Here is a 57,671-nt window from a genome sequence, read left to right as displayed (position 1 = left end):
CCTCGAAGCAGCGCAGTGCCATCAGCGACGGCAGACTGGCGCGAACATTCTGTGACTCCCACTCACCATCTTGGTCAGAAATCATCGCTTTTCCTGGTGAACCGTGATCCCTAATATTGGCGCATCACGGTGAAAATCAAAAGGACGATGCAATGACGGAATGGATACTCGTAGTCACCATCACTTTACTCGCGGTCATCAGCCCGGGGCCGGATTTCGCGATGGTCACGCGCAACAGCCTGATGCTGTCGCGCCGGTCGGGCTTGCTCACCGCATGGGGGATCGGGCTGGGCGTGACGGTACACGTGAGCTATACGCTGCTCGGCGTAGGCCTGCTGATCCGTCAATCCCTGTGGCTCTTCAATACCGTGAAGCTCCTCGGGGCGATCTACCTGATCTACCTCGGCGCGAAGATGCTCACAGCCAGGCCCGCGCGCGGACAGCCCGCAACGCCTGCCGCGCCGCTGTCCGATCTGGCGGCGCTGCGCACCGGTTTCCTGACCAATGCGCTGAATCCGAAAACCACCGTGTTCATCGTCAGCCTGTTCATGCAGGCCGTTCGCCCCGATACGCCATTGATCGTGCAGATCGGTTACGGCCTGTTCATCGCGCTGGCGCATGCGGGCTGGTTCAGCCTGGTGGCCGCCTGCTTCTCCGCCCGGGCCGTCCGCGATCGTTTGTTGTCCTTACGTCACTGGATCGACCGCACCTTTGGTGTCCTGCTCGTCGGCTTCGGGATCTTGCTGGCCGTTGCGCGCGGCAGTCGCTGAGCATCATGCGCTCGACCGGAGCGATGCACCTCGCGCGCGTGTCCGGGTTTCTGCGCGCGAGGGCCGGCTGATCGCCGCGCGACACCATCTCGGCCGGTGCGTGCGACGCGCACCGGCCTTCGCTTCATCGCACGCACGAGGCGGCGAGCTTCCCGACCGCGATCACCGCTCGCTCGATCTCCGGCGACCACGGGCTGCTGTAGTTCAACCGGATGAAGTTCCGGTAGTTGTCGGTGATCGAGAACATGTAGCCGGGGCCGATCGTGATTCCCTGCTCCAGCGCGAGCTGATACAGCCGCATCGCGTCGACCTGCACCGGCAACTCGACCCACAGCACGTAGCCGCCGGCCGGGCTGGAGATGCGCGTGCCTTCAGGGAAGAATCGCGACACCATCGCGCGCATCAGGTTCGCCTGCTGCGCATACGCCTTGCGCAAGCGCCGCAGGTGATGCTCGTAGCCGTCGCGTTCGAGAAACTCGGCGATCGCAAGCTGCGGCAGCGACGGCGTGGCCAGCGTGTTCAGGAACTTCAGCTTCTCGACCTGATCGCGATACCGGCCCGGCAACGCCCAGCCGACCCGGTAAGCCGCCGTCAGGCTCTTCGAAAACGATGCGCAATGCAGCACGATCCCGTTGCGGTCGTAGGACTTCAGCGTGCTCGGATGCGACTCGCCGAAATACAGTTCGTTATACACACCGTTCTCGATGATCGGCATGTCGACGCGGGTCGCGAATTCCACCAGTTCGCGCTTGCGCTCGTCGGGCATCTGGAAGCCCAGCGGATTCTGGAAATTCGGCATCACCATGCACGCGGCGATCGGCTGCGACTTTGCGATTGCCGCCAGCGCGGCGATATCGATCCCGTATTCCGGATGCGTCGCGACCTCGATCGCCTTCATCCCCATCCGCTCGATCGCATGCAGCATCGCGTAGAACGTCGGCGACTCCACCGCGATCGTGTCACCCGGTTTCGCGACCGCCTGCAGGCACAGGTTGATCGCCTCCGTCGCGCCGACCGTCACGATGATCTCGTTCGGGTCGACCGACATGCCGTTTTCCAGGTAGCGCCGTGCGATCTGCCGGATCAGGCGCGGATGGCCGGGCGGCAGCCCGTCGGTCACGCCCCACAGCGACTTGTCCCGGCCGGCCGCATACGCGTAGCGGTTCAGCTTCTCGAACGGAAAGAGGCTCGGATCCGGATACGGCGAACCGAGCGGCACCGCGTCGTCGGTGCCGATCGAGCGCAACGTCGACAGCACGAGCCGGCTCATGTCGACCGACGACGAAATCGCGATCGGCTTCGACGGCCGCAGCTCGCGCACCGGCGCATGGTTGTCGTCGCGACGCAGGTTCACGAAGTAGCCCGACTGCGGACGGCTTTCCAGCAGCCCGCGGCTTTCGAGCAACAGGTACGCGTGCAGCACGGTCGTGATGCTGATCCGGTGCTGCTGGCTCGCCTGCCGCACCGACGGAATCCGGTCGCCGTGCCGGTACACGCCCTGGCGGATCAGACGTTCGATGTCGTCCGCGAGTTTTTCGTAGAGCTTCATTGCGTGCTCCCCGCCGCCCAGCGCATGCGCGCCGCCGCCCCGTGCACGCCCGTTCCGTGCGTGTGCTGCCTGCTGACCAGGCTGTCGTGATGCCTGATTGCTCCCTCGGGTTTTGCCTTTTCCATCGCAGTGGCTCGCTTTTGAAGATGCGCCGGAAGGCCCGTGATGTCTGGGCCTGCGGCACTGTGCACTTGATGATGGAATCTTAAGAGCAGAACAGTTGACGCAGAGTACACACATCGGACACGCACAGAAGAGTACAGTTCGTCGCGAATTTGCGACTTCGGGCGAACTGTACGTCTTACGAATTTGGTGCGGGGAGCGGCGACCGGAGAGCAATACGACGTGACGCGCAGCGCTGTCGGCGCTGGCTGGTCACGCCCGACCGGCCTGACAGGAAAAGGTCGAGGCTGCCCGAGCTGCACGGCCATGAAAATGGCACGAGAGCGATGGGGCGTGCCACGCGGGCGTCAGCGAGCCGACGATGAAGGGTTCGGGACGAGATGCGGACGCTGTCCGGTGGCGCAACGCGCTGCGGCTGTTCACCTGCGCCCGGTGCGGGCACCGACGTCGGTCTGTTCGACACGGGGAGCGAGCCGGCAGCCTTCGCCGTTGCACGCGGTATCGTCGCTACCGTGGCCGATCCGCGCATCGCGATCCAGGTCGCACAGAAGCTCGTCGACGACGGCGTGGTCGGTGTGATCGGCCACTACAACTCGGGCTGCAGCATCCCCGCGTCGGCCGTCTACAGGCAGGCGAACGTCGCGATGATCACGCCCGGCTCGACCAATCCGCAACTGACGATGCAGGGCTTCAAGAACGTGTTCCGCACGATGGGGCACGACGGCGTCGGCGGCGTGGTGGCCGGCCGCTTCGCGGTCGAGCAGTTCAAGGCGAAGCGGATCGGCATCATCGACGATCGCACCGCATTCGGCCAGGGGCTTGCCGACGCATTCGAGAAAGGCGTCAAGGACGCGCACGGCAGCATCGTCGGCCGCGAATACACGAACGACAAGGCCGTCGATTTCCGCGGCATCCTGACGACGATGAAGAGCAACAACGTCGACCTGCTGTTCTTCGGCGGCCTCGACGAACAGGGCGCGATGCTCGTCAAGCAGATGCGCTCGCTCGGCATCCGCGCGCAGCTGTTCGGCGCCGGCGCGTTGAAAAGCAATGCGTTCCTGAAGATCGCCGGCAACGCGGGCGAAGGCACGCAGGATCTCGAGCCGGGCCCGGCGCTCGACAAGCTGCCGTCCGCCATCGCGTTCGCGCAGCGCTACAAGGCGCGCTTCAACCAGGACGTCGAGCTGTATGCACCGTTCGCGTACGACGCGGCGCTTGCCATGATCGCGGCCGTTCGCAAGGCCGATTCGGTCGATCGCGGCAAGATCGTCGCGAGCCTGCCGGGGGTGTCGGTCACGGGCGTGACGGGGAAGATCTCGTTCGACGAACGCGGCGACCTGATCAAGCCGCCCTACACGCTGTTCCGCGTCGAACAGGGGCAGTGGCACAGCATTCGCACGGTCGGCGGCGCGTCGAACTGATCGGCGCCGAGCAGCCCGGCAGCAGGCGGCGTCATCGCGCCGCTTGCTGCCGCTGCACTTCCTGTGCCTTCATCTGCAGATACGCGCCCCGCTCGACTTCGTGCAGTTGCTTCGGATACTGCTCGGTCGCGTCGAACCAGCGCGCAAGGCGCTGGTCGAGCGGCTTGTCGAGCGTCGCGAGATACGTGTCGATCGCGAGGTAGTAGCGCATCGTGTTGCGCTCCAGCAATCCGCGCACGCCGCCGATGTACTGCGGCTGCGTCGCCGATGCGCCGCTGGCTGCCGTGAACCCGACCTTGTCGCTGCCGACCGTCGCGAGGTAGGTCTTCATCGCCATGCGTCCGACGGCGCCGAAGCCGTACGAATACGTCAGGTGCAGAAACGTGCGCGACGCGCCGACCGGCACGGCCTCCAGCGCGATCCGGTAGTCCTTCGTGCCCATCGGGCCGCTGTCGGCGGTCAGGTCGACCTGAAAATAGTCAGGCGTCGCGGCGGCCACGCGGTAGCGGAACTGCACGCGATAGGTATCCGACAGCTTCTGCTCGATCTTGCGGCCGAGGTTCACGTCGAGCACCGGGCCGTCGCTGCCGGTCGACGCGTGACAGTACTTCGTGTTCAGGTGCAGGATCAGCACCGCGCACCAGTTCGCGGGGCCCTGCGCGGGATCGTTGAGCTTGCCGTTCACGACGGCAAACGGATAGTCGACGACCGCGTAGATGTCGCCCTTCAGCGACGACGACGCCTCCGACGATTCGAGGTATAGCGGCCGGTGAAACGCGTTGTCCTTCAGTTGCGCACCGAGGCTGTGGTAACGGTCGAGCAGCGCCGCCGCGCCGTCCGCGCCGAACGACAGCGCGCACCAGCCGAGGCACAGGGCTGCGACCAGCGCGTGCCATGCACGGCGCGCATATCGTGGTGTTTGCGGATGTTCGGATGTCTCCATTCTTGTGCTCCAGCGGGGGGCGCGATGGTCGCGCACATGGTTCACAGAATACGCCGACCGCTATCGACCCCGCTTCACCGGCACCGGCAGTTGCGCAGCAGTGATCCGGATCAGCGCCGACAGCCATTCGCGGTCGTCCCAGCGCTCGCCCCCAATGACGAGATGCGGCTTCGCCGTCGGATACGGTGGCGCTTCGTCGCAGGTGCCGAGAAACGCACGCCCGTCAGGCGTCGGCTTGACGAACAACCGGTCGTCGCACACCAGCGCGACCATCTTGCCATCGCAGTAGATGCCGTACTCGCCGAACATCTTGCGCGCCGACACGGTACCCGCTGCAGCCATCTGCTCGACGACGAAATCGACGGTTCCCTGACTCGATGCCATCCATCCGCTCCGTTACCGAATAACCCTTCTGACCGTCACCGACGCGGTGTCGTTCCGTTCAGATTTCATGCGATCACGCGCGCGCCCTGCTCATTTGTCAGCCGAAAACGCACTCGACATCTGCCGTGCCCGCTTCACATCGTCCCCGTGCAGATAAATCGAGGTCGTCGAGATCGACGCATGCCGCAGGTTGTCCCGCACCGTCGTCAGCTCCGCGCCGCGCGCGAGCGCATGCGTCGCATGCGTATGACGCATCCAGTGCGGGCTCGCCTGGCGCAGCTTCTGCGCGAGCGACGGGTTGTCGTCATCGACGAGCGCGGCCGTCTGCGCGAAGAAACGCTGCATCACCTTCCACAGCCGCACGCTCGTAATTCCGGCCGCCCCGTCTTCCGCAAGGCTCGGAATCAGCGGCGTATCGGGCCGCCAGCGCACCGGCGTGACCGGCAGCCGCCGCGCGACCAGATGACGATCGAGCGCCGTGCGCGCGAGCGGCGGCAGCGCGACGCGCGCGGCCTTGCTGCCCTTGCCGATCACCTTCAGCCACGCATCGCCGTGCGCGTCCGTTTCGATGTCGCCAAGCGTCGCGCCGACCAGTTCGCTCGCGCGCAGCCCGGTCGCATAGCCGAAATCGAGGATGAAACGCAGCCGTTGCGCGGCGGCCGGCGTCCAGCCGGACTGCGGTGCGCCGGACGGCTTGGCCTTGCGAAACTCGAGCCCGTCCGCGATCGTGCGCACGAGCAGCCACTCGCCTTCGGTGAACGCATGCGACGTGTCCAGCGCATTCGCGCCGCGCGTATCGCGCACCTTGACGCCCGCGAACGGATTCGCGAGCAGATAGCGCTGCTCGATCAGCCAGCGGAACAGCGCGCCGAGAACCGATAGCGTGTACGCGGCCGAACGCGCGGACAATCCGCCCGAAAACGGCCGCCAGTCCGGCGCGCCGCGCGGCCGCACCGGGCCGATCCAGCGTTCGTGCGGCGTCGGGTTGCGCAGGAACGCGCGATACGCAACCGCATCCTCGGTGGTCAGCGACGACAGCGCGCGCCCGCGCTCGACGATCGCCCACAGGATCAGCCGCTCGGCCTCCTTCCGGTACGCGCGGCGCGTCGCGGCCGATTCGTGCAGCGACAGCCACGCGTGCACGGCCGCGTAATCGTTGTCCGCGTCGAGCGTGCTGGTCGCGCGCGGCGCGCGGAACGTGCCGGCCGACCCGTCGACCTCGTGCGGCAACTTCAGGTGCTCCCACGGCACGATGGCGCTGCGCGGCGTCGCCGCGATCAGCGCGCGCGCCCGCTCCGTCAAGTCGGGATGCGCGGAAAAGAACGCCTCGATGTGGCGCGCGCTCGCCACGCCGAGCCCCGTTATTGCGCGCCACCACTGGCGCCGCCGCGGAATCCGCACGGTCAGGTCGGCCAGCGTCGCGATCCCGTGTGCGCGCAGCGCGACGACTGCGCGTGCGGGCAGCCACAAACCAACGTCGTCGCTGATCTGCGGCACCGGCGCTCGCGCATGGCGCAGCAGGCCGATCGCATCGGTCGCGGCCTTCGCCATCTGAATGCGCGCGCTGTCGGCATGACCCAGTTGCTCCGCGAGATCGGGCCGCCCTGCCTGCCGCGCGACACGCACGAGACGGCGACGAATCCCGCCGATCACGCCGCGCGCCGAGCGCCCTTCGCCGAGCCGATCGGGCAGGTAGCGCTCGACGGCCTGCCGCACGGTCATGCCCGCGTACCACGCGCGCAGCGCGGCCAGTTCGTCGGCGTCGGGGAAGCCCGCGGGCGCAGGTGTGGAATCGGAGGAAGGCGATAAGGCGAGGCGCGGTGTCATGGGCGCCAGTTTGACAGAACTGCGGACGCTCGAAAACGCCCGGCGTGCTGCAAGATGCGTGCGCGATGCCGCAGGCTACCGGCATCGCGCAGGAACGTTCAGCCCGTCACAGGCGTGCGCCGCACCTCGGACAGGTAGATCAGGATCAGCGACACCCACACGATCCCGTACAAGAACATGAAGCAGGTCGTGCGCACGCGCAGCAAGTCGAGCAGCAGGCCGAACAGGATCGGCAGCAGAAAGCCGCCGAGCCCGCCCGCGAGGCCGACGATGCCCGTAACGACGCCCATGTTGTCCGGGAAATCGTCGGCGACGTACTTGAAGGTCGACGCCATCCCGAACGCGAACACCGCACCGAGCACGAAGGCCAGCGCGACGAAGCCTGCCACCGGCATCGACAGATTCAGCGACGCGGTGCCGTCGATCGTGTGAATCACGAAGTCGGTCGCCGGATACGACAGCAGGAACAGGCAGATCCACGCGACCCACAGTCCCCACCAGGTGACCGCATGCGCGCCGAAGCGGTCGGACAGCGCGCCGCCGAGCGCACGCAACAGGGAGCCCGGCAGCGAGAAGCCGGCCGCGAACGCGGATGCCATCACGAGCGACATCCCGTATTCGCTCTTCAGGTACTGCGGAATCCACAGCGACAGTGCCGTGAAGCCGCCGAACGTGATCGAGTAGTACTGGCAGAGCCGCCACACGCGCGGATCGCGCAACACCTTGAACGCATCGAGCATCGATCCACCCCGTTTGCCTGCCCCTGGATCGGGTGCCGACGCGAACCAGAAGATCACGGCCGTGACGAGCAATGCGACTGCGTAGACGCGCGGCACGAAGCGCCATCCATATGCGGACAGCAGCAGCGGCGTGACGAACAGGTTGACCGCCGCGCCGCACGTGCCCGCACCGAACACGCCCATCGCGAGCCCACGCCGCTTCGGCGGGAAAAAGCGCGCGACGTACGGCGTGCCGACCGCGAACGACGCGCCGACGCAGCCGAGGAACAGCCCGATCAAGAGGAACTGCCACAGCTGCGTCGCGTAGCTGACGATGTACACGGGAATCGCACACACGACGAGCAGCACCGTCATCACGATCCGGCCGCCGAAGCGGTCGGTCCACGTGCCCAGCGGCAAGCGCATCAGCGCGCCGGTCAGCACGGGCGTCGACGTGAGCAGCCCGAATTCCGTGCTGTTCAGCCCGAGATCGGTGCGCAGTTGCACGCCGAGCACGCCGAACATCATCCACACGACGAAACACACCATGAACGCGAGCGTGCTCGCGGCCAGCACCGACCATGCGCGCAGCGGAACGGCCGGCGTCTCCGCGGCCAGGCGGACGTTACCTTGTTGAATTGCCATACGCAAAACCTCGTTTCATTGGACGAGCGGGCCGTTCGCGCCGTCGAAGGTCACGCCTTCGACCCGCGCGCCGCCCGCGAGTATCGCCACGTACTGCCGTATCGCCCGCTGCCGCACGCGTTCCGACAGGTACGCGGCGATCTGGCCGGCGGCCTCGTCGAACGGCACCACGTCGCCAGGCACGCGTCGCTCGATGCGCACGATGTGGAAGCCAAAGCGGGTATTGACGAGTTTCGGCAGCACGCCGAGCCCGTCCGTATCGAACAGCGCAGCCTCGAATTCCGGCACGGTGTCGCCGCGCAGGAGCTGCCCGAGGCTGCCGCCGACTTGTGCCGACGGACAATTCGAAGACGCGCGCGCGACCGCTTCGAACGTGTCGGGCGCGGCCACCACGTCGGCGAGCGCACGTTCCGCGCGCTGCCGCAGCGGTGCGAGCGGCACGCGGTCGGTCACCGCGAACAGCACGTGGCTCGCATACACGATGTCGCCGCGGCGAAAACGCGTCGGATGCTGCCCGTAGTAGCGCTCGCAATCGGCGCGATCGGGTTCGGGCACGTGAGTCAGCTCGCGCTCGAGCAAGGCATCGACCGCTGCGTCGTCGAGGGGTGTGCTTTCATCGATCAGCCCGAGCGATACCGCGCGCTGACGCAGCAGTTCGCGCACCGCGAGCGCATGCCGTGCCGCGTCGAGCGGATCGGGTGCATCGCCGTGATGCTCGGCCTCGGCCGCAATGGCCGCGTCGTCGATCGCAACACCGTTGATCGCCAGCGGCGCGGTCGCGACTTCGGAGAGAACGTCGTTCATGTGGCCTCCTCAGCGCTTGCGCACGAGCTGGTACGGGCGGATCAGGTACGCGACCGACGCGATACCGCTCCAGATGTGCACCATCCGCGTGAACGGCGACACGAGGAAGATCGTGAAGCCCAGCAGGATATGCAGCCGGTACGTCAGCGGCACGCCGACCAGCAGGCTCGCGATGTCCGGCCGGAACGTGCCGACGCCCTTCACGTAATCGGTGAGCTGCTCGAACATCACGCCGTCCATGTGGCGCGTCGACAGCACGACGGTGCCGAGCCCGAGCGCGAGTTGCACCCACAGCATCAGCACGATCAGGATGTCGGACTGGCGGCTGTTCTTGCGGATGCGCGGGTCGCCGAGGCGGCGCCAGATCAGGATCGTCAGCCCGATGATCGCCGCGACGCCGGCCGCACCGCCCGCCACCATCGCGACGAGCTGGTGCCCGGACGCCGACAGGAACGGCGACACGAGCCAGTGCGGTGCGAGGAAGCCGCCGAAGTGCCCGAGCACGACGACCAGCACGCCCCAGTGGAACAGGTTGCTGCCGAGCCGCAGCATCCCGTGGCGCAGCAGCTGCGACGAATCGCTCTTCCACGTGTACTGCTCGCGGTCGAAGCGGATCAGGCTGCCGACCAGCAGCACCGCGAGACAGATGTACGGGTAGATCCCGAACAGGAACTGATGCAAATAAGCGTTCATGTCTTTCCCCAGTTGAGCCCGCGCTTATGCGCTGCGGGCCGGCCGCTTGTCGTGGAACCGCACCGTCTGCTCGGCCGGCGTTGCCGCGCCGACGAAGCGCACTGCCTCGTCCGCATACGACGCGTCGAGCGCGCGGTAGTCGTCGGCACTCGGCCGCTCGCCTGCGATGTCGTCGTCCGCGGCCGCCGGTGCGTCGACCGACGCGAGGCCGGCCATCGGCAGCAGCGCGCCGACAACGAAGCTGTAATGGCTGCCGCGCTGCGCGAGTTGGCCGGCCAACGCGCGCAGGATCTCGCCGGTCTCGCCGAGCAGGTTGCGCGCATCGGTCGCCGGCAGCCGCGACAGGTATTCGAGGAACACGGGCAGGTAGTCGGGCAGCTCGCCCGGATTCAACGTCAACCCGTGCCGCTCGTACATCTGCAGCAGGTCGACCATCGCCTGCCCGCGGTCGCGCGATTCGCCGTGCACGTGCTCGAACAGGTGCAGTGACGTCGCGCGACCGCGATCGAACAGCGCGACGTAGTTCTCCTGCAGCGTCATCAAGTCACGCTCGCGCACGTAGGCGAAGAAGCGGTCGAGGCCCGCGCGCACCGCCTTCGGCGCGCGCGCATATTCGCGCAGGTGGGCTTCGATCGAGTCGAGCACGTCGACGAGCGCATCGTCGGGATAGTCAAGCAGCGCAGCGAACGCCGCGTAGGTCGGATCGGGTGCGATGGTCATCGGGACGCCTCGTGGATCGGAATGGTTTTCGTGCCCTTCTTCGGACTGAACAGGCTGCCCTCCGAACGGCCGTCGGAACAGCCGTTGCCGAACGAGAAGCCGCACGACGCGCGCAGATCGTATGCGTTTTCCGCATACTCGCGGTGCGTCGTCGGGATCACGAAGCGATCCTCGTAGTTCGCGATCGCGAGATAGCGGTACATCTCCTCGACCTGCGCGAGCGACAGACCGACCTGGTCGAGCACGCCGCGCGCGTCGACGCCGTCGACGTGGCGCGCGCGCATGAACGCGCGCATCGCGAGCAGCCGTTCGAGCGCGAGCTTCACGGGCGCCTCGTCGCCGGCCGTCAACAGGTTCGCGAGATAGCGCAGCGGAATGCGCAACGATTCGACGTCCGGCAGATAGCCGTTCATCCCGAGCGCGCCGCTGTTGGCGGCCGAGTTGATCGGCGAGAGCGGCGGCACGTACCACACCATCGGCAGCGTCCGGTATTCCGGATGCAGCGGGAACGCGATCTTCCAGTCGATCGCCATCTTGTAGGTCGGCGAGCGCCGCGCGGCGTCGAGCCACGCGGCCGGCACGCCGTCGCGCTCGGCTTGCGCGATCACGGCCGGGTCCTCCGGATCGAGGAACAGCGACAACTGCGCTTCGTACAGGTCCTTCTCGTTCTCCGCGCTCGCGGCTTCACTGATCCTGTCGGCGTCGTACAGCAGCACGCCGAGGTAGCGGATGCGGCCCACGCAGGTTTCCGAACACACCGTCGGCTGGCCGGCCTCGATGCGCGGATAGCAGAAGATGCACTTCTCGGCCTTGCCGCTCTGCCAGTTGTAGTAGATCTTCTTGTACGGGCAGCCCGACACGCACATGCGCCACCCGCGGCACTTGTCCTGGTCGATCAGCACGATGCCGTCTTCCTCGCGCTTGTAGATCGAATCCGACGGGCACGACGCGACGCACGCCGGATTCAGGCAGTGCTCGCAGAGGCGCGGCAGGTACATCATGAAGGTGTTCTCGAACTGCCCGTAGATCTCCTTCTGCACCGACTCGAAGTTGTAGTCCTTCGCGCGCTTCTCGAACTCGCCGCCGAGGATTTCCTCCCAGTTCGGACCCCACTCGATCTTTTCGAGCCGCTGGCCGCTGATCAGCGAGCGCGGCCGCGCGACCGGCATCGCGCGCGTGTTGCCCGCTTCCTGAAGATGGCCGTAGTCGAATGTGAACGGCTCGTAGTAATCATCGATTTCGGGCAGGTGCGGGTTCGCGAAAATCTGCGCGAGCAGCCGCCACTTGCCGCCCATACGCGGCTCGATCCGGCCGTCCGCACGGCGTTGCCAGCCGCCGCGCCAGCGGTCCTGATTCTCCCAGTCCTTCGGATAGCCGATGCCCGGCTTCGTCTCGACGTTGTTGAACCACGCGTACTCCATCCCTTCGCGGCTGGTCCACACGTTCTTGCAGGTCACCGAGCAGGTATGGCACCCGATGCACTTGTCGAGGTTCAGCACCATCGCGATCTGTGCGCGTACCTTCATGACGTTTCTCCATCCCGTACGGCCTGTGTGGTCGGGTCGACCGCGGTTTCCTCGCCGTCGAGCCAGTCGATCTTGCTCATTCTGCGCACGATCAGGAACTCGTCGCGATTCGAGCCGACCGTGCCGTAATAGTTGAAGCCGTACGACAGCTGCGCGTAGCCGCCGATCATGTGGGTCGGCTTCAGCGCGATGCGCGTGACCGAGTTGTGAATGCCGCCGCGCGTGCCGGTGATCTCGGAGCCCGGCGTGTTCACGATCTTTTCCTGCGCGTGGTACATCATCACCATCCCGGACGGAATCCGCTGACTCACGACCGCCCGCGCGCACAATGCACCGTTCGAGTTGTAGCACTCGATCCAGTCGTTATCGACCGCGCCGATCGCTTTCGCGTCGTCCTCCGACATCCACACGATCGGGCCGCCGCGCGACAGCGTCAGCATCAGCAGGTTGTCCGTGTACGTGCTGTGGATCCCCCACTTCTGGTGCGGCGTCAGGAAGTTGAGCACGCGCTCCGGATTGCCGTTCGAGCGCTTGCCGACCATGTGCGCATAGCTGCCCGTGTCGATCGGCGGCTTGTACACGCACAGCGACTCGCCGAACGCGCGCATCCACGCGTGATCCTGGTACAACTGCTGACGGCCCGTCAGCGTGCGCCACGGCACCAGCTCGTGCACGTTCACGTAACCGGCGTTGTACGACACGTGCTCGGATTCGATCCCGCTCCACGTCGGCGACGAGATGATCTTGCGCGGTTGCGCCTGGATGTCGCGGAAACGGATCTTCTCGTCCGCGCGCGCGGCGGCCAGGTGCGTGTGGTCGATGCCGGTGATGCCAGACAACGCGCGCCACGCCTTCACCGCGACTTCGCCGTTGGTCTCCGGCGCGAGCGCGAGAATCACCTCCGCGGCGTCGAGCGCGGTGTCGATGCGCGGGCGCCCCTGCGTGGCGCCGCCGGCGACCTGGTAATTGAGCTGGCCGAGCAGCTTCACTTCGTCCTTCGTGTCCCAGCCGATGCCCTTGCCCGCGTTGCCGAGCTTGTCCATCAGCGGGCCGAGCGACGTGAAGCGTGCATACGTATTCGGATAATCGCGCTCGACCGCGATCACCGACGGCATCGTACGGCCCGGCACCGGCTCGCATTCGCCGCGCTTCCAGTCCTGCACGTCGAACGGCTGCGCGAGTTCGCCCGGCGTATCGTGCGCGATCGGCGCGAGCACGACGTCGCGTTCGACGCCAAGATGCCCGTCGCACAGCTCGGAGAAGCGCTTCGCGATCCCCTTGAAGATTTCCCAGTCGCTCTTCGATTCCCATGCGGGATCGACCGCTGCCGACAGCGGATGGATGAACGGGTGCATGTCGGACGTGTTCATGTCGTCCTTCTCGTACCACGTCGCGGTCGGCAGCACGACGTCCGAATACATGCAGGTGGTCGACATCCGGAAGTCGAGCGTGACGAGCAGGTCGAGCTTGCCGCGCGGCGCTTCGTCGTGCCACTTCACTTCCTCCGGACGCGCGCCGCCCGTCGCGCCGAGGTCGTCGCCCTGCACGCCGTTGGTCGTGCCGAGCAGGTGCTTCAGGAAATACTCGTGGCCCTTGCCCGACGAACCGAGCAGGTTCGAGCGCCACACGAACAGGTTGCGCGGGAAGTTGTCGGGGGAATCCGGGTCCTCGCACGCCATCCGCAGCATCCCGGCTTTCAGGTGCCGCGCGACCTCGGCGCCGGCCTGCGCGGGGTCGCCGAGACTCGCACCGACCTTCAGCGGATTCACCGCGAGCTGCGGCGCGGACGGCAGCCAGCCCATCCGTTCGGCGCGCACGTTGTAGTCGATCGGCGAACCGTGGAACTGCGTCTTGTCCGCGAGCGGGGACAGCAGCGCGCCCGGGTCCATCGTGTCGTAGCGCCACTGATCGGTGTGCGCGTAGAAGAACGACGTCGCGTTCATGTGCCGCGGCGGCCGGTTCCAGTCGAGCGCGAACGCGAGCGCGGTCCAGCCCGTCTGCGGACGCAGCTTCTCCTGGCCCACGTAATGCGACCAGCCGCCGCCCGGCTTGCCGACGCAGCCGCACATGATCAGCATGTTGATGATCGCGCGGTACGACATGTCCATGTGGAACCAGTGGTTGATCCCCGCGCCGATGATCACCATCGACTTGCCTTGCGTCTTGTGCGCGTTCTCCGCGAACTGCCGCGCGACCGAGATCACGTCCGCGCGCTTCACGCCCGTGATCGTTTCCTGCCAGGCAGGCGTATATGGAAGATCGTCGTCGTAGCTCGCGGCCACGTCGCGCCCGCCCAGCCCCTGGTCGAGCCCGTAGTTCGCGACGAACAGGTCGTAGACGGTCGCGACCAGCATCTCGCCGTCGTGCGTCGCGACGCGCCGCACGCCGATCCGGCGAGACAGCTCGGAGCCGTGCTGCGTCGAGTTGAAATGCGCGTGCGGCTGGTTGCCGAAGTACGGAAACAGCACGTCGACCACGTCGTCGTGCCCGGCCGTGCAGGACAGCCGTGGTGACAGCGCCGCACCCTTCGACGTCTCGCCTCGCAGGTTCCACTTGCCCTTGTCGCTCGATCCGTCCTTGGCCTGCTGCCCCCAGCGGAAGCCGATCGAGCCCACCGGCACGACGAATTCGCCGGTCGCGTCGTCGATCATCACGGTCTTCCAGTCCGGATGTGCAGCCTCGTCGAGCGCGTCGTCGAAATCGGACGCGCGCACGAGGCGCTCGGGCACGTAGCCATCGCCGTGCGGCACGAGGCGCACGAGCGCCGGCATGTCGGTATAGCGCTTGCAGTAGTCGATGAAATAGTCGCTCTTGCCTGCGAGGTGGAACTCCTTCAGGATCACGTGACCCATCGCGAGCGCGAGCGCCGCGTCGGTGCCCTGCTTCGGATGCAGCCACAGATCACCGAACTTCGCGCCTTCCGAGTAGTCGGGGAACACCGACACGACCTTCGTGCCGCGATAGCGCGCCTCGACGAGGAAGTGCGCATCGGGCGTGCGGGTCTGCGGGACGTTGGAGCCCCACATCATGATGAACGTCGAGTTGTACCAGTCGGCCGATTCCGGCACGTCGGTCTGCTCGCCCCAGGTCTGCGGCGACGCGGGCGGCAGGTCGCAATACCAGTCGTAGAAGCTCAGGCACACGCCGCCGATCAGCGACAGGTAGCGCGAGCCCGCCGCGTACGACACCATCGACATCGCCGGAATCGGCGAGAAGCCGACGACGCGATCGGGCCCGTGCCGCTCGACCGTGTAAACGTTTGCGGCCGCAACGATCTCATTGACCTCGTCCCAGCTCGCGCGTACGAAACCGCCGAGCCCGCGCCGGCTCTGATACGAGCGCCGCGCGTCGTCGTCCTCGACGATCGAACGCCATGCGTCGACCGGCGCGAGCGTGCGGCGGCGTTCGCGCCACAGCTTCACCAGCGCGCTGCGCACCATCGGATGCTTGAGACGGTTCGCGCTATACAGATACCAGGAGTACGAAGCGCCGCGCGAGCAGCCGCGCGGCTCGTGGTTCGGCATGTCGGGGCGCGTGCGGGGGTAGTCGGTCTGCTGCGTTTCCCAGGTGACGATCCCGCCTTTCACATAGACCTTCCAGGAGCACGAACCCGTGCAGTTCACCCCGTGGGTCGAACGGACGATCTTGTCGTGCTGCCAGCGCAGCCGATAGCCGTCTTCCCATTTGCGGTCCTCGTCCGTGACGGCGCCGTGTCCGTCGGAGAATGTTGGCCTTGTGGTGGAGAAATAACGCAATCTATCCAGGAAATGGCTCATGGGGATCTCGTTTTTCCGGTCTTTTCGCAGACCCTGAGTATTTAAGGAGGTGATATTCCGGATGTAAAGGACGATCGGCATTCGGCTCGTGGCGTCCGGTTCCATCCCTTGCGTCCGGATCGAATGAATTCTCTTTCGGATCGACATATCACGATTTGATACAAATCACGATATCGTTGCCCCCGCACGCATCGGTATTAAATGGGGATCGATTCAGGAGCGCTAATGGCATGCTCGGCACCGGACCTTCGCATCACGCGTTCGTCCATCGCGGCCACTCGTAGCCGGAGCGAGGCTCGGGATTCACCTGCACCGTGTGGCGTTGAATCAACCGGTGTTTGCCATCTGGAACCGCCGCGCGGCTCCCGCCTTCACGAAGGACTTCGAAACGGGTTTGACGGGTTGCAGGCCGGCGCTCGATCACACGGTTATGCACGTGAGCCGCTTTGTCACGACATCACGCGCTTTCGCGGCGCGATGCAATCACGCACGGGTCGCTGCCACGCGCGCGCTAACGGTTGCCGTGTCAGGCCGGATCAATGCGGGTGCGCCACCGAAGGAAAGCTGCGAGGACAGGACTCGACCGCCGCGATGAGGTAAGCAGCGGCGTGCTCGCGCATGCGCGAGTCATTCAATCAAAGCGTGCGCTGCCTGATGCGGAATCGATGAGACGGGAGATGCCGGCCAGGGCGATGCCGGCCGGGCAGGATGACGCGAATGCGCCGGACATGACGGACGGAGAGAGGCGGAAAGACGGACCGGCGGTGCTGCTGCGGTGATTGCCGGTCTTGCATGAAACCGAGGAAGCGCCGCGCGTCACCCCTCGCCCTTCGGCCCCGGGTTGAGCATGACGACAAAGCAGGCCACGCCGACGATCAACGCGACCGCGCCGCCACGCAGCGCGATCGTTTCGTCGAACAGCAGCCCGGTCACCACGGCCATCATCCCCGCGAGCGACACGAACACGGCGATCGCCGCGACGACGATCCGGTATTGACGACGTATCATCGCGCGTCCGCCAGATCAGGCTGCCGCGGCGGAAGCCGGCTCGCCGGCATCGTCGCCGCGAATCAGCAGCACCGGGCACTTCGAGCCACGCACGAAGCGCTCGGCGACGCTCCCGAGCACCACGCGCCGGATGCCGCGCCGCCCGTGCGTGCCGACCACCGCGAGGTCGATCCCGCGCTCCTTGACGTAACGCTGCAGGCGTTCCGCGACGTCCTCGCCAATGCTCTCGGTCTCGACGAGTTCGCCCTCGCCCTTCGCGCCGGCCCGCGCGAGGACCTCTTCGGCTTCACGCAGCACCTTGCGCCCGTCGTCGCGGATTTCCTCGATGAGCGCATGCGGATCGAAACGACCCGCGTACGTAAACAGCACCGACTTGTCGACCACGTACACGACGCTGACGTGCGTGTCGCCCGCCAGTGCCACCTTCATTGCCTCGGCAAGCGCCTGTTTCGACGAAGCGCTGCCGTCGACGGCCACCATGATCTTCTTGTACATGCGAACCTCGCTGGGGTGAGTTGCCGCGCGCGGTCGCGCGTGGCCATGTCCCCATCATCGGCGGACGGCCGGCTGGAAGCTTGACGGCGATCAAAATCCACCCAAAACGCGGCGTGCGGCAAAGCGCCACGCGCAAAAATCGGCGCGCCATCCCCGAGGCCGCGCCGGGCAACCGGGCGGCCATGCCGCCGAAAGCGCTATCATCGACGTTGCGACCTTCGTCCGGCCCTTTTTTTGCCGGCTCACTTTCAACTCGCTCAACCGACATGACAACGACTACCGAACGCGTGGACGGCGCCGCCCAGCATCTCGTCGCCGCCCGCCATGCCGGCGTGCCCGGCCCGCTGCTCCCCGACGCCTTGCGCCCCGAGAGCGTCGATACCGCGCTGGCGATCCAGCATCGCGTCGCCGACCTGCTCGGCGAAGCCATCGGCGGATGGAAATGCGCGCTGCCGCCGCCCGACCGCGTGATCGTCGCGCCGATCTTCGCGTCGACGATCCGCGAAGCCGATGTGCCGTATCGCGTCGTCGGCGGCCCGATCGTGCGGATCGAGCCGGAGATCGCGTTCGTGCTCGATCGCGACCTGCCCGCGCGCGCGCAGCCGTACGACGAGAGCGACGTGCGCGGCGCGATCCGCGAAGTGCGCATCGTGCTCGAGGTGCTGGGTTGCCGCTATGCGGAGCCCGCGCGCGCGTCGAAGTTCGAACTGCTCGCCGACGGGCAGTTCAACCAGGGATTGTGCGTGGGCCCCGTCGTGCCCGATGGATTGAACGTGCCGCTCGAGACGCTCGCGCTGTCGTTCGAAGGTGCGCTGAATCGCACGATCGACGGCCGTCATCCGGACGGCGATCCGCTCAAGCCGCTCGTGTGGCTGGTCAATTTCCTCGCATCGCGCGGCGACGGCGCGCGTGCCGGCCAGATCGTAACGACCGGGTCGTATGCGGGCGCGATCGACGTGCCGATCGGCGACGCGCTGACGGTGCGCTTCGGCGAACTCGGCAGCCTGTCGGTGACGCTGACGGCCTGACGGCCGACGGCGGGGAACGCGGCGCGTATCGTCGTCGGCGCGCAGCGGGGTGTCGGCATCGTCGCGCTGAACGACTCACGCCGGCCGACACCCGTCACATATTCATCGCTCGCCGCCGGCACGTCGCGCCGTTTCCGCGAGCCTGCCGCATGCGCGGCTCGCCGCACGCTACGCCTGCGCCTCCACCTCGGCCAGTCGCGCCGGCAGCTGGTTCACGAGCGCATCGACGGCCGCGCGCACCTTCAGCGGCAGGTGCGACGTATGCGGCCACACCGCGTGGATCGCATAGGTCACGCCCGGCTGATCCGGCAGCAGCTCGCGCAACGCGCCGCGGCGAATCTCGTCGCGCACCAGCCAGTAAGGCAGCCACGCGACACCGAGCCCCGCGACAGCCGCGTCCAGCACCGCGCGCAAGTCGTCGGAGAGCAGACGGGCCGCCGGTTGCAACTCCTCCGTCCGGCCATCGACGACCACTTGCCAGCGATGCATCTGACCGTAACGCGTATAGGCCAGCGCCTTGTGCTGCGCGAGCGCGTCGACGGTCGCGGGTTCGCCGCAGCGTGCCAGATACGCCGGTGACGCACAAAAGGCCATCTTGTGCTCGCCGAGCGCACGCGCGACGAGGCCGCTGCTGTCGGGCAGCGCACCGACCCGCACCGCCAGATCGACGCGCTCCTCGACGAGGTCGATCGTCCGGTCGCTGAACGACAGGTCGAGATCGAGTTCGGGATGGTCGCGCGCCAGCCCGATCAGGATCGGCGCGACGCACAGATGCCCGAACAGCGCCGGCATCGACACGCGCAGCCGCCCCTTCATCTGCCATTTGCCGCTTTCGAGCAGCGCCTCCCCCGCGTCGATCTCCTCCACCGCGCGCAGGCAGTATTCATAGAACAACGCGCCCTCGTCCGTCAGGCTCTGGCTGCGCGTCGTGCGCTGGAATAGCACGACGCCCAGCCGCGCCTCGAGTCGCGCGATGCTCTTGCCGACCGCAGAACGCGTGATGTGCAGCGTCTCGGCGGCCTGCGCGAAGTTGTCGGCTTCCGCCGCAGCAACGAACACGGCGATGCCGTTGAGGTTGTTTCGCATGCAATTGGATCGATAAAGTCTACATTGACGGGAAATCTTATCGCTTTTTGAGACAAAAAGTGGATGATACGATCGGCTCCGTTGTTCATATATGAACGGAGAGATCCCGATGGCCCGCATTCTCGTACTCAAGTCCAGCATCAACCGCGACCAGTCGCAAACCAACGCGCTGATCGACGCATTCCTCGCGCAACGCAAGGCCAGCGGGCACGCGGACGACGTGGTCGTGCGCGATCTCGTCGATCTCGACCTGCCGGTGCTCGACGGCGAACTGTTCCATGCGCTGCGCGGCGCGGAGAATCCGGGCGAGCGTGCGCGGCAGGCGGTCGCGCTGTCCGACGAGCTCGTCGCCGAACTGAAGGGCAGCGACCTGCTGCTGATCGGCGCACCGATGTACAACCTGAACGTGCCGACCCAGCTGAAGAACTGGTTCGACCTGGTGGCACGCGCACGCGTGACGTTCCGCTACACGGACACCTATCCGATGGGGCTCGTCGAAGGCGTCGACGCGATCGTGTTCAGTTCGCGCGGCGGCGTGCACGTCGGGCAGCCGACCGACGCCGTCACGCCGTACCTGCGTGCCGTGCTGGGCCTGATGGGCATCCATCAAGTCCGGTTCGTCTACGCGGAAGGCCTCGACATGAGGCCGCACGGCTTCGAAGCGGGGCTGGCGAACGCACGCAAGCAGATCGAAGCGCTCCACGCGTAACGCACGTCGGGCACGGCCCGCGCCACGCGAACGGCGGCTTCGCCGTGGCACACGATGCAGCATGTCGGCACTGCGTGATACCGTTGCACATCGCCCGTCACGCACGAACCGCGTGCCCCTCCCGTCACTCGCCATGCCGCCGACACCGTTGCCTGCCCTGCTGGACGAAGTCCTGAGCACAGTCGATCGCCGCTACCGGCTGCCGCCGTTCGTGCGTGCGTCGTCGCTGACCGATGCCGCGAACCCGGCCGCCATCATCGCCATCGTGATCGAGGAAGCGCGCCGGATGCACGCCGACGGCCTCACGCCCGCCCCGGCATTGCAACGCCGGTTCATCGACGCGCTCGCGCGGATGATCGGCGACGCGATGGACGCACGGTCCGGCGACCCCGCATTCCAGGCCGCGGTGCTTCGACATGGTGCCCCGGCCGTGCGCGAATACGCATCGCTCGCCTCGCATGCCGAGCAGGATCGGCGCACGCTGCGTTCGGCCGTCAACACGATCGCGCATCCGGCCCGGCTCGAACGGCGCGCGCAGGCATGGCAACGCGAGCCGCTCGCACGGCTGCATGCGGCCGCGGCGGGCGCGTCGTGGGACGATCTCGATGCCACACTGCGCCACTTGCTCGCGCAACCGGAGACGGCGGCCGACACCGCGTTCGAACAGGACATCGCCAAACTGAAGGACAGCGCCGCGCTTGCCCGACTGCAGCGTCTCGACGCATTGTTGCCGGATCCGGACGTCCAGCGGTACCGCACGCTGTGGAGCCGCCAGGGTCCGCTCGAAGGCAGCGCGCTCGCCGTCGCGCAAGGCGTCACGTCGCAACAGCGGGGCGCGGCCGTCGAAGCGCTGGCCGCGCAGGCGCTCGACGCCCTGGCCGCGCAGCTCGATGCGAGCGACGCGCACCGCACGTATCGCGTGGTCACGTCGATGCGCGTGCCGGCCTCGATACCCGGCAAACACGACCGCGCGAAAACCGAGTGGGATGCGGTGCTGCTCGAGCGCGCGCGCGGCGACGATCCGTCGGCCGCGTGGCACGTCCTGTTTCTCGTCGAAGCGAAAGCGTCCGCGGATGCCGCGACCACCGACCTGCCGCGCCTGCTGCGCGGCCTGAGCCTGCTCGCACAAGCCGATCCGGACACCGTCTATGCGTTCGAAACACGCGAAGGCGCGGTACGCCTGCACGGTGCGTCGCTGCACGCACTGACGATCGACGACGCGTCACTGCAACGCGAGGTGTTGTACTGCTGCGATGCATCGGCAGACCCCGCGCCGCGCCTGCTGGGGGCCGCAAGCCGGATGCAGTTGCTGTCGGCGCCGGCGAGCCTTGAATACGCGAGCGCGCTGGCGCAGCACGCGGATGCCGATCCGCACGGCCTCGGCGCCGTATGGCAAGCGTTGCTGGAACTGCCGTCATGGCGCGCAGTGCTGCATCAGTACGAATCGCTGCGGCAGGTTCGAGCGTTGATGGTGAGCGTCGACGATCTGATGGCCGCGATCGAAGGCGATGTCGGCGACAGCGCCGCAAACAATGCGTGACGTGTGACGCGCGCGGCGCGACCCGGCTGCACGCGCGTTGCCGCCGACGCACCGGTTCAGCGGCAAGACGACACCGCGCAGACTCAAGTCGACGCGGTGTCCCCGCTCCGCGAAACGCACAGGACACCGAATCAAATCGGCGCCGAGGCGACCGGCGTGACCGGTCGGCGCGGCGCAGCCCGCGAAAGCGGGCATGCGCCGATAGCGTTACGACTGGATGAAGGCGAGCAGATCGGCGTTCAGCACGTCCGCATTGACCGTCAGCATCCCGTGCGAATAGCCCGGATACGTCTTCAGCGTGCCGTTCTTCAGCAGCTTGACCGACTTCAGCGCCGAGTCCGCGATCGGCACGATCTGATCGTCTTCGCCGTGCAGCACGAGCGTCGGCACCGAGATCGACCGCAGGTCTTCGGTCTGGTCCGTTTCCGAGAACGCCTTGATGCCTTCATAGTGCGCCTTCGCGCTGCCGATCATGCCCTGACGCCACCAGTTCTGGATCACGCCTTGGTGCACCACCGCGCCCGGCCGGTTGAAGCCGTAGAACGGGCCCGACGGCACGTCCAGGAAGAACTGCGCGCGGTTGTCGGCGAGCGCCTTGCGGAAGCCGTCGAAGACCTCGAGCGGCAGGCCTTCCGGGTTCGCGTCCGTCTTCAGCATCAGCGGCGGCACCGCGCTGACCAGCACCGCCTTCGCGACACGTCCGGCCGGCTCGCCGTGGCGGGCCACGTAGCGTGCGACTTCGCCGCCGCCGGTCGAGTGACCGATATGAACCGCGTTGCGCAGGTCGAGCGCTTCGGCCACCGCGAACGCGTCCGCCGCGTAGTGATCCATGTCGTGGCCGTCGGAAACCTGCGCCGACCGGCCGTGGCCGCGGCGATCGTGTGCAACCACGCGATAACCCTTCTGAACGAAGAACAGCAACTGCGCATCCCAGTCGTCGGAAGACAGCGGCCAGCCATGGTGGAACATGATCGGCTGCGCGTCCTTCGGGCCCCAGTCCTTGTAGAAGATGTCGACGTTGTCCTTCGTGGTGATGTACGGCATGGCTGCAGGCTCCTTTGAGGTAAGTGAACATACGTGCCGGCCGGCCACCCGGGCGGGTGTCGGTGACGAGCTGCGGCGCGGTGGCACACCGCGTCGGTCGACGCAGCACCTCAGTGTTGTAGCGGAAAACCGCGACCGTGTCATGAAGCCAATTACGTCGCGCCGTGCATCGGCACCCTGGTACTCACCGTGTGACGCGTCACGCACGACCGATCGCGCGTCAACCGTCCGTCGACACGGTCACCGCCTCCCACGTGCGAATTTCGTCTTCCAGCGCCGACCATTTGGCGCGCACGAGCCGAAGCGCATCGCTGCCGAGCAACAGATGGGCCGGCGGATGGTCCGCCGCGATGACAGCAAGCATCGCGCGCGCCGCCTTCGCGGGATCGCCCGACTGGCGGCCGTTTTTCTCCTCGCGCGCCTGGCGGATCGGATCGAAGAGCGCGTCGTAATCGGCGATCGAACGCGGCGTTCGCGTCATCGAACGGCCCGCCCAGTCGGTACGGAACGAGCCCGGCGCCACGGCAGTCACCGCGATGCCAAACGGCTCGAGCTCCTTGCCGAGCGTCTCCGAAATCCCTTCCAGCGCGAACTTGCTGCCGCAGTAATAGGCGATGCCCGGCATCGTGATGTGGCCGCCCATCGACGTGATGTTCAGGATGCGGCCGCGCCGGCGTTCGCGCATGAACGGCACGACGGCCTTCAACATCGCGACGGCGCCGAATACGTTCACGTCGAACTGTCGGCGCATCTCCGACAGCGGCGACTCCTCCACGATGCCTTCGTGTCCATAACCGGCATTGTTCACCAGCACGTCGACGGGCCCGACGCTCGACTCGATTTCCGCGACGACGCCGTCGATGCGCTCGAAGTCGGTCACGTCGAGCACGCGCCCGATGGCCGCACGCGGGGACAGCGCCTCGAACGCCCGTTTTGCCGCTTCGCTTCTCACGGTGCCGACCACCGTATGACCCGCGGCCAGCGCCGCTTGCGCGAGCGCACGGCCGAAGCCGCTGCTGACGCCGGTGATGAGCATGATGTTGCCGGATGCCATGTGAGCTTCTCCCGAATGTCGATCGAAGCATGCATGCTAGTCTGACGAACCAGGTCGAATAAGCCCGATTCCGCTGAATTTCTTGCCTGAAACTATGAACGCTGCCTCCTCCTCGTCCCGCTCGCGGTCGCTGCCCGCGCGCGGTCGCAAACGCCTGATCGCGTTGCTGCATGCGTTGGCGCCGGACGAAGGCTACAACCTGACCGCGCTACCGAGCGTGCGCATCCTGCGTTCGAACCGCGCGCTATCGCGCATGCCGGTGCTCTACGACCCGGGCATCGTGATCGTGTGCCAGGGCAGCAAGCGCGGCTATTTCGGCGGCGAACGCTATCTGTACGACGAGGACCACTACCTGGCCGTATCGGTGCCCGTGCCGTTCAGCATGGAAACCGACGCAACGGCGGATCGCCCGCTGCTCGCGCTGTATCTGCACCTCGATTTCCCGATGGCCGCCGAGTTGGCCGCGCAGATCGATCGCGAGGGAATCGCCGAACCCGTGCAAGCGCCGAAAAGCATGATGTCGACGCCGATGGACGATGCGATGCACGCGACCGTGCTGCGGTTCGTCGAGGCGATGCACCGCCCGCTCGAAGCGGCGGTGCTCGGCCCCGGGTTGCTGCGCGAACTGTATTTCCGCGTGCTCACCAGCGCGCAGGGCGGCGCAATGCGGAGCGCGCTGGCGATGCGTGGACAGTTCGGCCGGATCGGCCGTTCGCTGCGCATGATCCACGCCGACTACGCGAAGTCGCTCGACGTGACGCAACTGGCCGGGGAAGCCGGCATGAGCGTGCCGAGCTTCCACAGCCACTTCAAGGCGATCACGCAGGTGTCGCCGATGCAGTACCTGAAGTCGACGCGGCTGCATCAGGCGCGCCTGTTGATGGTGCGCCAGGACCTGACTGCGGAGGCGGCCGGCCATGCGGTCGGGTATGCGAGCGCGTCGCAGTTCAGCCGGGAATTCAAGCGGCTGTTCGGCCTGACGCCCGCGCAGGAGACGAAGCGCATGCGCGCGCAGTTCGCGATTCCGGCGCCATTCGACGATGCGGTGTTCGTGTCGTCGCATTGACTGGCTGAGCCGCGAGCCGCACGTGTGACCTTCGCGGGCCCGATGCTCGGTGCGCGAATCTGGTCGGGACGCGCACGCTCGCCGCGTGCGGCGTCGCGCACCAGAGACCCGCCAGCGACTTCAGGATGAGCGCAGTCACGCCCCGGATGTCCTGCGTCTGGTGCGCCCAGTACCAGGCGCACCCGGGCCGATCCCATATAGTGATCCACATAACACCATACGATTGCATTATCACATTTATTGTGATTTTATTCTCATCCGTGGTGGCCGCCGTCGATCGCATACGCCCCCCCATTCCAAGGAAGAGACGCAGATGGAGACAATCGCCGTCATCGGCAGCAACATGGTCGATCTCGTGACCTACGTCACGCGCATACCCGCCCGGGGCGAAACGCTCGAGGCGCCGAACTTCGAGCTCGGCTGCGGCGGCAAGGGCGCGAACCAGGCCGTCGCGGCCGCGCGCCTCGGCGCGCGTGTCGTGATGGTCACGAAGGTCGGCGACGACGTGTTCGCCGACAACACGATCCGCAACTTCGAGCGCGAGGGCATCGACACCACGCACGTGCGCAAGGTCGCCGGCGTGCCGAGCGGCGTCGCGCCGATCTTCGTCGAACCCGATTCGAGCAACAGCATCCTGATCGTCAAGGGCGCGAACCGCCACCTGACGCCCGCCGACATCGACGCGGCCGCGCCGCAGCTCGTCGAATGCGCGCTGATCGTGCTGCAGCTCGAGATCGAGCTCGACACCGTCTATCACGCGATCGAATTCGGTGCCCGGCACGGCATTCCCGTGCTGCTGAACCCCGCACCCGCCGTGGCCGATCTTGATTTCGAGCGGATCCGGTCCGTCGAATTCTTTGTGCCTAACGAGACCGAACTCGCGATCGTGTCGGGCATGCCGGTCGATTCGCGCGCGAGCGCCACCCGCGCCGCCGAATCGCTGATCGCGCGCGGGCTCAAGCACGTGCTCGTCACGCTCGGCAGCGACGGCTCGCTGTTCGCGTCACGCGACGGCGCGCGGCACGTGCCGGGCGTACAGGTCGATGCGCGCGACACGACGGGCGCCGGCGACGCGTACATCGGCTGCTTCGCGCGCTGCTACGCGGCGAAGCGCGATGCGATCGACGCGATGCGCTACGCGTCGGCCTACGCCGCGCATTCGGTCATGGGCCTCGGCACGCAGAAGTCGTACGCCGACGCCGCGACGTTCGAACGCTTCCTCCGCGACGCCGGCATCTGAACGGCGCCTTCATCGACGAGACACCGGGAAGGAGACACCCATGGCCCGTACCAGAATCGAACACGCCCCCGACGGCTATTACCTGAACCGCACGCCGCTCTTCGCGTTCACGCTGCTGTGCTGCCTGTTCGCGCTGTGGGGCACCGCCGCGAACCTGAACGACGTGCTGATCGCGCAGTTCAAGAAATCGTTCTTCCTGTCCGATTTCGAATCGGCGTTCGTGCAGTCCGCGTTCTATCTCGGCTACTTCTTTCTCGCGATTCCGGCCGCGACCGTCGTGAAGAAGTTCAGCTACAAGACGACGATCCTCGTCGGCCTGCTGCTGTACACGACCGGCTGCCTGCTGTTCTTCCCGGCCGCGTCGATGGCGAAGTACGGGATGTTCCTCGTCGCGCTGTTCGTGATCGCGGCGGGCCTGTCGTTCCTCGAAACGGCGTCGAACTCGTATTCGACACTGATGGGCCCGCGCGAAACCAGCACGCGGCGGCTGAACATCTCGCAGACGTTCTATCCGTTCGGCGCGATGGCCGGCGTGTACATGGGCAGCTTCCTGATCTTCAAGGAGGGCGATGCGTCGCATGCGCAGCTCGCCGCGATGTCGGCGGCCGAAGCCCACGTCCACCAGCTCGCGATGATCCAGGCCACGCTCGAGCCGTACAAGTGGCTGATCGTCGTGCTCGCGGGCGTGTTCGTCGTGTTTGCGCTCACGCCCTACCCGGCCTGCAAGGGCAACGGCCCCGGCGTGGCCACGCACCGGATCGACGCGCGCGGCACGCTGGCGCGCCTGTTCGGCAACCGGCGCTTCGTCGCGGGGATCGTCGCGCAGTTCCTGTACGTCGGTGCACAAGTGGGCGTCTGGAGCTTCACCATCCGGCTCGCGATGCAGATCGGCGGCCTCACCGAGCGCGGCGCGTCGCGCTACCTGCTCGCGACGTTCTTCGCGTTCTTCGTCGGCAAGCTGATCGCGACGCTCGTGATGAAGCGCGTCGGCCCGGCCAAGGTGCTGATCGTCTACGGCATCCTGTGCATCGTGCTGCTCGCGTACACGATCAGCGTGCACAACATCACGGCCGTCTATGCAGCCGTGGGCGTGAGCGTGTTCCTCGGCCCGTGCTGGCCGACGATCTATGGCCTCACGATCGACGGGCTCGGCAAGGATACCGAATACGGCGGCTCGATCCTCGTGATGAGCATCGTCGGCGGCGCGGTCGTACCGCTGATCCAGGGGCTGATCTCCGATCACACGGGCGGCAACATGCAGCTCGCATTCGTCGTGCCGCTCGCGTGCTTCGTCGTGATCGTCTACTACGGCTTCTACTGCCTGCGGCACCAGCCGGCGGCGATGCCCGACGCAGCCGCCGACGGCAACGCGCCCGCGCGCTATGCCGCTGCGCGCAACACGTCAGGAGCCTGACGATGCGAGGCGAGATCGAACTGCGCCGCCATGCTGCATCAGGTCACGAGCGCGATCCCGTGTTCGCGGATCGTCGTTTCGTACCGGCGGCTCAGCTGCCCGTCCGAGATCACGTAGTTGAAGTCGGTCAGCTCGGCGAAATAGGCCGCGCGCACTTCGTCGAACTTCGTGTGGTCGACGAGCAGGAAGCGGTTCTGCGCGCGTTCCATCACTTTCTTCTTCGCGTCGACTTCGTGGAAGTTGAAGCACGTGACGCCGCAGCGGTCGCTCACGCCGGCCGCGGAGATGAACGCCTTCGACACGCGCACCGTGTCGAGGATGCCCGTCTCGGCCACCGACTCGAACACCATGTTCTTGCGGTGATACACGCCGCCGCACAGGATCACGCTGCAATGCGGTTTCTGCTGCAGCTTCGCGAACACGTTCAGCGAATTGCAGACGGCGGTGAATTCGAGGTCGTCGGGGATGAAGTCGACGATGAACGGCGTGGTCGAGCCGCAGTCGACGAAGATCGTGTCGCCGGTCGTCACGAACTGCGCGGCCAGCTTGCCAATGCGGCGTTTCTCCTCGGTCTGCCGGTTGTTCTCGGCGCTGACGACGTACTCGCCGATGTCGCTGCGCTGCGCGGCGAAGTGGCGCGTCACGTAGCCGCCGATCAGGCTGAGGCCGTGCGGATTGTCCGCGAGGTCGCGTCGGATCGTCATTTCCGACACGCCGAACAGTTCGGCGACTTCCCTCAGATGAATCGCGTTCTGCCCTTGCAGCACGTTCATCAGCGTCTTGATCCGTTCGCCCTTCTTCGTTTCCATGCCAGTATCCTGCGTACCCGTCGCATCCGTCGCTTGTCATGCCGGGCGCGCGGGCCCGGCCGGAATGTCGTATTTGTAACAAACCGATGTGAAAACATCAACTTTACGTGTGCCCTTCCCGCACACGATCCGTGGAGTCCTGAAACATGCCGCTTTCCAACGCCCAACTCGCTCAAACCATCGATCACACGCTGCTCGCGCCCGACGCGAGCGACGCACAGATCCGCGAACTCTGCCGCCAGGCGGCCGAGCATCGCTTTTACTCGGTCTGCGTGAATTCGGCGAACGTGCCGCTCGCCGCGCGCGAGCTGGCCGACACCGGCGTGCTTGTGTGTGCGGTGGTCGGCTTCCCGCTCGGCGCGGGCCTGTCCGCCGCGAAGGCGTTCGAGGCGTCGGCCGCGATCGCGGCGGGCGCGCGCGAGATCGACATGGTGATCAACCTCGGCGCGCTGAAGAGCGGCCGCGCCGACGACGTGAAGGCCGATATCGACGCCGTGCACCGCGCCTGCGGCACGGTGCCGCTCAAGGTGATTCTTGAAACGGGGCTGCTGACCGACGACGAGAAGGTGCGCGTGTGCGAGATGTGCCGCGACCTCGGCGTCGCGTTCGTGAAGACGTCGACCGGCTTCGGCCACGGCGGCGCGACGCTCGCGGATGTCGCGCTGATGCGCCGCACGGTCGGCCCCGTGCTCGGCGTGAAGGCGTCGGGCGGCGTACGCGACCGCGCGACCGCGCTCGCGATGATCGAGGCCGGCGCGACGCGGCTCGGCACGAGTTCGGGTGTTGCGATCGTGACCGATCAGGGGGGCAGCGACGCGGTGTACTGACCGATGGCGGGCCGGCTGCCTGCGCGTCGGCGCGTAACGACGCGCAGGCAGCCGTCGCCGAACAGTTCGGCACGCCCCCCGAGCAGGCGGTGTGCCGATTGCGATGCCATGCCCGGTCACCACACACGACCGATCGCGGCAACCCTCATTGTGTCGGGTCTTTCAACTCGATCAGCAGATCCTTCGCCGCCACCCGTTCGCCCGGCTTCACATGCACGGCCGCGATCTCGCAGTCGCGCTCCGCCGCGATGTGTGTTTCCATCTTCATCGCCTCAAGCGCGATCAGCGTGGTGCCGGCCGCCACGCGCTGGCCCGGCTGCACCGCCACCGTCACGACCGAGCCCGGCATCGGCGCGGCAACATGCATCGGATTCGCCGGATCGGCACGCTGCAGACCATGGCGCTCCTTGCCCGCCTGCACGACGCTCTTCTGCTCGACCAGCGCGGAACGCGACTGGCCGTTCAGCTCGAACAGCACCTTCACGATGCCGTCCTGCGCATCGGCATGCTGGCCCTGCAGCGATACGAGCAGCGTCTTGCCCGGCTCGATGTCGATCGCCACTTCCTCCTGTGGCTGCAGGCCGTACAGGAACGCGGACGTCGGCACGACCGACGTGTCGCTGTACGCGCGAACGTGCGCGTAATAGTCGACCGTCTGTTTCGGATACATCAGGTAGGACGCGAGTTGCCGGTCGTCGAGCGGCTGCTCGCACGCAGCCTCGGCCTGCTTGCGTACCGTGTCGAGGTCGACCGGCGGAATCTGGTCGCCGGGACGATACGGTGCCGGCGGCTCGCTCTTGAGCACCTTGCGCGACAGTTCGGCCGGGAAGCCGTCGGGCGGGAAGCCCAGCTCGCCCTTGAACAGCGATACGACCGATTCCGGGAACGCGATGTCCTTGTCCGGATTGCGCACGTCGTCCACGCTCAGGTCGTTCGCGACCATCATCAGCGCCATGTCGCCGACCACCTTCGACGTCGGCGTGACCTTGACGATGTCGCCGAACAGCCGGTTCACGTCCGCATACGCGCGCGATACCTCGGTCCAGCGATGATCGATGCCGAGCGAGCGCGCCTGCTCGCGCAGGTTCGTGTACTGGCCGCCGGGCATCTGGTGACGGTAGACGTCAGCCGTGCCCGCGCGGATCTCGGATTCGAATGGCGCGTAATACCGGCGCACGCCTTCCCAGTACATCGACGCTTCGTGCAGACGGTCCTGATCCAGCCCCGGATCGCGTTCGCCGCCGGCCAGCGCCGCCGCGATGCTCGACAGGTTCGGCTGCGACGTGAGCCCGCTCATCGCGTCGAGCGCGCCGTCAACCGCATCGCAGCCCGCACCGACTGCCGCAAGCACCGACGCCGCGGCGATGCCGCTCGTGTCGTGCGTATGGAAATGCACGGGCAGCCCGGTTTCCTCCTTGAGCGCCTTCACGAGCGTCGCGACCGCCTGCGGGCGGCAGATGCCGGCCATGTCCTTGATGCCGAGCACGTGCACGCCGGCCTGCTGCAGTTCGCGCGCGATGCCGACGTAGTACTTGAGGTCGTACTTCGAGCGCGACGTGTCGAACAGATCGCCGGTGTAGCAGATCGCGCCTTCGCACAGCATCCCGCTCTCGCCCACCGCATCGATCGCCACGCGCATGTTGCGCACCCAGTTCAGCGAATCGAACACGCGGAACACGTCGACGCCGGCACTCGCGGCCTGCTGCACGAAGAAGCGCACGACGTTGTCCGCGTAGTTCGTATAGCCGACCGCGTTCGAGCCGCGCAGCAGCATCTGGAACAGGATGTTCGGCACGCGTTCGCGCAGCAGCGCGAGCCGCTCCCACGGGTCTTCCTTCAGGAACCGCAGCGCGACGTCGAACGTCGCGCCGCCCCAGCATTCGAGCGAGAACAGCTGCGACAGCTCGCGCGCATAGAACGGCGCGATCGGCAGCATGTCGGCGGTGCGCATGCGCGTCGCGAACAGCGACTGGTGCGCGTCGCGCATCGTCGTGTCGGTCAGCAGCACCTGCTTCTGGTCGAGCATCCAGCGCGCGAATTTCTCGGGACCAAGCTCACGCAAGCGATCGCGCGTGCCCGCAGGAATCGCCACGGCCGTATCGATCTTCGGCAACACCGGCTTCGGCAACGGCAGTGCCGGCAGCGTGCGGCCGCTCATCTCGGCGTTTCCGTTCACGTTCAGCTCGCCGAGATAGCGCAGCAGCTTCGTCGCGCGATCACCGCGCTTCGCGAATGCGAGCAGCTCCGGCGTCTTGTCGATGAAGCGCGTCGTCACGTCGCCCGCGATGAAGGCCGGGTGATTGATCACGTTCTCGAGGAACTGCAGGTTCGACGTGACGCCGCGAATGCGGAACTCGCGCAGCGCGCGATCCATCCGGTGGATCGATTCGGCGGCCGTCGGCGCCCAGGTCGTCACCTTCACGAGCAGCGAGTCGTAGTACGGCGTGATCACCGCGCCGCCATAGGCGGTGCCGGCGTCGAGGCGCACGCCGAAGCCCGCCGCGCTGCGATAGGCCGTGAGCCGCCCGTAGTCGGGCAGGAAGTCGTTCTCCGGATCCTCGGTCGTGATCCGGCATTGCAATGCGTTGCCGTTCAGCGGAATCGCCTGCTGTTCCGGCACGCCGGCCGCACGTGCGACAAGCGCGCCGTCGCCGTCCGTTGCGTCCTCGGCAAGACCAATACGGGCGCCTTCCGTGATGCGAATCTGCGCCTTCACGATGTCGATGCCGGTGATCATCTCGGTCACCGTGTGCTCGACCTGGATGCGCGGGTTCACCTCGATGAAGTAGAACCGGCCGGTGTCGGCATCCATCAGGAATTCGACGGTGCCCGCATGCGTGTAACCGACCGCGCGCATCAGGCGCAGCGCGGATTCGCACAGCGCCTGCCGGCCCGCGTCGTCGAGATATGGCGCCGGTGCGCGTTCGACGACCTTCTGGTTGCGTCGCTGCACCGTGCAGTCGCGCTCGTACAAATGGACGACCGTGCCGTGCAGATCGCCGAGCACCTGCACCTCGACGTGCCGCGCATTGCGCACGAGTTTCTCGACGTACACCTCGTCGTTGCCGAATGCGGCCAGCGCCTCGCGCCGCGCGACAGGCAGCAGGGTTTCGAGGTCCTGAGCGTTTTCCAGTACGCGCATCCCGCGTCCACCGCCGCCCCAGCTCGCCTTCAGCATCAGCGGATAGCCGACCTCCGCGGCCAGCGCCCGGCACGCGTCGAGATCGCCCGGCAGCGGCGCGGTCGCGGGCATCACCGGCACGCCGGCCGCGATCGCCGCATTGCGCGCGGCAACCTTGTTGCCGAGCGTGCGCATCACGTCCGGCGACGGGCCGATCCAGCGGATGCCGGCGTCGATCACGGCCTGCGCGAAGTCCGGGTTCTCGGACAGGAAGCCGTAACCGGGGTGAATCGCGTCGACCTTCGCCTGCCGCGCGACACGCAGGATGTCGTCGATGTCGAGGTAGGCGGCGAGCGGCTTCTTGCCCTCGCCGATCAGGTAGCTCTCGTCCGCCTTGAAGCGATGCAGCGCGAGCCGGTCTTCCTTCGAATAGACCGCCACCGTACGCATGTTCAGTTCGGCGGCGGCACGCATTACGCGAATCGAGATTTCCGAGCGGTTCGCGATCAGGATGGACTGGATGGGGGTGGGCGTCACGGCGGCCATGGATAGTGAAGAGTTGAATTGAGCTCGCCGACGCACCGTCCTCCACCCGCCTGCCTCGCTGGGCGGCGTGCGGATTCTCGCGTCGGTCATTCGAGGTTGCATCGTCCCGGCTTTCGCCAGTCGACATGTTCGCCAGATCGCCGGACAGCCGCTATCGACATCGCGACGACGAATAGCATCCAGCCGACCAGCCGGAAATAAGGGACCGGCTCGCCGGCCGGTTCGGTCGCCGGTCTAACCACGGCGAGCCCGTGGCACGACCTGCGCTCGCGGGAGGATCAATCGCGGGGATCGAAAAGCGGCGCGTGATCCATCCAGTCGTAGCCTGACGTTCCTTTCGCCCAGGCCCAGTTCGTGTCGAGGCGGCGTGCGCCCACCCATCCGGGCGTCAATGCGGATCGATTGGCGTCCGCCAGGCGTTCCTGCGCATCGCAATGCGCGTCGCCGTCAGATACGGTGCTTCGTTTGTCGTAGTCAGTCATTGCATCACCTTACGATTGAAAAGCGGGGGCGTCCGTCGAACTGTCGGGTTCGTTTCCGTTTATCCGGAAAGATCCGTCAAACGAGCGGACATCCAGCATGTCGCTCCGGTAATGCAAAAAGCAGGCCACATCGAGAATGGAACGGACGGCGTTGATGTACCGTGACCGGCCGCGAGGCCCGGCGCCGCACCGCGTCAAATATGGAACCGAAGTTTCAATTCTGAAATCGACGCCGTATCAAGCAGATCGTGAACGAACCACCCCCAGCCAAGCGCGACGCCGTGTCCGTAGCGCGCTGTCCTGCCGCAGCCACGCCGGAGAGCAAACGGGAAAGACTTCCTTGTCGAACAGCGCGATCGAGCGATGCAGCCGATGCGCTAGCCCGCGATCTCGACGCCGGTGTCGAGCCAGCCGCGCATCATCACGCCGACCTCGTCGCTCAGCCACTCCCGGAACATCCGATACTCCGGGCGCGGCTGCGCATTCCGGTGCGTGATCAGGTAGTGATGGCGATCGCGAAACACCAGCACGTCCTGCACCGGCCGCATCAGGATGCCCTGGTCGATCTGCCGGTGCACGAGGTGATGCCAGCCGAGCAGCGTGCCCTCGCCGGCCTCGGCCTGCGCGACGAGCAGCCGGTAGTCGTTGCTTTCCAGATACTTGTTCTGACTCAGCATATCGGTGCCGTCGCTCTGCTGAAACCAGTTGCGCCACACGCGCCAGTCGACGTGCTCGCACACCTGCGCGCGGCCGAGCATCGACAGGTTCAACGTCGGGCTCGACAGCAGGTCCAGCGGCTTCAGCGACCGGCCGTGGAAATGCCGCTCGTGAAACGACGGGCTGCAGACTGGATACACGATGTCATGAAACAGCGGCTCGGATTCGAACTCGGGCTCGCGCGGCGGGTTCTTCGTGATGATCACGTCGGGCTCGATGAGCCCGTCGAGCTCCATGAAATGTTCGGTGACGATCACGTGCAGCTGGATATTCGGAAACTGCTCGCGAAACGCGGGCAGCCGCGACGACAGCCACAGCGCCGAGAACGTGTGCGACACGCAGACCATCAACGCGTGCTTGTCGGTGCGCCGCACGGCCTCCGCCGCCTCGGCGATGTTCATGATCGACAGATACGACGCGTTGTAGAGAATCCGTCCGGCATCCGTCAGCGCGATGTGCCGGCCGGTGCGCTCGAACAGCGCGACGTCGAGCGAATCCTCGAGTTCCTTGATCTGCCGGCTGATCGCGGCCTGCGTCACGCACAGCACCTCGGCCGCCTGGGTGAAGCTCTCATAGCGCGCCGCCGTCACGAAGCACCGCAGCGCGCGAAGCGACGGCATCTGCGCGAGAAGTCGGTCGGCAAACAATTGCTTCTTCAACATGGCTTTCACTCTCAAAACGGAGGTCGGACGCTGCGTCGACGCACCCGTCGACAACAGTCCCGCACGCTGGCCGCGGGCTGTCTCATCGCAAACCATTCAATTATCCGAATATTGCAGCTTGCGCGTCGGCCGGGCGGCTGACAAGGGCGGCCCGGCCGCCGCAACAGCGTCGCGACGACGCCATTTTCGATCGATTGTGCACCGCGCCGCCATTATCGGAAGCGATTACGGGGACTGCAAGTCGCACATCGGTTCGGCAGCCGCGCGGGGCGCCGCTTGTCGCGCCGCGCGCGACTCCCGCAGGCCGAACGACCGGCGACCAGGCGGGCGACGCATGGTTCGGCGCACCATCGCGCGTCGTGCCCGGCCCGCGCACTCAGTCGAGCTTCAGCCAGGTGGTCTTCAGCTCGCAATATTGATCGTGCGCGTAGACGGACTTGTCGCGCCCGCCGAACCCCGATTGCTTGAAGCCGCCGAACGGCGTCGACAGGTCGCCTTCGCCGAAGCAGTTCACGGTGACCGTGCCCGCGCGAATCCGCGCGGCGATCTTGTGCGCGCTATTCACGTTGTCGGTCCACAGCGACGCGGCCAGCCCATAGCACGTATCGTTCGCGATCCGAACCGCATCGTCGACGTCGTCGTATTCGATGAAGCAGACGACCGGCCCAAACACCTCATCGCGCGCGATGCTCATCTCCGGCGTCACCCGGTCGAAGATCGTCGGTTCGACGAACCAGCCGCCGGTCTCCGCGAGGATCGCGCGGCCGCCGCACACCACGTGCGCGCCTTCTGCCTTCGCCTTCTCGATATGGCCGAGCACCTTCTCGTAATGCTTCTGCTCGATCAGCGCCCCGAGCTTCACGTCCGGGTCGAGCGGATCGCCAGTCTTCCAGCCGGCGAGCACGGCCTGGATCTTCTCCAGCAGTTCGGCCTTGCGGCTCGACGGCACGAGGATCCGCGAGCCGGCGCTGCAGTTCTCGCCCATGTTCCAGAATGCCGCTGCGACCGCCTGCTCGGCCACCGCGTCGAGGTTCGCGACGTCCGGCAGGATCACCTGCGGATTTTTGCCGCCGCACTCGAGCACGACGCGCTTCAGGTTGGTGTCGGCCGAGTAGTGGAGGAAGCGCTTGCCGGTCGCGGTCGAGCCGGTGAACGCGACGAGATCGACGTCCGGATGGCGGCCGATCGCCTCGCCCGCTTCGCCGCCGAACCCGGTCACGACGCAGAACACGCCGGACGGCACGCCGGCTTCCAGCGCGAGATCGGCGATGCGCAGCGTCGACAGCGACGTCTGCTCGGCAGGCTTCACGACCACGCTGTTGCCGACCGACAGCGCCGGGCCGATTTTCCACGCTAGCATCAGCGCCGGGAAATTCCACGGCAGCACGGCGCCGACGACGCCGATCGGTTCGCGCGTGATCATGCTGACGACGCCGGCGCCGGACGGTGACAACGCGTCGTAGCGCTTGTCCGTCACTTCCGCGTGCCAGCGAATGCACGCGGCCGATTCGGGAATGTCCAGCCCCAGGCATTCGCCGATCGGCTTGCCGGCTTCCAGCGCCTCGAGTAGCGCGAGTTCCTCTGCATGCTCGTCGATCAGCTGCGCGAGGCGCAGCAGCACCGCCTTGCGATGCGCGGGCGCGGCCTTCGACCAGACACCCGACTCGAACGCGTCGCGCGCGGCCGCGACCGCGCGATCGACATCGCGCTCGTTACAGCGCGCCACTTCCGCGAGCACCTTGCCTGACGCCGGGTTGAGCGTCGCGAACGTCTCGCCCGACGTCGCCGCGCTGCGTTGCCCCGCGATAACCGCGCGGCCGTCGAGCGACAACGCACTCGCCTTCTGCTTCCAATCCTGATGGGTCGTCATGTCGTTTCCTTGAAAATCAAAGCTCGGCACCTGCCGAGAATTCCTTGGCCCAGATCGTCGCCGACACGGCCAGGTCGACGATCGGTCGGACCGGCAGCGGGCGCGGATGCGGCTGCTTTAGCAGCTGCTGCACGAGGCTGTTCGATTCGCCGAGCGCATATTCGGCGATCAGCTTGCCGGACGACGATCCGCGGCTCAGCCCGAGGCCGTTGCAGCCGATCGCCTCGTAGAGACCGTCGCCGCGCTTGCCGAACAGCGCGCCGTTGTTCGCGGACAGGCACAGCGGCCCGCCCCACGTATATTCGAGCTCGACGCCGCCGAGCACCGGGAAGCGGCGCGCGAACGAGCGCTGATGCAGATGCCGCGCCTTCGCCAGATCAGCCGCAGACACCTTCACGTCCGGCCGGAACGCGAAATGGTTGCGCACGCAAATGCGATCGGTGATCAGGCGCCGCACGGTCGTGCCCATCGGATCAGCCGGAATCACCGCCCACGAGCGCGTGCCGCCGAGCTTCGCGACTTCGTCGGCACTCATCGGGCGCGTGAGCGACGCAAACGTATAGACCGGCAGCAAGCCGTTCGAATGCATGCCGAAAGTCGCCGCGTACGCGTTCGTGCACAGGATCACCTGCTTCGCGACGATCGTGCCGCCGGCGAAATGCAGCACGCGCGTGTCGCCGCGCGGCTCGATCAGCGTGACCGGGCTGAGCTCGAACACCGTCACGTTGTCCGGCTGCGTGGCCGCGAGCCCGCGCATCAGCGCAGCCGGCTGCACTGTGCTGCAGCCAGGCGTGAACAGCGCGCCCGTGTAGAAGTCGGTGCCGGTCACAGCCTTGATCGCGGCTTGGTCGAGCCATTCGAATGCTTCGCCGATGCGGGTCAGGCCGTCGGCAAAATGCGCGAGCGCGGCGGCGCCCTTCTTGTTCGCCGATGCGTGAAATTTGCCGTCGTCGCGCCAGTCGCAGTCGATGCCGAAGCGCCTCACGATGTCACGCACATAGTCGATGCCGTGCCGCTGAAACCGAACGTCGGCGCGATCTTCCTCGATGCTGCGTGAGTAGCTTTCGCTGCTGATGTCGTGCGGCAGGTCGACGAAGAATCCGGAATTGCGCCCGGCCGTCGTGCGGCCGATCCGGTCGGCCTCCACGAGCGCGATGGACGCGCCGGGCGCGAGCTCCGCGAGCCGCCGGGCCGCGCACAGCCCGGTGATGCCGCCGCCGACGACGACCCAGTCGAACCGGCTCTCGGACGCGACGGTGCGGGCGTCCGTCGCGGGCGGCAGGCTCTCCCACCAGCCATTCATCCCGTCTGGCGCCGGAAACCGCGCGAATTCCACACTCGTGCTCATGATGAATTACCGGCGCTCGCGCAGCAGCGGCTTCACGAGCTTCGCGAACGCGTCACGCTCGTCGCCCGACAGCGCGCCGAGCGGTGCGCGCGCGACGCCTACCGGCAAGCCGGCCAGCTCGCACCCGTAACGCACGTACTGAATGAACTTGCCGCTGCGCTCGAGCAGTTCGAGCACCGGCAGCAGTTGCGCCATCAGATTGCGGCCGGTCGCGAAATCGGCGCGCGTCACGCATGCGTCGAACAGGTCGGTGTGCGCTTCGGGCAGGAAGTTCGATGCGCCGCCGACCCAGCTGCGGGCGCCCCATGCGAAGAACTCGAGCGCCTGGTCATCCATGCCGCAGCTCAGCACGAGCCGGCCGCCGAAATGCGTGGACAGGTGATGCAGATGCGCGATGTCGCCGGTGCTTTCCTTCATCGCGACGAAATTCTTGCGCTCGAGCAGCGTTTCGAGAATTCCGTCGCCGATTTCGGTGCCGGTGCGCGCCGGGAAGTTGTACAGCATGATCGGCATGTCGAGCGCGTCGTCCACGGCGAGCAAATGCGCGAGCAGTTCCTGCTGGGTCGGTTGCGCGTAATACGGCGCGGCAACGAGCAGCGCGTTCAATCCCGCGCGTTTCGCTTCGCGGCCGAGACGCAGCACTTCCTTCGTCGTCGTCGCATTGATGCCCGCGGTCAGGAACGTCTTGCCGCCGGCTGCGGCCGCGACCGTGTCGAACGTGCGCACGCGCTCGTCGAAGCTCAATGCATAGTATTCGCCCGTCGTCCCGCCGATGCCGAGGCCAGACACGCGGCCGGCGAGATCGGCCGCATGCCGGCCAAGCAGTTCGTGATCGATTTCGCCGTCCGCGTCGAACGGGGTGACCAGCGGTGTGTGTACGCCCTCGAAGCTCATTTCGATTCCTCATTCAGGTGGGTGCGCCAGGTTCCCGCCGTCAGGCGGGAAACCGGCAATTCGACTCAATGTCGTCGGCACGTTGATGCATGCGCGACGACCGGTTAGCTACGTTATCCGAACGATGTTCCTGACCCGGTCCGCTTCCGCGCTCAGGCGAACACCTCCGCATGCGCGTAGATTGGAAACTGGTTGCACAGGTCGCGCACGCGCGTGCGCACCGCGCGCTCGACCGCTTCGTCGCCGGCCGGGTCGCGCTCGATCGCGTCCAGCACGTCGAGGATCATTTCGCCGATCTGCTCAAACTGCGCGATACCGAAACCGCGCGTGGTGCCGGCCGGCGTGCCGAGCCGGATGCCAGACGTGACGGTGAAGTTTTCCGTATCGAACGGAATGCCGTTCTTGCTGCAGGTGATGCCTGCGCGCTCCAGCGCCTTCTCTGCCTGCGTGCCGGTGATGCGCCGCGAACGCAGGTCGACCAGCAGCAGGTGGTTGTCCGTGCCGCCCGTGACGAGCTTCAGGCCGCCTGCCGTCAGCACGCCCGCGAGCGCCTGCGCATTGCGCAGCATCTGGTCGATATAGCGGGTAAATTCGGGGCGAAGTGCTTCCGCGAATGCCACGGCCTTGCCCGCGACGACGTGCATCAGCGGCCCGCCTTGCAGCCCCGGAAAGACCGCCGAATTGATCTGCCTCGCGACCTCGGCGTGGTTCGTCAGGATGAAGCCGCCGCGCGGGCCGCGCAGCGTCTTGTGCGTGGTGGACGTCACCACGTCCGCGAACGGCACCGGGTTCTGATGGTGGCCGGCCGCGACGATGCCGGCGATGTGCGCCATGTCGACCATCAGCTTCGCGTCGACGCTGTCCGCGATCTCGCGAAACGCGGCGAAGTCGAGCGCGCGCGGATACGCGGAATAGCCCGCAATGATCAGCTTCGGGCGATGACGCTCGGCGAGCCGGCGCACGTCGTCGTAATCGATGCGCAGCGTGTCCGGGTTCACGCCGTACTGCACCGCGTTGAACCATTTCCCCGACAGCCCGGCCCGCGCACCGTGCGTGAGGTGGCCGCCCGCATCGAGCGACATGCCCATCACCGTGTCGCCGGGCTTGGCCAGCGCGAGCATCACTGCACCGTTTGCCTGCGCGCCCGAGTGCGGCTGGACGTTCGCATGGTTCGCGTCGAACAGTGCGCACGCGCGGTCGATCGCGAGCGCCTCGATCCGGTCGACATGATCGCAACCGCCGTAGTACCGCCGGGACGGGTAGCCTTCCGCGTACTTGTTCGTCAGCACGGTTCCCTGGGCTTCCAACACCGCCGCGGACGCGATGTTTTCGGACGCGATCAGCTCGATCTGGGTTTGCTGGCGACGCAGCTCCAGTGCGATCTCCGATGCGATCACCGGATCTCGGCTCTGGAGGGTTTCGGAAAAAAATCGGGCGTTCTCGTTCACTTGGTGACTCCGCGGCGCGGTTCGTGATGGGCTGCATCGACTGCGTGTACCGTCCGCTGCCAAGCCGGCACCATCGTTGCGGCACCGGCCATCGGCTTGCGGCGATACACCTGGCCGGTTCACGCGGACGACGTCGAACGCGTCGCCTGCGCTACCGCCGCACGACGTTACTGCTGCAGCCAGGCCTTCAGCTTGTCCGGGTGGGCATCGACGAATTTCTTCGCAGCCGTCGCGTAGTCGTTCGTGCTGTTGCCTTCGAACTCGATCGCCTCGACGTCGGCCAGCGTCAGCTTCAGGTGCTTGAAGAACACGTCGGCGCGCGGGAACTTGCCCGCGAACTTCTTCGACGCGAACGCGTGGACCTGTTCTTCACCGCCGAGCGTGCCCTTCGGGTCCTTCAGGTAACGCATCTGCCACTTCTGGAACAGCCAGTGCGGGCTCCAGACCGTCGCGACGATCCACTGCTTCGACTGGTACGCACGCGACACGCTCGCCAGCATCCCGGCCTCGCTCGATGCCTGGAGGTTGTAGCCTTCCAGGTTGTAGGCCTTGATCGTCTTCTCCGACGCCTGCATCAGGCCGCCACCCGGCTCGATGCCCTGGATCGTGCCGTTCAGCTTGCTCTTGACTTCCGGCTTGTTCAGGTCGGCGATCGACGACAGCTCCGATTCCGGAACGTAGGTCGGCACGGCCCAGCCGTTCTTGCCGCCGGTGTAGATGATGCCGACGTCATCCAGATCGTTCTTGTACTTCGCGTAGTACGTGCCGTGCGTGACCGGCAGCCAGCCGCCGACCATGATGTCGAGATCCCCGCGGGCGACGCCCTGGTACTGGATGCCGATATCGGCCTGGACGAACTGCACCGGCTGCTTAAGCTGCGTCTCCAGCACGTACTTCGCGACATTGGCCACCGCCAGCACGTCCGCCCAGTTGGTCACCGCGATCTTGACCGGTTCGGCCGCCGACACCGCGCCCACACCTGCGCTGCAGGCAACCACCGTCGATACCGCAAGTTTCGCCAGAAGCGACTTGAACGTATGGATTTTCATCTAGTACTCCTTTTTAATCACGCGAGTCTTTCAAGAATGAGAAACGCCTTGATCGGCGTTTCTGGTCTCCATGCACTGCTACACCGGCTGAGCCGCGGCACCGTGGCCGCGGCGCTTGATCGTCCGTCAACTGCGTTTCACCTCTGTGCTCATCAGGTGCGTGCCGCGCCGTGCGGGCCGGCCTTGCCGGTGCGGGCCATCGGCTTCTTCGCCTTCTTCTTCGCCTTCACGCCAAAGCTTTCCGTCAGGCGGTCCAGCACGATCGCGAGCAGCACCACGCCCAGCCCGCCTTCGAAGCCGATCCCGATGTCGAGCCGCTGGATCCCGCTCAGCACGTATTCGCCGAGGCCGCCCGCGCCGATCATCGACGCGACCACCACCATCGACAGCGCCATCATGATCGTCTGGTTCACGCCGGCCATGATCGACGGCAACGCGTTCGGCAGCTGGATCTTCCACAGCAGCTGCCAGTCGGTGCTGCCGAACGAGCGGCCGGCTTCGATCAGTTCCTCGCGCACCTGCCGGATGCCGAGCGTCGTCAGCCGCACGACGGGCGGCATCGCGAACACGATCGTCGCGATCACCGCCGGCACGCGTCCGAGCCCGAACAGGATCACGGCCGGGATCAGGTACACGAACGCGGGCATCGTCTGCATGAAGTCGAGCAGCGAGCGCAGGATCATGCCGATCCGGTTGTTGCGTGCGCCCCAGATGCCGAGCGGCACACCGATCACGAGGCTGAAGAACGTCGCCGCGGTCACGAGCGCGAGGGTCGACACCGTCTGCGCCCACAAGCCCATGTAGTGAATCACAAGCAGCGCGCCGCCGACGAAGACCGAAAACACGATGCCGCGGCGCCACAGTGCGAGGCCGACCAGGATCACGACCATCGCGATGAACGGCACGGCGGCAAGGCCGTCCTCGAGCAGCTTCACGACCGCGCCAAGCCCCGCCGAGAACGTGTCGAAGCCGCCGCGGAAATGCAGAAACAGGAAATTGACGAAGTTCTCCGCGAACTTCCCGATCACCGACGAATTCATGCTGCCCTCCGTTGCATCATCTGCTTGAGTATCGTCCGGCAGGACACGACGCCCGCCAGTCGTCCCGCTGTGTCCGTCACCGGCACGTCGTGCTCCTGGGTCAGCGCGATCGACGCGAGCCGATGCAGATCGGTATCGATCGGAACCGCATTGAAGTCGTTCAGGAATGCCTCGCGAATCGGCCGCGTGCCGGACCGGTGAAGCGTCGCGGGCGTGACGCAGCCCAGGTAATGGCCGGCCTCGTCGCATACGTAGCCGCATTCCGCGCCGCTGTCGATCAGCTGGTTCAGGTAACGCTCGGACGGCGTGCCCGCATCGCAGCGAAGCAGTCCGCGTTCAATCTTCGTCATCATGCTCGACGCCTTCAGGAAGCGCGACACGTCGACGTTGCGGAAGAAGTCCTGCACGTACGCGTCGGCCGGCGTCTGGATCAGTTCGGCCGGCGTACCGACCTGGATCAGGCAGCCGTCCTTCATGATGCCGATGCGCCCGCCGATCTTGACCGCTTCCTCGATATCGTGGGAGATGAACACGATCGTGCGCTGCTCTTCCTTCTGCAGGCGCAGCAGTTCGTTCTACATTTCGAAGCGGATCAGTGGATCGAGCGCGGAGAATGCCTCATCCATCAGCAGCACCGACGGATTCACCGCCAGCGCGCGTGCCAGGCCCACGCGCTGCTGCATGCCGCCCGACAGTTCGCTCGGCAGCAGCTTTTCGTACGACCCGAGGCCGACGCGCTCCAGCGCGGCACGCGCGACGTCGTAGCGCTGCGCCTTCTTGATGCCCGCGACTTCGAGCTCGTATGCGATGTTGTCGAGAACCGTGCGGTTCGGAAGCAGTGCGAACGACTGGAACACCATCGCCATCTTCTGGCGCCGGACGTCGCGCAGTTCCGGCGTCGACATCGGTGCGATGTCGCGGCCTTCGAGCACGACCTGACCGGACGTCGGCTCGATCAGGCGATTCAGCAGCCGGACGAGCGTCGATTTCCCGGATCCCGACAATCCCATGATCACGAAGATCTCGCCGGCGCGCACGCTCAGGCTCACGTCGTTGACCGCCACCATGTTGCCGGTTTCAGCGAAAATCTCGTTGCGGCCGACGCCGCGCTTCATCATCTCGATCGCACGCTCCGGCTTCGGACCGAAAATCTTCGACAGATGCCTGACGGTCAGGATGTCGGTTCCGGTCGCGATACTCGAACGGGCGATCGACGGCGCACCGTCGGTGTGGATTGCTTCGGGGGGAAGTACGTCGCCCGGCGCAAACGTCAGATTTGGAGTCATTCTGTCGTCCCGACTAACTGGTAAGGGAAACCGCGAACTTCGTCTGATTCGGCATCGATAGCCCGATTGGCGGGTGGGCCCGATGCCGCTTCTGCGTGGTTGACGGCGCTGATACAGTGATTGCAGCGTATCAATCCAATTTCGTTGTTCCAGATACATTTTTTGTGCGCTTTCCCATACCTTTGGTAATGCATCGGCTACGGACGAAAAAAGCCGGCGCTTGTGGAAAAGTACCAGTGACGCTACAGCCAGTATTGGCGCGGCCGGGCGCGATTTGACGGGAACTACTGCTGCGCCGGGCACTGGGCGCTCGCGGAGGCGAACTACGGGAAAAACCCGACACAGCCATTTAAGGGAAAACACTAGGAAATGGCTTAAAAATGGTTCATCACAGGAAACCGTGGAAGATTTGATGCCGATTGCGAATCTGACGCCTGACTGTAAGGAGGTCAGGAGGAGGAATTGCTCGATCGCAAGGCACTTCAGGCACCGGGTTGCTGGACAGGTCAGCGATTTGGAGCGTGTGGAATAGCCGGAAGGCGAAGGCCGCAGGCTGTCGCTGTATTTGAAGCCGGTCAGCAAGGTCATGTACTGCGAGCAATGTGGGACACGCTGCCCGCAGATCCACGAGACAACGGTTCGCCGAGTGCGTGACCTGCCGCTGTTCGAGTACCGGGTGATGCTGCATCCCCCCGTCGGATTTGGTGCGAACGCTGCGGCTGTTGACGTCCACGCGGAATTGACCCACCGGGGATGCGGTGGAAATCAACAGAACTGTTCCATCTCGCGCAGAATCGCATCCTCGAGATCACGCTCCAGATAGTGATCATTGAGACCGAGAAAGTCGAGGATGTATGGATCTTTCAGCACGAGATCAGGCGTCATCTGCTACGCGTCGCGCAGGTGCGCCACTTGGCGCAGGATCACTTCGTCGGGTCGGCGCGACCGTGCGCTGCGCTCGAGCAGCATCGACTGCATCCGCTCCTGCAGCTGCTGTTGAAGGAAGCCGTTAAAAAGGCCCGGAAGCTCATCGCCATGGCCAACTAACGCGCTGCAGTCCAATGCACGGAAACTGGCGCTGTGCGAGTTCGTGAAATTCCCGGTTCAACAATGCCACGCGCAATTGCACGACACTCTGTGCTCCCACGCGACTCCAGCGCATCTGCTGGCCCTTGCACATGCGACGGCCAATGATTCGATTGATTGACGATTCCACGAATCCGGTGGAGATCCGCCCTGCCGAGCATTGCCAGGTGCGATAGTCAATCAGCGACTCGACGTTACTGTTGAGATACGTGACCACATTCAACAGGCTATAGCTCGCTTTCCTGACTTCACGTCTCACCGCAGGATCGCGCTTCTCGCGGAGGTCAAGCAAGCGAGCGAGTCTGGCTGCAAGCTGCTTCCAGGCAAATGTGCGTCCGACCCAAACGTAATGGCGGAAGCGGACAAACAGATCACATAACTCAAACGCTGATCCACCGTCCGTGAGTCGCTCGTATGCCAAAGGCGCGATAGCCTGATCAACGCGTCGCATCATCCGTCCGATGTGTGCTCAATCGAGAACCCACTCGTTGTCGTATGGCAGATTGTTGGCGACGCCGGCTAGGTCTCGAACTCCATCAGTCAAAACTACGACTTCATTTTGGTCTCCGCATCCACTGTCTTCGAGAAATCGTGTCATTTCTTGGTTCAATCGCTTGGTGCGCGGCATGGCGGAAGCCCACACTCGTGGCAGCTTGCCGGATTCCGCCAGCGCAGCCACGACGACTGCGATTGACGATGGCCGGTTCCCGGCTTCTATGCGATTTTGCTTGCTCGAACCCTTGCGATTGCACCGGGCGCGACGAACATAGCCGATGTCGATGCCGAGTTCTACATTCGGCTTTGTTGTCTCGCACCACCGACGCACTGACCGCGTCCCCTGTATTGATTTCCCGACGCCCACGGGGTGATTGCGGATGGTTACATGACTGTCACGACCTGGATACGCCTCCACGCGGCCGATTCCCAGCCCTTTTAAGGGCTTCCACCAACACATGAGGTGCTGGTGGCGGAGGGGGGGGGCGGTAAGCATGTGCCGAGCGCCGGGGTTCCTGCCATCGGACGCCCCGGCATCAATGAGCGGCCACCCCGGTCGCCGTCACAGCGCGTTCGGTGCCGCCCTCCCCTCAAGCACCGCCGCGACGTTGTCGAGCGCGGTAAACCCCATCTGGTCGCGCGTCTCGATCGTCGCGCTCGCCATGTGCGGCGACAGAAACACATTGTCGAGCGTGGCGAAGCGCGGATCGATATTCGGCTCGTTCCGGTAGACGTCGAGCCCCGCGCCGAAGAGCCGATGCGATGCCAATGCATCGTACAGCGCATCTTCGTCGACGAGACTGCCGCGCGCTGCGTTCACGAACACCGCACCGTCGCGTAGCAGGCCGAACTCGCGACGCGTCATCAGCGGCGTGCCGCCGCCCGGCACGTGCAGCGTGAGAATGTCGCACTGCGGCAGCAGCGTGTCGAGGTCCGCGCAATAGCGGGCGCCGGCCTCGATCTCCGGCGGTGCGGGCCGCCGGTCGGTATAGACGATCTTCATTCCGAAGCCCCGCGCACGCTGCGCAACCGCCCGCCCGATCCGGCCGAAGCCGACGACGCCGAGCGTCTTGCCGTTCACGCGCGTGCCGAGCATGTCCGTCATGCCGAACGACTTTCCCCAACCGGCGCGCACGATACGCTCGTACTCCGACGCACGCCGGCACGCGGCCAGCATCAGCAGCAGCGTGAAATCGGCCGTGCAGTCGGTGAGCGCGTCGGGTGCGTTGCTGACCACGATCCCGCGCGCGCGCGCGGCGGTCACATCCATGTGATCGTAGCCGGCGCTCGCGTTCGCGATGATCTTCACGCTCGGCGGCAACGCCGCGATGTGCTCGGCCTGCAGCCCCGATTTCTTGCCGATCAGCACCGCCGGCGTGTCGTAGCGGTTGCAGAACTCGACGACGGACGGCGCGTCCATGTCGGCGTCGGTTACATAAGCGTTGAAGTCAGCTTCCGCGCGTGCGGCCACCGCGGCCGGCACGCGTCGCGCCACCAGCAGGCGGGTGCGATTGTTGTCAGGCATGGTCTCGTCCTTAGGTCGGAAAACGGAACACAGCCTACGAAGCGCGGTCGACGCGGGTCAATATTGATTGATTCGATCAACATGTTCGTGTGGCATCGAACAGCCGAATTGCCGAACGGTTACGGTCGTGTGGTTTGCGATACGCCGGTACGGTCCGGCCTCCGCCCGACGCGTCGGCGAACTCAGGAAAACCCTGACGCCACCACGACCGGACGGGGCAGTTGATATTGATTGAAAGAATCAAGATTGCTGCAGGATCGCCGTCGCGCAATGCTTTTTGCACGTTCAACGAACTGACGACGAGGTCGTGAAAATGCAGGCAGAGAAAAAAATTGCGGCAGTGACGGGCGCCGGTACCGGAATCGGGCAGGCGGCGGCTGTGGCGCTCGCGCGCACAGGTTTCACCGTCGCACTGCTCGGCAGGCGCATCGATCCGCTGCTCGCGACGAAGGAAATCATCGAGCGCGCCGGAGGTGACGCGGCGGCCATTCCGACCGACGTTTCCGACGAAGCATCGGTCGACGCGAGCTTCGCGCAGATCGCACAAGACTTCGGGCGCCTTGACGTGCTGTTCAACAACGCCGGCCGCAACGCGGGTGCGGTGCCACTCGACGACTACTCGCTGCAATTCTGGAACGACGTGATCGCGACCAACCTGACGGGCGTGTTCCTGTGCGCCCGCGCCGCATGGCGCCAGATGAAGCAGCAAACGCCGCAAGGCGGGCGCATCATCAACAACGGGTCGATCTCCGCGCACACGCCGCGCCCGAACACGATCGCATACACGGCCACGAAGCACGCGGTGCTCGGCATCACACGCTCGCTCGCGCTCGACGGTCGTCCGTTCAATATCGCATGCGGCCAGATCGACATCGGCAATGCCGCCACGTCGCTGACGGAGCGCATGAACAGCGGCGTGCTGCAAGCCGACGGCCGCGTCGCGCCGGAGCCGCGCGTCGACGTCGCGCACGTCGCGAACGCGATCGTGCAGATGGCGAGCCTGCCGCTCGAAGCGAACATTCTGCACATGACGATCATGGCGAGCGCGATGCCGTTCGTCGGGCGCGGTTGACCTGACGCGCGCGAGCGCGCACGACGACTGCGCGCCGGCCCATCAAATCGAATATATAAGGAGACGACATTGAAAACCGCAGAAGAGCAGGTTCCGGTGATGCGCGATCTCGACGCGCCCGCAGCCCTCGCGAGACGATCGAGGGTGCGCTACGGCGTGCTGTCGATGCTGCTGGTGGCTACCATCCTCAACTACGTCGACCGCTCGGCGCTCGGCATCGTCGCGCCCGCGCTGTCGAAGGATCTCGCGCTCACCCGCGTGCAGATGGGCGAGCTGTTCGCCGTGTTCGGCCTCGCGTACTCAATCGCGCTGCTGCCGGCAGGCGTGCTCGCCGACCTGCTCGGCTCGCGCGTAGCGTATGCGCTGTCGCTCGTCGGCTGGTCGCTTGCGACGCTCACGCAAGGGCTCGCGCACGGCTATCACATGCTGCTCGGCTCGCGGCTCGCGATGGGCGCGCTCGAGGCGCCCGCGTTTCCGTCGAACGCGCGCGCGGTGACGATGTGGTTTCCGGTCCAGGAGCGCGGGTTTGCGACGAGTGTGTACGTGATGGGCCAGTACATCGGCACACCGCTCTTCACCGGGCTGCTGCTGTGGATCTCGTCGGCGTTCGGCTGGCGTACCGTGTTCTTCGCGACCGGCGCGTTCGGCATCCTGTTCAGCGTTGTCTGGTACCGGCTCTATCGCGATCCGTCGCGGCATCCGCGCGTCAACGCGGCCGAGCTACAGTACATCACCGAAGGGCGGCCTGTGGTGACCGCGCGCGACCCGTTCGACTGGCGCATGGCGCTGCGCCTGCTCGGCTACCGGCAGATCCTCGCGATCTGTCTGGGCAAGTTCTGCAACAACACGCTACTGGTGTTTTTCACGACGTGGTTCATGACCTATCTCGTCGAAGAGCGGCACATGTCGATGATCAAGGTCGGCTTCTTCCAGGCGATGCCGTTCATCGGCGCGACGCTCGGGATCCTGATTGCCGGCTATCTGTCCGATCTCTGCATCCGGCGCGGCGTGTCGATGTCGTCGTCACGCAAGGCGCCGCTCGTGATCGGCACCTTCCTCGGCGCATCGATCGTACTCGTCAATTTCGTGCACTCGAATGCGTTGGTAATCGCGATCCTCACCATCGCGTTCTTCGCGCAGGGGATCGGCTCGATGTCGTGGGCCGCCGTCTCCGAGATCGCGCCGAAACGCTATGTCGGGCTCACCAGCAGCATCACCAGCCTTGCCGCGAATATCGCGGCCGTCACCACGCCGCTGATGATCGGCTACGTGACGCAGCACACCGGCAACTTTTTCTGGGCGCTGAATCTGATGGGCGCGATCTGCCTCGTCGGCACGCTGTCGTACTCGGTATTGCTCGGCAAGCTGTCGCGTATCGAGCTCTGACCACGTTCATCTCCCATTCCGGCCACTCCTTCACGTACTGACCTCGATCATGATCGAATTCAAATGGGATCACCTGCAACTCTGCTCAGTTGATGCCGAGGCCACGGCCGCATGGTTCGCGCGTTGCCTGAACGCCGAAGTCGTGCGACGCCCCGGCCGCGTCGACCTGCGAATCGGCACCGTCAACTTGTTCATCACGGCACTGCCGGATGCGCGTTCGGCGATCGTGCCGGACGGCGTCCGCGTGCAAGGCATCGATCACTTCGGCGTACTGGTCGAGGATCTCGATGCTGCCTATGCGCATCTGGTCGACAATGGCGCGGAAATCGTGCAACCGGTGACGCGGATTCGCGCCGGCGTGCGCGGCTGTTTCGTGCGCGCACCGGGCGACATCCTCGTTGAGGTGCTCGAGCGGCGCGCGACCGAGATGACATTCAGTTGAACCCGGTCTATAGTCGTCGGAAGCGGCCGGTCGCCGGCCGCATCTGATTCACGACACGCCATGCAGAACTGGATCACCCTGACGGAAGCGGCGCGGCGGCTGGGCGTGCGGGCGCAGACCATCTATGCGTATGCGAGCCGCGGCAGCATCGCCGTGATGCAGGATCCCGACGATCCGCGCAAGAGCCTGTATCGCGCCGACGACGTGGTCGCGCTGTGCCGCAAGAAACAGGTCGGCCGCAAGCGGGCAGCGCTGGCGGCCAGCACGATCTTCGGCGCCGAGCCGTGCATCTACAGCGGCATCACCACCTTCTCCAAGGGCCGCGCGTGGTATCGCGGCCGCGACAGCATTCAACTCGCGGACACCGCCACGCTCGAGGAAACGGCCGCGCTGCTGTGGCAAGCCACCACGCCTGTGTCGTTCAACGCGCCGGCGGTTGCGTTGCCGCCCAGCGAGCGCGATCGGCAATGCGCGTTCACGATGCTCGCGACACTGGCCGCGCACGGTCACTCGACGCTCGGCCGGCTCGACAGCGCGCTGCACACCGAGGCCGGACAGCTCGTCGCGATCGTGTCGCGCGCGTTCGGCGCGTACGACGATGCCGATGCGGGGCGGCCCTGGATCCATCAGCGGCTCGCGGCCGGCTGGGGCCTCGACGACCATGGCGCGGACCTGCTGCGCCGTGCGATGGTGCTGGTCGCCGATCACGAGATCACGAGTTCGGCGTTCGCCGCACGCATCACCGCGTCGACCGGCGCGTCCCTCGCTGGCTGCCTGCTGACGGGCCTCACGACATTGTCGGGCCCGCTGCACGGCGACGCGTCGGGGCGCGTGCGTGCCGTGTTCGACGACGTTGAACGGCTCGGCGCCGAGCGCGTGGTCGATCATCACCTGAAGTCCGCGATCCCGATTCCAGGTTTCGGTCACCATCTTTACCCCGACGGCGATCCGCGCGCCGCTGCGCTGCTCGCGCGACTCGATCCGCCCACCGAACTCGGGTACTTTGTCGATAAGGTCACGACGCTCACCGGCCAGCGGCCGACCATCGACGTCGCGCTTGTGATGCTAGCGGTACAGCTTCAATTGCCGACCGATGCGGCATTCGGGTTGTTTGCGATCGCGCGCAGTGTCGGGCTGCTCGCACACTGCATCGAGCAACTGCGCGTCGGCAAGGTGATCCGGCCACGCAGCCGCTATACGGGGCCGACGCTCGACGAGCGGCATCTGCGGCCCGAGGCCCACGATGACGGCAAGCTGCCGAAAGCCGGTATGATCGAGAAGAACCGGGTGTTCAAGGTGGTGGAGTAGCTTGCGTCACGAAGGTGCGCGACAGCGATCCGCATCTTCATGAAAAGTGAAGCGGCCCGAGGTCATCCGGCGACCGCGGGCCATACACGTAGCCACAGAACAAAGTAAAGTTGTCACCGTTTGCGAAATAAGGACGTCACTGCGCCGGTCGTCGTCGACCGAACGATGAACGATACGAAACTCTCGGAAATTCATGACGTTGCACGTCGCGAAATAGAAACGTCACTGACCGCCGCCCTGCGAAGCCCAGTGTCAACTCCCATGCTGCACGGCGGCGGAGGGCCCCACAGCGGGTCTTCATCCTGCCGGTAGTAGTCGCCGTACTCCGGCTGGTCGAGCAATTCGATGGCTTCCTCGCGCACCGCCTGCGCCACCGGCACAAAGCTGCCCGGCTCGTACACATAGTGCGTGGTGCGTGCGCCGAAGCCGTCCTCGTCGGCGATCTTGCTCTCCCACGCCAGCGTGTCGCCGTCCCAGCCGTACAGCGTCAAACCATAGCCGTGCTCCGCGTTCAGCCGCGCCGTCTCCGCTTCCCGGTAACCACTGCCGTCACTGGCACTGTATCTCACCTGCGCGTTCGATTCCTTCCTCACCCGTCGCCCCAGCGCATCGTACCAGTAGCGCACCGATACCCGGCCGTTGCCGAACCGTACCAGTCGATCGAAGCTGTCCCACTCGTACCACGCTTCACATCAGCTTAATCAGCCGAAGTAGAAATTGATCAATTTTCCGTATTCAGAAGAATACTTCCTCAAACTACCCAACGGCCGCTCATCGAGCATATCCATTGCCGCCCCTATACTCCCCGTTATTAACTTTTCATTTCCAACGGACGCATAATCCACGCCCACCACAGCATACCCAGATCTTACATTTCTTCGGCCAAACCGGATAACAGAGTACTGACCCAACACAATTGCACCATCTTTTTTGTCGTCAGAAAAATAAAGATGAACATCGTCCCTCAGCAAACTTAATTGAACCCCATCCCAAATTCGCTTAAGCAAAGCCATCAACCTTACGCCCGGCCCAAAGTCGACAGAGCTACCAATATAAGTTTCACCAAGATAATACAACTTATACAGAGAATTAATTTCCATATTCCTATGATTTACATGTATATACTTCTCGTACAAATGGAAATCGGGAATTTTCCCCACAACATCGTAGCCTCGATCCTCGAGCTGCGACTTATCGCCATCCTCACCGCGGATCAACCTGCCTGGATCATCGCCATTAGATTGCAGCAGCACATCAATAATTTCATAAAAATAAATTGCCATCTCTGTTTACTTAGAAATAGGATTCGTCCCAGATGCACCATGCTTGCCGAGAATCTCAGTAACCTTTTTGAGTTCTGATGCTCGATTTGAATTTGGACATGCGTCCACGCCGGCCTGTGAAGCCTTGGCCAAACGATCAACGTTCCTTGCTTTGTCGAGGCATTTGACATCGCAGCTACATACTTTCTTCCATTGAGACTCGGACATATTGCGCGTGGCTTTATCCGCCGGCCCCAGATCCACATGGCTTCCGTCTGCGTTAGGCGTCAACGTAATATGCCGCCCGCTAGGCGGCAGTCCAGGACCGCTTACATTGACATGTGCCCCTCGCGCCAAAGTATCCGGCCCGGCGGTATTGGCAGAAACGTCGTATCCTGACAACCCCAATGGGTCGATCCACTGTATCGGATTGGACGCATATTGATATACGTTGATACCCCCCTTCAATCTGATGGGGTCTTTCGATACAAACCTACCGCTTGTGGATCGCAGTACCGATGCCGGTTGTAGACGAACGAGGGGCCGCTGACGCGGCCCTCTCATTCATTTAAAGACGATCCGAAACCAACTTAACCAAATCAGAGAAGAACGCGTCAAGCTCCATGCACAAATACTCTGAATTCCCGTCGAATTTAAAAATATCTCCGGAAATCAATTTTCCCTCTTGATCCGTCAGATCGACGGTTACTCTATATTTATCACCCATACCTGTCAGATCAAGTGTTAGATCGATCTCCATTGGGTAGAAGCTTACGTATGCCGTGCCGCCGAGAGAGTTTTGGTAAAACCCTGAATTCGATGACTCAATCTTGACCCTCTTTTCAATGGCACATTCTACCCTTGCTACATAGTCTGACAAATAGGATTTAATATCTATCGCCATCACTTTTTCCCCCGACCAGTGACTGCTTCCAATATACCTTCTGTCAGAGAATGCGTCGAGCCGCTTCCTCTGGACTTCGCCCAGTCTGTCAATTTGGAATCGATCGGATCGTTTATCGGTCGAATGGTCACGTGACCATTCGGTTTATCATGCGTCGCTTGAAGCCCGAACGAACAAAGCTTTCCGACGTCCAGCTCAACATATTTCCCTCTGTCCAATCCCGCTTCCGAAGTGGCTGCCGACAAGCCCGGCTCTTTCCCATCGATTCGGGTCGTGTCTTTTCCTAAGCGCGGAGTCAGGCTATCGGGGGTTCCCGATGCATTTCTAAAGACAGTTCCGCTAGTTATACCCTTAGGTTCAAAACCGGATAAGCCAAGCGGATCAACCCACCCCGTCGGATTGGGTGCGTATTGATAGACGTTGATCCCGCCTGCAAGCCCAATCGGATCTTTCGAGAGGTAGCGTCCAACGGTGGGATCATAGTACCGATACAGGTTATAGGTTATAGTGAAGACCCGTCTACCACTCGGTACCAGTACCCTAACGATTGCCCATAATCTCGTGCGCTGACGCAGAGTGCACTCGTCGTCGTGACGCTATCGAGTGTTGACCGACTCTCCGCCTCGCCTTGTGCTACGTAGCATATCGGCGTCGCTCGGCAGTATGCAGAAGTTGGTCCGCTACTCAATCGTAGTCGTGCCACAACCAAGTACAGCGGATTCACGACCTCGGGCTTGCGAGCCACATCGCTGATCGCCTCCTCCGCGTCATCCCAAGCGCCGAAGCCGGGAAGACCCGCTCATTAGCAGCCCTTCGGGTTAGTGACGCACATCCAGCCCACTTATATGGTTGTCGCGTGCAGATTCATATAGAAATCCCAATGAATAATGAGCTTGCCAGATTTCGATAAAAATATCGTATCTACAAAATCCAGCTCACTCACAAACCTCAGCCATTCTGACAAGCTTGTCTTAAGTGCCGGGACAGCATCGTCCAAATTGAATACATAAAAAACGTCAGTTATCGCCGCCCCCATAGAAGTCGAAAGAACTTTCAGCTCATTACTTAATCGTGCTCGATCAACACCATTTACCTCTTTCTTCTTAATAATGCGACTCCAGTCGATAGACGACGAACTCGCAGGAAGAGATTTCCTGAGCATATCAAGCATCTGCCTTTCTTCACCCCGAGCACATGAGTGGGCGGCAACATAATTAGCACATTCACTAGAGAAGATCATCTATTGAACCTCTTGACTATCTTGGCAACCGTCTTTCCAGATGCATTAAAGCAGATCGTTTTTTCGTTCCCTTTCCCGTTGAAGATGTTGATGTGAGCACCATGCCTTTCATCGTGCTCAACACGAAATCCTCGATATTCATCGGGAGCACGCCTTCCGTTAAAGCGCTGAGAGCCGAATTTGGCTGGATTTGGAATAGCTCTCTTTGCTGTAATCTTCGTAAAATCAAGGGCACTATTCATCGCTTGATTGTAGTCATCGTGCACTTCATCGCATTGGCGGTCATCCTTACCCGGACATGAATTACACTTTCTCGCTAAACCAAGAGGATCGGTCCAGAGCGTCGGATTCGGCGCGTACTGGAAGGCGTTGACCCCGCCCGCCAGCCCGATCGGATCCTTCGATACGAACCGCCCCGTAGCTGGATCATAGTACCGATGCCGGTTGTAATGCAGCCCCGACTCATGGTCATGGTACTGCCCCTGGAAGCGGATGGGGTTGGCGATCAGTGCCTTCCCCGAGGCCTTGCGGATCGTCTCCTGCGCGACACCCCACGCGCGGTACTCCGCGCTCCACGCAATCTCGCTGTGCTCGTCAGTGAGCTCCTGCGGCGTGCCGAGGTGATCGCACTGGTACCACGCCACTCTGTCGATGGCTGGTGCGGGCGGCGGCGGCAACCACAGCGGGTCTTCATCCTGCCGGTAGTAATCGCCGTACTCGGGCTGGTCCAGCAATTCGATGGCTTCCTCGCGCACCGCCTGCGCCACCGGCACGAAGCTGCCTGGCTCGTACACATAGTGCGTGGTGCGTGCGCCAAAGCCGTCCTCGTCGGCGATCTTGCTCTCCCACGCCAGCGTGTCCCCGTCCCAGCCATATAGCGTGAAACCGCATTGCAGCTCGCGGTTGCGCTTCACACGCTCGGCGCGGTTCCAGTGTGGGCCCGCTTCCCTTCTTTCCTCGTAGTGCGCCTGGCTGTGCTTGGACAGACGCCGCCCAAGCGCGTCGTAGGTGTAGTCGACCTTCAGGCGATCGTCTTCGTAGTGCGTCAGGCGGTCAAACAGGTCCCAGGTGAAGCGGCCTTCCTTACCGTTGTGCCAACGCTGCGTGAGGTTGCCGCGCGCGTAGTACTGGTAGTGGGTACCCGCGTATTGCTTGAGCAGGTTATCCAGCGCCTTGATGCGCGGCATGCGCTGGCACTCGGCTTCGCGCTGGGTTTCCGGGTCGATGAGGTTGCTCGCCAGGCCGAAGTCGAAGGTCTCGTGGCCGAGCCGGCTTTCTGATCGGCCGGGTCGAACAGTTGACGCCACCGGCTTCCGCGGCCCCATGGCACGAAAGCGTCCTCACTGAAAAATGTCATCAAGTGTGATACAGCGCCGGTCCCGGCTCTCGATCAGTGGGTGTCGGCGCATTGCTTGAGCAGGTTGGCTAGCGCCGGGGCGCGGCAGTGCTGGCGGCCGGCCCACCGAGTCATAACGGTAGGCCGGCTGGCTGCGACGCGTGTCGTTGAAACGTCCCCATCAGCCAGCTTCCGCGTTCCAAGCAGAAGCCCACCTCCGATCTGCTCGATACCGTACTCGCGCGGTATGCCCGCCTTCTCTTAGCCGCTCTCACCCCACGCGACCGCCGAGGTTGAGGACGCCTGTTTTCTTTTTCCAAATGCACTCACCCACGACCAACGTATCGCCTCTCGGCCTTTCACAGGTCGGCACATCATGGGCGGGAGCTTTCCAACATCGACCTTGTCGGACATTTGGCACCACGTGCCTATCCTGCAATCGCTCTCCTTGCTCCTCCCAACCCAGACGAACGAACGCAGATGGAACACAACGGGAACACGACCGGTACATGGATGCACGTCGATGGAACATCGCGCGCACTCACTGAACGCAGATGGAACACTGTGGGAACATCAACAGCCCCCCCCCGGTTTCCAAAGGGCTGCGCCCTTTGGGCACCATATGGTTCGGCAATGCGTCTGCATCTCCGTAAACATATGCGTCGTGCCTGTCGTTTTCATCAGGGCTACACTCGGGATACAGCTCGGATACACGATCGATACGCAAAGGCTACAACACGACCACACTATCGCTGTCTTGATCTGTTGTGGTGCAATCTGCACCATGCCGCAAAGCCCCGTCGGCTCTGGCTTTGCGCGATTCGCGACCACTACGGCAACACCTCGCCGCTCAGGAATGTGGTGCGCCTCAAACCCGTGCCACGCTTGGCTGAGCGACCGTTTCGCACGCGGTTTGGTACGTGCGTCATGTCTGTGCTACTTCAAGGGGTGGTGCATTTTGGACCAACACGATATTTCCGCTGTAAATCAGCCCGACGACGCCGCGACGGCCAGCATCGGAATTCAGCAATTGTCGGCGTCGGCGCCGGCCGACACGAACGACGAACATCGCGTCATTGCCGATACCTGGCTGCAACACGCGATCGCCGGCATCCAGCAAATGCACCTCAACGACGACGCTCGCCGCGAGGTCGCAAAGCGGCTTTTCTAGCAGCCTCCATCCTGACGGCCGCCGCTGCGTTTCTCCCCGATCGGGGAGAAACGAGTAAGTGCACATTGTTCGATTTCCGAGCCACATCGAGTATCGCGCCCAGAAACAACAGGGGCCGCATAAGCGGCCCCAAGATGCTTGAGCGTCTATCGTTATCCAGGGCGACCGGGCACGGTTAAGAAGGCTGCGAAGCTGTCTGCAATCGCCGACGCCCGCCCTGTCTCATGCGACCAAAGAACGACAACAGGCTCTCCGGTGTTGCCAAGCGTTCCGTAGTCGAAGCAGTAGTAATCGCCCGTTCCGAATTCGGCAAACGGTAGCAACTGAGAGAAGTCGATAGAGCTACCGGAGAAATTGTCTTGCCACTCCTGCCAGTCTCCTTTGAAGTGACGCACTATCGACTCCCACGTCTTGCGGGGATCGCGGGCATCGAATACAGGAAACACAGTCAGAGCGCCCAATGCTTTGCCGTTGTTGTCCAACAACCAATCTGAGAAGGACTTAGGCAAGGTTCGCGCCAATTCCGTCTCAGCTGCATGGATCGCATCTACTGTTGTGCCTATCACTCGTGCTTTAGCCATCATTTCTCACTTACGGTAAAGATCCCGGCTTCGGGAGACTCAGCTTGCCCGTTCCAGGTGAACCAGAGTTCGGCATCTTTGCAGACCAGCACCCGTTGCGCTTGGGAAACGCTGATTAATAGGCCAACGCGCGAGCTTGTCGGCGGTGCTGACGCGCAAATTCCGGATGCCGAAGTGAAG

At 64.6% G+C, this 57,671-nt stretch carries 47 protein-coding genes and 7 pseudogenes (1 of these 54 running past the window's edge); 15 read left to right on the top strand and 39 right to left on the bottom strand.

Annotation, left to right across the window (positions count from 1 at the left end; all coding sequences use genetic code 11):
- Window positions 1–85, bottom strand: the 5' portion of a protein-coding gene (locus BTE28158_RS26145; protein WP_151048117.1) for a LysR family transcriptional regulator. Its footprint begins 839 nt before the window's first position; the window shows 85 of its 924 coding nt (coding positions 1–85); the start codon lies at window positions 83–85; the stop codon falls past the left edge of the window.
- A 67-nt stretch (window positions 86–152) separates the two neighbouring features.
- On the opposite strand from BTE28158_RS26145, the gene BTE28158_RS26140 reads away from it, so the two are divergent.
- Entirely contained in the window at window positions 153–770 is a 618-nt protein-coding gene (locus BTE28158_RS26140) for a LysE family translocator (RefSeq protein WP_151048116.1), read from the top strand.
- A gap of 124 nt (window positions 771–894) precedes the next feature.
- Here BTE28158_RS26140 and BTE28158_RS26135 read toward each other — a convergent pair whose 3' ends face one another.
- Window positions 895–2,319 (bottom strand): aminotransferase-like domain-containing protein, encoded by a 1,425-nt coding sequence (locus tag BTE28158_RS26135; protein ID WP_151048115.1) that lies wholly within the window; start codon window positions 2,317–2,319, stop codon window positions 895–897.
- Window positions 2,320–2,954: 635 nt separating this feature from the next.
- On the opposite strand from BTE28158_RS26135, the pseudogene BTE28158_RS26130 reads away from it, so the two are divergent.
- Window positions 2,955–3,863, top strand: a pseudogene (locus BTE28158_RS26130) (branched-chain amino acid ABC transporter substrate-binding protein); the annotation flags it as partial.
- Window positions 3,864–3,894: 31 nt separating this feature from the next.
- On the opposite strand, the gene BTE28158_RS26125 reads toward BTE28158_RS26130, so the two are convergent.
- The 11 genes from BTE28158_RS26125 to BTE28158_RS26075 all read right to left on the bottom strand — a co-directional run bounded on the left by BTE28158_RS26125 (window position 3,895) and on the right by BTE28158_RS26075 (window position 17,403).
- Window positions 3,895–4,806 (bottom strand): hypothetical protein, encoded by a 912-nt coding sequence (locus BTE28158_RS26125; RefSeq protein WP_151048114.1) that lies wholly within the window; start codon window positions 4,804–4,806, stop codon window positions 3,895–3,897.
- A gap of 60 nt (window positions 4,807–4,866) precedes the next feature.
- Window positions 4,867–5,190 carry a TfoX/Sxy family protein gene (locus BTE28158_RS26120; RefSeq protein WP_151048113.1) on the bottom strand — a complete coding sequence of 108 codons (324 nt, stop codon included), beginning with the start codon at window positions 5,188–5,190 and terminating at the stop codon, window positions 4,867–4,869.
- Between the two features lie 90 nt (window positions 5,191–5,280).
- On the bottom strand, window positions 5,281–7,017 hold the full coding sequence (locus BTE28158_RS26115; protein WP_151048112.1) for a site-specific integrase: 1,737 nt from the start codon (window positions 7,015–7,017) through the stop codon (window positions 5,281–5,283).
- A 98-nt stretch (window positions 7,018–7,115) separates the two neighbouring features.
- A complete protein-coding gene (locus BTE28158_RS26110) occupies window positions 7,116–8,381 on the bottom strand; it encodes an MFS transporter (protein WP_059605866.1) in 1,266 nt (421 codons plus the stop codon).
- A 15-nt stretch (window positions 8,382–8,396) separates the two neighbouring features.
- Entirely contained in the window at window positions 8,397–9,185 is a 789-nt protein-coding gene (locus BTE28158_RS26105) for a peptidylprolyl isomerase (protein WP_124625526.1), read from the bottom strand.
- Between the two features lie 9 nt (window positions 9,186–9,194).
- A complete protein-coding gene (gene narI / locus BTE28158_RS26100) occupies window positions 9,195–9,878 on the bottom strand; it encodes a respiratory nitrate reductase subunit gamma (protein WP_151048111.1) in 684 nt (227 codons plus the stop codon).
- A 24-nt stretch (window positions 9,879–9,902) separates the two neighbouring features.
- Window positions 9,903–10,598, bottom strand: a complete 696-nt coding sequence (gene narJ / locus BTE28158_RS26095; protein WP_151048110.1) for a nitrate reductase molybdenum cofactor assembly chaperone — start codon at window positions 10,596–10,598, stop codon at window positions 9,903–9,905.
- Entirely contained in the window at window positions 10,595–12,124 is a 1,530-nt protein-coding gene (gene narH, locus BTE28158_RS26090) for a nitrate reductase subunit beta (protein ID WP_151048109.1), read from the bottom strand. Before narH ends, narJ begins: the two co-directional genes overlap by 4 nt.
- Entirely contained in the window at window positions 12,121–15,900 is a 3,780-nt protein-coding gene (locus tag BTE28158_RS26085; protein WP_151048108.1) for a nitrate reductase subunit alpha, read from the bottom strand. The genes narH and BTE28158_RS26085 overlap by 4 nt, the downstream gene beginning before the upstream one ends.
- Window positions 15,901–16,716: 816 nt before the next feature.
- A complete protein-coding gene (locus tag BTE28158_RS26080) occupies window positions 16,717–16,908 on the bottom strand; it encodes a DUF2964 family protein (RefSeq protein ID WP_059511565.1) in 192 nt (63 codons plus the stop codon).
- A gap of 15 nt (window positions 16,909–16,923) precedes the next feature.
- Window positions 16,924–17,403, bottom strand: coding sequence for a universal stress protein (locus tag BTE28158_RS26075; protein WP_059605845.1), 480 nt, complete (start codon window positions 17,401–17,403; stop codon window positions 16,924–16,926).
- 266 nt (window positions 17,404–17,669) lie between these two features.
- Between BTE28158_RS26075 and BTE28158_RS26070 the strand changes: the two genes are divergently transcribed.
- Window positions 17,670–18,431, top strand: coding sequence for a 2-keto-4-pentenoate hydratase (locus tag BTE28158_RS26070; protein WP_124625533.1), 762 nt, complete (start codon window positions 17,670–17,672; stop codon window positions 18,429–18,431).
- Between the two features lie 168 nt (window positions 18,432–18,599).
- On the opposite strand, the gene BTE28158_RS26065 is transcribed toward BTE28158_RS26070, so the two are convergent.
- Entirely contained in the window at window positions 18,600–19,517 is a 918-nt protein-coding gene (locus BTE28158_RS26065) for a LysR family transcriptional regulator (protein ID WP_151048107.1), read from the bottom strand.
- A 109-nt stretch (window positions 19,518–19,626) separates the two neighbouring features.
- On the opposite strand from BTE28158_RS26065, the gene BTE28158_RS26060 reads away from it, so the two are divergent.
- Both BTE28158_RS26060 and BTE28158_RS26055 read left to right on the top strand, forming a co-directional pair.
- On the top strand, window positions 19,627–20,226 hold the full coding sequence (locus BTE28158_RS26060; RefSeq protein ID WP_151048106.1) for an NAD(P)H-dependent oxidoreductase: 600 nt from the start codon (window positions 19,627–19,629) through the stop codon (window positions 20,224–20,226).
- Between the two features lie 133 nt (window positions 20,227–20,359).
- Entirely contained in the window at window positions 20,360–21,766 is a 1,407-nt protein-coding gene (locus tag BTE28158_RS26055; RefSeq protein ID WP_151048124.1) for a 3-deoxy-D-arabino-heptulosonate 7-phosphate synthase, read from the top strand.
- A gap of 207 nt (window positions 21,767–21,973) precedes the next feature.
- On the opposite strand, the gene BTE28158_RS26050 is transcribed toward BTE28158_RS26055, so the two are convergent.
- Both BTE28158_RS26050 and BTE28158_RS26045 read right to left on the bottom strand, forming a co-directional pair.
- Complete coding sequence (locus BTE28158_RS26050; RefSeq protein WP_059605832.1) at window positions 21,974–22,810, bottom strand: alpha/beta fold hydrolase; 837 nt, start codon at window positions 22,808–22,810, stop codon at window positions 21,974–21,976.
- Window positions 22,811–23,030: 220 nt separating this feature from the next.
- Entirely contained in the window at window positions 23,031–23,864 is an 834-nt protein-coding gene (locus BTE28158_RS26045; RefSeq protein ID WP_151048105.1) for an oxidoreductase, read from the bottom strand.
- 94 nt (window positions 23,865–23,958) lie between these two features.
- On the opposite strand from BTE28158_RS26045, the gene BTE28158_RS26040 reads away from it, so the two are divergent.
- From BTE28158_RS26040 to fucP, 3 genes are all read left to right on the top strand, one after another.
- Entirely contained in the window at window positions 23,959–24,930 is a 972-nt protein-coding gene (locus tag BTE28158_RS26040; protein ID WP_151048104.1) for an AraC family transcriptional regulator, read from the top strand.
- A gap of 313 nt (window positions 24,931–25,243) precedes the next feature.
- Window positions 25,244–26,170, top strand: a complete 927-nt coding sequence (gene rbsK, locus BTE28158_RS26035; protein ID WP_151048102.1) for a ribokinase — start codon at window positions 25,244–25,246, stop codon at window positions 26,168–26,170.
- A gap of 40 nt (window positions 26,171–26,210) precedes the next feature.
- Window positions 26,211–27,584: an L-fucose:H+ symporter permease gene (gene fucP / locus BTE28158_RS26030; RefSeq protein ID WP_151048101.1), complete on the top strand. Its 1,374-nt coding sequence runs from the start codon at window positions 26,211–26,213 to the stop codon at window positions 27,582–27,584.
- 38 nt (window positions 27,585–27,622) lie between these two features.
- Here fucP and deoR read toward each other — a convergent pair whose 3' ends face one another.
- Window positions 27,623–28,393 (bottom strand): DNA-binding transcriptional repressor DeoR, encoded by a 771-nt coding sequence (deoR, locus tag BTE28158_RS26025; protein WP_124625545.1) that lies wholly within the window; start codon window positions 28,391–28,393, stop codon window positions 27,623–27,625.
- 146 nt (window positions 28,394–28,539) lie between these two features.
- Here deoR and deoC point away from each other — a divergent pair, with 146 nt between their 5' ends.
- Complete coding sequence (gene deoC, locus BTE28158_RS26020) at window positions 28,540–29,220, top strand: deoxyribose-phosphate aldolase (protein WP_151048100.1); 681 nt, start codon at window positions 28,540–28,542, stop codon at window positions 29,218–29,220.
- A gap of 145 nt (window positions 29,221–29,365) precedes the next feature.
- Here deoC and BTE28158_RS26015 read toward each other — a convergent pair whose 3' ends face one another.
- The 10 genes and pseudogenes from BTE28158_RS26015 to BTE28158_RS25970 form a co-directional block, all read right to left on the bottom strand.
- Window positions 29,366–32,887, bottom strand: a complete 3,522-nt coding sequence (locus BTE28158_RS26015; RefSeq protein ID WP_151048099.1) for a pyruvate carboxylase — start codon at window positions 32,885–32,887, stop codon at window positions 29,366–29,368.
- A gap of 278 nt (window positions 32,888–33,165) precedes the next feature.
- Window positions 33,166–33,369: a hypothetical protein gene (locus BTE28158_RS26010; protein ID WP_124625551.1), complete on the bottom strand. Its 204-nt coding sequence runs from the start codon at window positions 33,367–33,369 to the stop codon at window positions 33,166–33,168.
- A gap of 377 nt (window positions 33,370–33,746) precedes the next feature.
- Window positions 33,747–34,748 (bottom strand): LysR substrate-binding domain-containing protein, encoded by a 1,002-nt coding sequence (locus BTE28158_RS26005; RefSeq protein ID WP_151048098.1) that lies wholly within the window; start codon window positions 34,746–34,748, stop codon window positions 33,747–33,749.
- A 376-nt stretch (window positions 34,749–35,124) separates the two neighbouring features.
- Entirely contained in the window at window positions 35,125–36,618 is a 1,494-nt protein-coding gene (locus BTE28158_RS26000; protein WP_151048097.1) for an aldehyde dehydrogenase, read from the bottom strand.
- 16 nt (window positions 36,619–36,634) lie between these two features.
- On the bottom strand, window positions 36,635–37,966 hold the full coding sequence (locus tag BTE28158_RS25995; RefSeq protein ID WP_151048096.1) for an NAD(P)/FAD-dependent oxidoreductase: 1,332 nt from the start codon (window positions 37,964–37,966) through the stop codon (window positions 36,635–36,637).
- 6 nt (window positions 37,967–37,972) lie between these two features.
- Window positions 37,973–38,860 (bottom strand): dihydrodipicolinate synthase family protein, encoded by an 888-nt coding sequence (locus BTE28158_RS25990; protein ID WP_151048095.1) that lies wholly within the window; start codon window positions 38,858–38,860, stop codon window positions 37,973–37,975.
- A 152-nt stretch (window positions 38,861–39,012) separates the two neighbouring features.
- On the bottom strand, window positions 39,013–40,308 hold the full coding sequence (gene glyA / locus BTE28158_RS25985; RefSeq protein ID WP_151048094.1) for a serine hydroxymethyltransferase: 1,296 nt from the start codon (window positions 40,306–40,308) through the stop codon (window positions 39,013–39,015).
- Between the two features lie 167 nt (window positions 40,309–40,475).
- The gene (locus tag BTE28158_RS25980) at window positions 40,476–41,357 is read right to left on the bottom strand and encodes a glycine betaine ABC transporter substrate-binding protein (RefSeq protein WP_124901514.1); all 882 of its coding nucleotides are present in this window, start codon (window positions 41,355–41,357) and stop codon (window positions 40,476–40,478) included.
- A gap of 152 nt (window positions 41,358–41,509) precedes the next feature.
- Window positions 41,510–42,397, bottom strand: a complete 888-nt coding sequence (locus BTE28158_RS25975) for an ABC transporter permease (protein ID WP_151048093.1) — start codon at window positions 42,395–42,397, stop codon at window positions 41,510–41,512.
- Window positions 42,394–43,683: pseudogene (locus tag BTE28158_RS25970) on the bottom strand (quaternary amine ABC transporter ATP-binding protein). The gene BTE28158_RS25975 and the pseudogene BTE28158_RS25970 overlap by 4 nt, the downstream one beginning before the upstream one ends.
- A 462-nt stretch (window positions 43,684–44,145) precedes the next feature.
- Between BTE28158_RS25970 and BTE28158_RS25965 the strand changes: the two are divergent.
- A pseudogene (locus BTE28158_RS25965) lies at window positions 44,146–44,403 on the top strand (ISL3 family transposase); the annotation flags it as partial.
- A 51-nt stretch (window positions 44,404–44,454) separates the two neighbouring features.
- On the opposite strand, the pseudogene BTE28158_RS25960 reads toward BTE28158_RS25965, so the two are convergent.
- From BTE28158_RS25960 to BTE28158_RS25950, 3 genes and pseudogenes are all read right to left on the bottom strand, one after another.
- A pseudogene (locus tag BTE28158_RS25960) lies at window positions 44,455–44,679 on the bottom strand (PDDEXK nuclease domain-containing protein); the annotation flags it as partial.
- Between the two features lie 31 nt (window positions 44,680–44,710).
- Window positions 44,711–45,667 (bottom strand): annotated as a pseudogene (locus tag BTE28158_RS33130) (ISKra4-like element ISBusp5 family transposase); the annotation flags it as partial.
- A 159-nt stretch (window positions 45,668–45,826) separates the two neighbouring features.
- Complete coding sequence (locus tag BTE28158_RS25950; protein ID WP_151048092.1) at window positions 45,827–46,789, bottom strand: 2-hydroxyacid dehydrogenase; 963 nt, start codon at window positions 46,787–46,789, stop codon at window positions 45,827–45,829.
- A 313-nt stretch (window positions 46,790–47,102) separates the two neighbouring features.
- On the opposite strand from BTE28158_RS25950, the gene BTE28158_RS25945 reads away from it, so the two are divergent.
- The 4 genes from BTE28158_RS25945 (at window position 47,103) to BTE28158_RS25930 (ending at window position 50,997) form a co-directional block, all read left to right on the top strand.
- Window positions 47,103–47,861 carry an SDR family oxidoreductase gene (locus tag BTE28158_RS25945; RefSeq protein WP_151048123.1) on the top strand — a complete coding sequence of 253 codons (759 nt, stop codon included), beginning with the start codon at window positions 47,103–47,105 and terminating at the stop codon, window positions 47,859–47,861.
- 99 nt (window positions 47,862–47,960) lie between these two features.
- Entirely contained in the window at window positions 47,961–49,247 is a 1,287-nt protein-coding gene (locus tag BTE28158_RS25940) for an MFS transporter (RefSeq protein ID WP_059679828.1), read from the top strand.
- Window positions 49,248–49,296: 49 nt separating this feature from the next.
- The gene (locus tag BTE28158_RS25935; protein ID WP_151048091.1) at window positions 49,297–49,689 is read left to right on the top strand and encodes a VOC family protein; all 393 of its coding nucleotides are present in this window, start codon (window positions 49,297–49,299) and stop codon (window positions 49,687–49,689) included.
- Between the two features lie 60 nt (window positions 49,690–49,749).
- A complete protein-coding gene (locus BTE28158_RS25930; RefSeq protein ID WP_151048090.1) occupies window positions 49,750–50,997 on the top strand; it encodes a citrate/2-methylcitrate synthase in 1,248 nt (415 codons plus the stop codon).
- A 191-nt stretch (window positions 50,998–51,188) separates the two neighbouring features.
- On the opposite strand, the gene BTE28158_RS25925 is transcribed toward BTE28158_RS25930, so the two are convergent.
- The 7 genes and pseudogenes from BTE28158_RS25925 to BTE28158_RS25895 form a co-directional block, all read right to left on the bottom strand.
- On the bottom strand, window positions 51,189–51,623 hold the full coding sequence (locus tag BTE28158_RS25925; protein WP_151048089.1) for a hypothetical protein: 435 nt from the start codon (window positions 51,621–51,623) through the stop codon (window positions 51,189–51,191).
- Between the two features lie 75 nt (window positions 51,624–51,698).
- The gene (locus tag BTE28158_RS25920; RefSeq protein WP_151048088.1) at window positions 51,699–52,280 is read right to left on the bottom strand and encodes a hypothetical protein; all 582 of its coding nucleotides are present in this window, start codon (window positions 52,278–52,280) and stop codon (window positions 51,699–51,701) included.
- 374 nt (window positions 52,281–52,654) lie between these two features.
- A pseudogene (locus BTE28158_RS33125) lies at window positions 52,655–52,789 on the bottom strand (RHS repeat-associated core domain-containing protein); the annotation flags it as partial.
- 38 nt (window positions 52,790–52,827) lie between these two features.
- A complete protein-coding gene (locus BTE28158_RS25910; protein ID WP_151048087.1) occupies window positions 52,828–53,163 on the bottom strand; it encodes a hypothetical protein in 336 nt (111 codons plus the stop codon).
- A 365-nt stretch (window positions 53,164–53,528) separates the two neighbouring features.
- Window positions 53,529–53,663 (bottom strand): annotated as a pseudogene (locus BTE28158_RS33120) (RHS repeat-associated core domain-containing protein); the annotation flags it as partial.
- Between the two features lie 341 nt (window positions 53,664–54,004).
- The gene (locus tag BTE28158_RS25900; RefSeq protein ID WP_124625579.1) at window positions 54,005–54,334 is read right to left on the bottom strand and encodes a hypothetical protein; all 330 of its coding nucleotides are present in this window, start codon (window positions 54,332–54,334) and stop codon (window positions 54,005–54,007) included.
- 65 nt (window positions 54,335–54,399) lie between these two features.
- Window positions 54,400–55,710: an RHS repeat-associated core domain-containing protein gene (locus tag BTE28158_RS25895; protein ID WP_279608095.1), complete on the bottom strand. Its 1,311-nt coding sequence runs from the start codon at window positions 55,708–55,710 to the stop codon at window positions 54,400–54,402.
- A gap of 987 nt (window positions 55,711–56,697) precedes the next feature.
- Between BTE28158_RS25895 and BTE28158_RS25890 the strand changes: the two genes are divergently transcribed.
- Entirely contained in the window at window positions 56,698–56,910 is a 213-nt protein-coding gene (locus BTE28158_RS25890; protein WP_151048085.1) for a hypothetical protein, read from the top strand.
- Window positions 56,911–57,062: 152 nt separating this feature from the next.
- Here BTE28158_RS25890 and BTE28158_RS25885 read toward each other — a convergent pair whose 3' ends face one another.
- Both BTE28158_RS25885 and BTE28158_RS25880 read right to left on the bottom strand, forming a co-directional pair.
- Complete coding sequence (locus tag BTE28158_RS25885) at window positions 57,063–57,494, bottom strand: SMI1/KNR4 family protein (RefSeq protein ID WP_203249552.1); 432 nt, start codon at window positions 57,492–57,494, stop codon at window positions 57,063–57,065.
- Window positions 57,491–57,671 (bottom strand): hypothetical protein (locus tag BTE28158_RS25880; protein ID WP_217481646.1); only part of this gene is annotated, 181 nt, incomplete at its 5' end. The genes BTE28158_RS25885 and BTE28158_RS25880, both read right to left, overlap by 4 nt.

It is taken from the genome of Burkholderia diffusa, assembly GCF_902499115.1.
Lineage (GTDB): Bacteria > Pseudomonadota > Gammaproteobacteria > Burkholderiales > Burkholderiaceae > Burkholderia > Burkholderia diffusa.
This window is presented reverse-complemented; position numbering and strand designations above follow the sequence as displayed.

Coding starts and splice junctions, on each gene's coding strand:
- BTE28158_RS25930 (WP_151048090.1), top strand. CDS start 49,750: ATGCAGAACTGGATCACCCTGACGGAAGCGGCGCGGCGGCTGGGCGTG.
- BTE28158_RS26120 (WP_151048113.1), bottom strand. CDS start 5,190: ATGGCATCGAGTCAGGGAACCGTCGATTTCGTCGTCGAGCAGATGGCT.
- BTE28158_RS25980 (WP_124901514.1), bottom strand. CDS start 41,357: ATGAAAATCCATACGTTCAAGTCGCTTCTGGCGAAACTTGCGGTATCG.
- narJ (WP_151048110.1), bottom strand. CDS start 10,598: ATGACCATCGCACCCGATCCGACCTACGCGGCGTTCGCTGCGCTGCTT.
- rbsK (WP_151048102.1), top strand. CDS start 25,244: ATGGAGACAATCGCCGTCATCGGCAGCAACATGGTCGATCTCGTGACC.
- BTE28158_RS25945 (WP_151048123.1), top strand. CDS start 47,103: ATGCAGGCAGAGAAAAAAATTGCGGCAGTGACGGGCGCCGGTACCGGA.
- BTE28158_RS26015 (WP_151048099.1), bottom strand. CDS start 32,887: ATGGCCGCCGTGACGCCCACCCCCATCCAGTCCATCCTGATCGCGAAC.
- BTE28158_RS25975 (WP_151048093.1), bottom strand. CDS start 42,397: ATGAATTCGTCGGTGATCGGGAAGTTCGCGGAGAACTTCGTCAATTTC.
- BTE28158_RS25910 (WP_151048087.1), bottom strand. CDS start 53,163: ATGGCGATAGATATTAAATCCTATTTGTCAGACTATGTAGCAAGGGTA.
- BTE28158_RS26045 (WP_151048105.1), bottom strand. CDS start 23,864: ATGGCATCCGGCAACATCATGCTCATCACCGGCGTCAGCAGCGGCTTC.
- BTE28158_RS26085 (WP_151048108.1), bottom strand. CDS start 15,900: ATGAGCCATTTCCTGGATAGATTGCGTTATTTCTCCACCACAAGGCCA.
- BTE28158_RS26140 (WP_151048116.1), top strand. CDS start 153: ATGACGGAATGGATACTCGTAGTCACCATCACTTTACTCGCGGTCATC.
- BTE28158_RS25940 (WP_059679828.1), top strand. CDS start 47,961: ATGCGCGATCTCGACGCGCCCGCAGCCCTCGCGAGACGATCGAGGGTG.
- BTE28158_RS26005 (WP_151048098.1), bottom strand. CDS start 34,748: ATGTTGAAGAAGCAATTGTTTGCCGACCGACTTCTCGCGCAGATGCCG.
- BTE28158_RS26110 (WP_059605866.1), bottom strand. CDS start 8,381: ATGGCAATTCAACAAGGTAACGTCCGCCTGGCCGCGGAGACGCCGGCC.
- BTE28158_RS25990 (WP_151048095.1), bottom strand. CDS start 38,860: ATGAGCTTCGAGGGCGTACACACACCGCTGGTCACCCCGTTCGACGCG.
- BTE28158_RS26080 (WP_059511565.1), bottom strand. CDS start 16,908: ATGATACGTCGTCAATACCGGATCGTCGTCGCGGCGATCGCCGTGTTC.
- BTE28158_RS26135 (WP_151048115.1), bottom strand. CDS start 2,319: ATGAAGCTCTACGAAAAACTCGCGGACGACATCGAACGTCTGATCCGC.
- narI (WP_151048111.1), bottom strand. CDS start 9,878: ATGAACGCTTATTTGCATCAGTTCCTGTTCGGGATCTACCCGTACATC.
- BTE28158_RS25885 (WP_203249552.1), bottom strand. CDS start 57,494: ATGATGGCTAAAGCACGAGTGATAGGCACAACAGTAGATGCGATCCAT.
- BTE28158_RS26055 (WP_151048124.1), top strand. CDS start 20,360: ATGCCGCCGACACCGTTGCCTGCCCTGCTGGACGAAGTCCTGAGCACA.
- BTE28158_RS26065 (WP_151048107.1), bottom strand. CDS start 19,517: ATGCGAAACAACCTCAACGGCATCGCCGTGTTCGTTGCTGCGGCGGAA.
- fucP (WP_151048101.1), top strand. CDS start 26,211: ATGGCCCGTACCAGAATCGAACACGCCCCCGACGGCTATTACCTGAAC.
- BTE28158_RS25950 (WP_151048092.1), bottom strand. CDS start 46,789: ATGCCTGACAACAATCGCACCCGCCTGCTGGTGGCGCGACGCGTGCCG.
- BTE28158_RS26060 (WP_151048106.1), top strand. CDS start 19,627: ATGGCCCGCATTCTCGTACTCAAGTCCAGCATCAACCGCGACCAGTCG.
- BTE28158_RS26105 (WP_124625526.1), bottom strand. CDS start 9,185: ATGAACGACGTTCTCTCCGAAGTCGCGACCGCGCCGCTGGCGATCAAC.
- BTE28158_RS26040 (WP_151048104.1), top strand. CDS start 23,959: ATGAACGCTGCCTCCTCCTCGTCCCGCTCGCGGTCGCTGCCCGCGCGC.
- BTE28158_RS26115 (WP_151048112.1), bottom strand. CDS start 7,017: ATGACACCGCGCCTCGCCTTATCGCCTTCCTCCGATTCCACACCTGCG.
- BTE28158_RS26125 (WP_151048114.1), bottom strand. CDS start 4,806: ATGGAGACATCCGAACATCCGCAAACACCACGATATGCGCGCCGTGCA.
- narH (WP_151048109.1), bottom strand. CDS start 12,124: ATGAAGGTACGCGCACAGATCGCGATGGTGCTGAACCTCGACAAGTGC.
- BTE28158_RS26010 (WP_124625551.1), bottom strand. CDS start 33,369: ATGACTGACTACGACAAACGAAGCACCGTATCTGACGGCGACGCGCAT.
- BTE28158_RS25900 (WP_124625579.1), bottom strand. CDS start 54,334: ATGCTTGATATGCTCAGGAAATCTCTTCCTGCGAGTTCGTCGTCTATC.
- BTE28158_RS26075 (WP_059605845.1), bottom strand. CDS start 17,403: ATGTACAAGAAGATCATGGTGGCCGTCGACGGCAGCGCTTCGTCGAAA.
- BTE28158_RS25935 (WP_151048091.1), top strand. CDS start 49,297: ATGATCGAATTCAAATGGGATCACCTGCAACTCTGCTCAGTTGATGCC.
- BTE28158_RS25920 (WP_151048088.1), bottom strand. CDS start 52,280: ATGGCAATTTATTTTTATGAAATTATTGATGTGCTGCTGCAATCTAAT.
- deoC (WP_151048100.1), top strand. CDS start 28,540: ATGCCGCTTTCCAACGCCCAACTCGCTCAAACCATCGATCACACGCTG.
- BTE28158_RS26050 (WP_059605832.1), bottom strand. CDS start 22,810: ATGCCGTACATCACCACGAAGGACAACGTCGACATCTTCTACAAGGAC.
- BTE28158_RS26000 (WP_151048097.1), bottom strand. CDS start 36,618: ATGACGACCCATCAGGATTGGAAGCAGAAGGCGAGTGCGTTGTCGCTC.
- BTE28158_RS26070 (WP_124625533.1), top strand. CDS start 17,670: ATGACAACGACTACCGAACGCGTGGACGGCGCCGCCCAGCATCTCGTC.
- deoR (WP_124625545.1), bottom strand. CDS start 28,393: ATGGAAACGAAGAAGGGCGAACGGATCAAGACGCTGATGAACGTGCTG.
- BTE28158_RS25995 (WP_151048096.1), bottom strand. CDS start 37,966: ATGAGCACGAGTGTGGAATTCGCGCGGTTTCCGGCGCCAGACGGGATG.